The sequence below is a fragment of the Olavius algarvensis spirochete endosymbiont genome (genome assembly GCA_900608495.1).
Classification (GTDB): Bacteria; Spirochaetota; Spirochaetia; order DSM-2461; family DSM-2461; genus UBA2779.
The window spans coordinates 1-52,746 of record UWYT01000081.1 but is presented as its reverse complement, the minus strand read 5'-3'; the positions used below and the strand labels follow the sequence as shown (position 1 = coordinate 52,746).

General features: G+C 47.9%; 62 protein-coding genes. 20 read left to right on the top strand and 42 right to left on the bottom strand.

Annotated features, from left to right (window positions below):
* Positions 1-56: 56 nt before the first annotated feature.
* Positions 57-1,097 carry a ParB/RepB/Spo0J family partition protein gene (locus S1OALGB6SA_RS01830; RefSeq protein WP_124032365.1) on the bottom strand — a complete coding sequence of 347 codons (1,041 nt, stop codon included), beginning with the start codon at positions 1,095-1,097 and terminating at the stop codon, positions 57-59.
* 17 nt (positions 1,098-1,114) lie between these two features.
* Positions 1,115-1,375 (bottom strand): helix-turn-helix domain-containing protein, encoded by a 261-nt coding sequence (locus S1OALGB6SA_RS01825; RefSeq protein WP_124032364.1) that lies wholly within the window; start codon positions 1,373-1,375, stop codon positions 1,115-1,117.
* A gap of 83 nt (positions 1,376-1,458) precedes the next feature.
* Between S1OALGB6SA_RS01825 and S1OALGB6SA_RS01820 the strand changes: the two genes are divergently transcribed.
* From S1OALGB6SA_RS01820 to S1OALGB6SA_RS01730, 20 genes are all read left to right on the top strand, one after another.
* Positions 1,459-2,379 (top strand): helix-turn-helix domain-containing protein, encoded by a 921-nt coding sequence (locus S1OALGB6SA_RS01820; RefSeq protein WP_195910239.1) that lies wholly within the window; start codon positions 1,459-1,461, stop codon positions 2,377-2,379.
* A gap of 302 nt (positions 2,380-2,681) precedes the next feature.
* The gene (locus S1OALGB6SA_RS01815; protein WP_230204359.1) at positions 2,682-3,176 is read left to right on the top strand and encodes a PH domain-containing protein; all 495 of its coding nucleotides are present in this window, start codon (positions 2,682-2,684) and stop codon (positions 3,174-3,176) included.
* 244 nt (positions 3,177-3,420) lie between these two features.
* Positions 3,421-3,963 carry a peptidoglycan recognition protein family protein gene (locus tag S1OALGB6SA_RS01810; RefSeq protein WP_195910238.1) on the top strand — a complete coding sequence of 181 codons (543 nt, stop codon included), beginning with the start codon at positions 3,421-3,423 and terminating at the stop codon, positions 3,961-3,963.
* Positions 3,960-4,106 carry a hypothetical protein gene (locus S1OALGB6SA_RS10020; RefSeq protein WP_195910237.1) on the top strand — a complete coding sequence of 49 codons (147 nt, stop codon included), beginning with the start codon at positions 3,960-3,962 and terminating at the stop codon, positions 4,104-4,106. The genes S1OALGB6SA_RS01810 and S1OALGB6SA_RS10020 overlap by 4 nt, the downstream gene beginning before the upstream one ends.
* On the top strand, positions 4,093-4,530 hold the full coding sequence (locus tag S1OALGB6SA_RS01805; protein WP_124032361.1) for a phage virion morphogenesis protein: 438 nt from the start codon (positions 4,093-4,095) through the stop codon (positions 4,528-4,530). Before S1OALGB6SA_RS10020 ends, S1OALGB6SA_RS01805 begins: the two co-directional genes overlap by 14 nt.
* 8 nt (positions 4,531-4,538) lie before the next feature.
* A complete protein-coding gene (locus tag S1OALGB6SA_RS01800) occupies positions 4,539-5,030 on the top strand; it encodes a hypothetical protein (RefSeq protein WP_124032360.1) in 492 nt (163 codons plus the stop codon).
* Positions 5,027-5,245, top strand: a complete 219-nt coding sequence (locus S1OALGB6SA_RS01795) for a hypothetical protein (RefSeq protein ID WP_124032359.1) — start codon at positions 5,027-5,029, stop codon at positions 5,243-5,245. Before S1OALGB6SA_RS01800 ends, S1OALGB6SA_RS01795 begins: the two co-directional genes overlap by 4 nt.
* 11 nt (positions 5,246-5,256) lie before the next feature.
* Positions 5,257-6,669, top strand: a complete 1,413-nt coding sequence (locus S1OALGB6SA_RS01790) for a DUF2586 family protein (RefSeq protein WP_124032358.1) — start codon at positions 5,257-5,259, stop codon at positions 6,667-6,669.
* Positions 6,670-7,119: a hypothetical protein gene (locus S1OALGB6SA_RS01785; RefSeq protein WP_124032357.1), complete on the top strand. Its 450-nt coding sequence runs from the start codon at positions 6,670-6,672 to the stop codon at positions 7,117-7,119. It abuts the gene before it with no gap.
* 30 nt (positions 7,120-7,149) lie between these two features.
* Positions 7,150-7,506 (top strand): hypothetical protein, encoded by a 357-nt coding sequence (locus S1OALGB6SA_RS01780; protein WP_124032356.1) that lies wholly within the window; start codon positions 7,150-7,152, stop codon positions 7,504-7,506.
* Positions 7,507-7,665: 159 nt separating this feature from the next.
* Positions 7,666-9,813 carry a phage tail tape measure protein gene (locus tag S1OALGB6SA_RS01775; RefSeq protein WP_124032355.1) on the top strand — a complete coding sequence of 716 codons (2,148 nt, stop codon included), beginning with the start codon at positions 7,666-7,668 and terminating at the stop codon, positions 9,811-9,813.
* A complete protein-coding gene (locus S1OALGB6SA_RS01770; protein ID WP_124032354.1) occupies positions 9,810-10,334 on the top strand; it encodes a hypothetical protein in 525 nt (174 codons plus the stop codon). The genes S1OALGB6SA_RS01775 and S1OALGB6SA_RS01770 overlap by 4 nt, the downstream gene beginning before the upstream one ends.
* On the top strand, positions 10,331-11,017 hold the full coding sequence (locus S1OALGB6SA_RS01765; RefSeq protein WP_124032353.1) for a hypothetical protein: 687 nt from the start codon (positions 10,331-10,333) through the stop codon (positions 11,015-11,017). Before S1OALGB6SA_RS01770 ends, S1OALGB6SA_RS01765 begins: the two co-directional genes overlap by 4 nt.
* A 71-nt stretch (positions 11,018-11,088) precedes the next feature.
* The gene (locus S1OALGB6SA_RS01760) at positions 11,089-11,643 is read left to right on the top strand and encodes a hypothetical protein (protein ID WP_124032352.1); all 555 of its coding nucleotides are present in this window, start codon (positions 11,089-11,091) and stop codon (positions 11,641-11,643) included.
* A complete protein-coding gene (locus S1OALGB6SA_RS01755; protein WP_124032351.1) occupies positions 11,636-12,022 on the top strand; it encodes a hypothetical protein in 387 nt (128 codons plus the stop codon). Before S1OALGB6SA_RS01760 ends, S1OALGB6SA_RS01755 begins: the two co-directional genes overlap by 8 nt.
* Positions 12,012-13,049, top strand: a complete 1,038-nt coding sequence (locus S1OALGB6SA_RS01750) for a baseplate J/gp47 family protein (RefSeq protein WP_124032350.1) — start codon at positions 12,012-12,014, stop codon at positions 13,047-13,049. Before S1OALGB6SA_RS01755 ends, S1OALGB6SA_RS01750 begins: the two co-directional genes overlap by 11 nt.
* Complete coding sequence (locus tag S1OALGB6SA_RS01745; protein WP_124032349.1) at positions 13,046-13,843, top strand: hypothetical protein; 798 nt, start codon at positions 13,046-13,048, stop codon at positions 13,841-13,843. Before S1OALGB6SA_RS01750 ends, S1OALGB6SA_RS01745 begins: the two co-directional genes overlap by 4 nt.
* Positions 13,840-14,913 carry a hypothetical protein gene (locus tag S1OALGB6SA_RS01740; protein WP_124032348.1) on the top strand — a complete coding sequence of 358 codons (1,074 nt, stop codon included), beginning with the start codon at positions 13,840-13,842 and terminating at the stop codon, positions 14,911-14,913. The genes S1OALGB6SA_RS01745 and S1OALGB6SA_RS01740 overlap by 4 nt, the downstream gene beginning before the upstream one ends.
* A gap of 33 nt (positions 14,914-14,946) precedes the next feature.
* Positions 14,947-15,522: a tail fiber assembly protein gene (locus S1OALGB6SA_RS01735; protein WP_124032347.1), complete on the top strand. Its 576-nt coding sequence runs from the start codon at positions 14,947-14,949 to the stop codon at positions 15,520-15,522.
* 248 nt (positions 15,523-15,770) lie between these two features.
* Positions 15,771-16,784 carry an NYN domain-containing protein gene (locus S1OALGB6SA_RS01730; RefSeq protein WP_124032346.1) on the top strand — a complete coding sequence of 338 codons (1,014 nt, stop codon included), beginning with the start codon at positions 15,771-15,773 and terminating at the stop codon, positions 16,782-16,784.
* A 29-nt stretch (positions 16,785-16,813) separates the two neighbouring features.
* On the opposite strand, the gene S1OALGB6SA_RS01725 is transcribed toward S1OALGB6SA_RS01730, so the two are convergent.
* The 40 genes from S1OALGB6SA_RS01725 to S1OALGB6SA_RS01530 all read right to left on the bottom strand — a co-directional run.
* A complete protein-coding gene (locus S1OALGB6SA_RS01725; RefSeq protein ID WP_124032345.1) occupies positions 16,814-17,287 on the bottom strand; it encodes a hypothetical protein in 474 nt (157 codons plus the stop codon).
* A 98-nt stretch (positions 17,288-17,385) separates the two neighbouring features.
* Positions 17,386-17,703, bottom strand: a complete 318-nt coding sequence (locus S1OALGB6SA_RS01720; RefSeq protein WP_124032344.1) for a hypothetical protein — start codon at positions 17,701-17,703, stop codon at positions 17,386-17,388.
* A 6-nt stretch (positions 17,704-17,709) separates the two neighbouring features.
* Positions 17,710-19,677, bottom strand: coding sequence for a FapA family protein (locus S1OALGB6SA_RS01715; protein WP_124032343.1), 1,968 nt, complete (start codon positions 19,675-19,677; stop codon positions 17,710-17,712).
* A gap of 2 nt (positions 19,678-19,679) precedes the next feature.
* The gene (whiG, locus tag S1OALGB6SA_RS01710; protein WP_124032342.1) at positions 19,680-20,474 is read right to left on the bottom strand and encodes an RNA polymerase sigma factor WhiG; all 795 of its coding nucleotides are present in this window, start codon (positions 20,472-20,474) and stop codon (positions 19,680-19,682) included.
* 5 nt (positions 20,475-20,479) lie between these two features.
* A complete protein-coding gene (locus tag S1OALGB6SA_RS01705) occupies positions 20,480-20,998 on the bottom strand; it encodes a hypothetical protein (protein ID WP_124032341.1) in 519 nt (172 codons plus the stop codon).
* Between the two features lie 39 nt (positions 20,999-21,037).
* On the bottom strand, positions 21,038-21,910 hold the full coding sequence (locus S1OALGB6SA_RS01700; RefSeq protein WP_124032340.1) for a MinD/ParA family protein: 873 nt from the start codon (positions 21,908-21,910) through the stop codon (positions 21,038-21,040).
* A gap of 2 nt (positions 21,911-21,912) precedes the next feature.
* On the bottom strand, positions 21,913-23,145 hold the full coding sequence (gene flhF / locus S1OALGB6SA_RS01695; RefSeq protein WP_124032339.1) for a flagellar biosynthesis GTPase FlhF: 1,233 nt from the start codon (positions 23,143-23,145) through the stop codon (positions 21,913-21,915).
* Entirely contained in the window at positions 23,145-25,232 is a 2,088-nt protein-coding gene (flhA, locus tag S1OALGB6SA_RS01690) for a flagellar biosynthesis protein FlhA (protein WP_124032338.1), read from the bottom strand. The genes flhF and flhA overlap by 1 nt, the downstream gene beginning before the upstream one ends.
* On the bottom strand, positions 25,225-26,394 hold the full coding sequence (gene flhB, locus S1OALGB6SA_RS01685) for a flagellar biosynthesis protein FlhB (RefSeq protein WP_230204358.1): 1,170 nt from the start codon (positions 26,392-26,394) through the stop codon (positions 25,225-25,227). Before flhB ends, flhA begins: the two co-directional genes overlap by 8 nt.
* Positions 26,391-27,188 (bottom strand): flagellar biosynthetic protein FliR, encoded by a 798-nt coding sequence (gene fliR, locus S1OALGB6SA_RS01680; RefSeq protein WP_124032337.1) that lies wholly within the window; start codon positions 27,186-27,188, stop codon positions 26,391-26,393. Before fliR ends, flhB begins: the two co-directional genes overlap by 4 nt.
* Positions 27,185-27,454 (bottom strand): flagellar biosynthesis protein FliQ, encoded by a 270-nt coding sequence (gene fliQ / locus S1OALGB6SA_RS01675; protein ID WP_037563580.1) that lies wholly within the window; start codon positions 27,452-27,454, stop codon positions 27,185-27,187. The genes fliR and fliQ overlap by 4 nt, the downstream gene beginning before the upstream one ends.
* 9 nt (positions 27,455-27,463) lie before the next feature.
* On the bottom strand, positions 27,464-28,261 hold the full coding sequence (gene fliP, locus S1OALGB6SA_RS01670) for a flagellar type III secretion system pore protein FliP (RefSeq protein WP_037563581.1): 798 nt from the start codon (positions 28,259-28,261) through the stop codon (positions 27,464-27,466).
* Positions 28,258-28,803 (bottom strand): FliO/MopB family protein, encoded by a 546-nt coding sequence (locus S1OALGB6SA_RS01665; RefSeq protein ID WP_037563584.1) that lies wholly within the window; start codon positions 28,801-28,803, stop codon positions 28,258-28,260. The genes fliP and S1OALGB6SA_RS01665 overlap by 4 nt, the downstream gene beginning before the upstream one ends.
* Positions 28,804-28,937: 134 nt before the next feature.
* Positions 28,938-30,053, bottom strand: a complete 1,116-nt coding sequence (gene fliY / locus S1OALGB6SA_RS01660) for a flagellar motor switch phosphatase FliY (protein ID WP_037563602.1) — start codon at positions 30,051-30,053, stop codon at positions 28,938-28,940.
* A gap of 2 nt (positions 30,054-30,055) precedes the next feature.
* Positions 30,056-31,081: a flagellar motor switch protein FliM gene (fliM, locus tag S1OALGB6SA_RS01655; RefSeq protein ID WP_037563587.1), complete on the bottom strand. Its 1,026-nt coding sequence runs from the start codon at positions 31,079-31,081 to the stop codon at positions 30,056-30,058.
* A gap of 18 nt (positions 31,082-31,099) precedes the next feature.
* Entirely contained in the window at positions 31,100-31,666 is a 567-nt protein-coding gene (locus S1OALGB6SA_RS01650) for a flagellar basal body-associated FliL family protein (protein WP_037563589.1), read from the bottom strand.
* A 102-nt stretch (positions 31,667-31,768) separates the two neighbouring features.
* The gene (locus S1OALGB6SA_RS01645; protein ID WP_037563591.1) at positions 31,769-32,515 is read right to left on the bottom strand and encodes an OmpA family protein; all 747 of its coding nucleotides are present in this window, start codon (positions 32,513-32,515) and stop codon (positions 31,769-31,771) included.
* Positions 32,516-32,518: 3 nt separating this feature from the next.
* The gene (locus tag S1OALGB6SA_RS01640) at positions 32,519-33,274 is read right to left on the bottom strand and encodes a motility protein A (RefSeq protein ID WP_371686026.1); all 756 of its coding nucleotides are present in this window, start codon (positions 33,272-33,274) and stop codon (positions 32,519-32,521) included.
* 27 nt (positions 33,275-33,301) lie between these two features.
* The gene (locus S1OALGB6SA_RS01635) at positions 33,302-33,511 is read right to left on the bottom strand and encodes a flagellar FlbD family protein (RefSeq protein ID WP_037563594.1); all 210 of its coding nucleotides are present in this window, start codon (positions 33,509-33,511) and stop codon (positions 33,302-33,304) included.
* A gap of 47 nt (positions 33,512-33,558) precedes the next feature.
* The gene (gene flgE / locus S1OALGB6SA_RS01630) at positions 33,559-34,971 is read right to left on the bottom strand and encodes a flagellar hook protein FlgE (protein WP_037563597.1); all 1,413 of its coding nucleotides are present in this window, start codon (positions 34,969-34,971) and stop codon (positions 33,559-33,561) included.
* Between the two features lie 15 nt (positions 34,972-34,986).
* The gene (flgD, locus tag S1OALGB6SA_RS01625) at positions 34,987-35,421 is read right to left on the bottom strand and encodes a flagellar hook assembly protein FlgD (protein ID WP_037563599.1); all 435 of its coding nucleotides are present in this window, start codon (positions 35,419-35,421) and stop codon (positions 34,987-34,989) included.
* Between the two features lie 10 nt (positions 35,422-35,431).
* Positions 35,432-36,619 (bottom strand): flagellar hook-length control protein FliK, encoded by a 1,188-nt coding sequence (locus S1OALGB6SA_RS01620; protein WP_037563600.1) that lies wholly within the window; start codon positions 36,617-36,619, stop codon positions 35,432-35,434.
* Positions 36,620-36,637: 18 nt separating this feature from the next.
* Entirely contained in the window at positions 36,638-37,276 is a 639-nt protein-coding gene (locus tag S1OALGB6SA_RS01615) for a periplasmic-type flagellar collar protein FlbB (protein ID WP_124032336.1), read from the bottom strand.
* Complete coding sequence (locus tag S1OALGB6SA_RS01610; RefSeq protein ID WP_124032335.1) at positions 37,273-37,716, bottom strand: flagellar FliJ family protein; 444 nt, start codon at positions 37,714-37,716, stop codon at positions 37,273-37,275. Before S1OALGB6SA_RS01610 ends, S1OALGB6SA_RS01615 begins: the two co-directional genes overlap by 4 nt.
* Entirely contained in the window at positions 37,713-39,044 is a 1,332-nt protein-coding gene (locus tag S1OALGB6SA_RS01605) for a FliI/YscN family ATPase (protein ID WP_124032367.1), read from the bottom strand. The genes S1OALGB6SA_RS01610 and S1OALGB6SA_RS01605 overlap by 4 nt, the downstream gene beginning before the upstream one ends.
* A gap of 2 nt (positions 39,045-39,046) precedes the next feature.
* Positions 39,047-39,949 carry a flagellar assembly protein FliH gene (gene fliH, locus S1OALGB6SA_RS01600; RefSeq protein WP_124032334.1) on the bottom strand — a complete coding sequence of 301 codons (903 nt, stop codon included), beginning with the start codon at positions 39,947-39,949 and terminating at the stop codon, positions 39,047-39,049.
* 9 nt (positions 39,950-39,958) lie between these two features.
* Positions 39,959-41,038 carry a flagellar motor switch protein FliG gene (gene fliG / locus S1OALGB6SA_RS01595; RefSeq protein WP_371686024.1) on the bottom strand — a complete coding sequence of 360 codons (1,080 nt, stop codon included), beginning with the start codon at positions 41,036-41,038 and terminating at the stop codon, positions 39,959-39,961.
* Position 41,039: 1 nt separating this feature from the next.
* Positions 41,040-42,752 carry a flagellar basal-body MS-ring/collar protein FliF gene (gene fliF, locus S1OALGB6SA_RS01590; protein WP_124032333.1) on the bottom strand — a complete coding sequence of 571 codons (1,713 nt, stop codon included), beginning with the start codon at positions 42,750-42,752 and terminating at the stop codon, positions 41,040-41,042.
* 52 nt (positions 42,753-42,804) lie between these two features.
* Positions 42,805-43,140: a flagellar hook-basal body complex protein FliE gene (fliE, locus tag S1OALGB6SA_RS01585; protein ID WP_124032332.1), complete on the bottom strand. Its 336-nt coding sequence runs from the start codon at positions 43,138-43,140 to the stop codon at positions 42,805-42,807.
* A 2-nt stretch (positions 43,141-43,142) separates the two neighbouring features.
* Positions 43,143-43,601, bottom strand: a complete 459-nt coding sequence (flgC, locus tag S1OALGB6SA_RS01580) for a flagellar basal body rod protein FlgC (protein ID WP_124032331.1) — start codon at positions 43,599-43,601, stop codon at positions 43,143-43,145.
* A 6-nt stretch (positions 43,602-43,607) separates the two neighbouring features.
* Positions 43,608-44,018: a flagellar basal body rod protein FlgB gene (flgB, locus tag S1OALGB6SA_RS01575; RefSeq protein WP_124032330.1), complete on the bottom strand. Its 411-nt coding sequence runs from the start codon at positions 44,016-44,018 to the stop codon at positions 43,608-43,610.
* 77 nt (positions 44,019-44,095) lie between these two features.
* The gene (gene hslU, locus S1OALGB6SA_RS01570; protein ID WP_037562834.1) at positions 44,096-45,460 is read right to left on the bottom strand and encodes an ATP-dependent protease ATPase subunit HslU; all 1,365 of its coding nucleotides are present in this window, start codon (positions 45,458-45,460) and stop codon (positions 44,096-44,098) included.
* Entirely contained in the window at positions 45,447-45,998 is a 552-nt protein-coding gene (hslV, locus tag S1OALGB6SA_RS01565; protein WP_037562833.1) for an ATP-dependent protease subunit HslV, read from the bottom strand. Before hslV ends, hslU begins: the two co-directional genes overlap by 14 nt.
* Positions 45,991-46,890 (bottom strand): tyrosine-type recombinase/integrase, encoded by a 900-nt coding sequence (locus S1OALGB6SA_RS01560; RefSeq protein ID WP_037562832.1) that lies wholly within the window; start codon positions 46,888-46,890, stop codon positions 45,991-45,993. Before S1OALGB6SA_RS01560 ends, hslV begins: the two co-directional genes overlap by 8 nt.
* Positions 46,862-47,872 carry a DNA-processing protein DprA gene (dprA, locus tag S1OALGB6SA_RS01555; RefSeq protein WP_052080116.1) on the bottom strand — a complete coding sequence of 337 codons (1,011 nt, stop codon included), beginning with the start codon at positions 47,870-47,872 and terminating at the stop codon, positions 46,862-46,864. The genes S1OALGB6SA_RS01560 and dprA overlap by 29 nt, the downstream gene beginning before the upstream one ends.
* Positions 47,862-48,482: a tetratricopeptide repeat protein gene (locus S1OALGB6SA_RS01550; RefSeq protein WP_037562831.1), complete on the bottom strand. Its 621-nt coding sequence runs from the start codon at positions 48,480-48,482 to the stop codon at positions 47,862-47,864. The genes dprA and S1OALGB6SA_RS01550 overlap by 11 nt, the downstream gene beginning before the upstream one ends.
* A gap of 212 nt (positions 48,483-48,694) precedes the next feature.
* Entirely contained in the window at positions 48,695-49,603 is a 909-nt protein-coding gene (locus S1OALGB6SA_RS01545) for a tyrosine recombinase (RefSeq protein ID WP_230204356.1), read from the bottom strand.
* Positions 49,587-50,795, bottom strand: coding sequence for a cell division protein FtsZ (gene ftsZ / locus S1OALGB6SA_RS01540; RefSeq protein WP_124032329.1), 1,209 nt, complete (start codon positions 50,793-50,795; stop codon positions 49,587-49,589). The genes S1OALGB6SA_RS01545 and ftsZ overlap by 17 nt, the downstream gene beginning before the upstream one ends.
* 33 nt (positions 50,796-50,828) lie before the next feature.
* Complete coding sequence (ftsA, locus tag S1OALGB6SA_RS01535; RefSeq protein WP_037562830.1) at positions 50,829-52,070, bottom strand: cell division protein FtsA; 1,242 nt, start codon at positions 52,068-52,070, stop codon at positions 50,829-50,831.
* Positions 52,060-52,746, bottom strand: a 687-nt coding sequence (locus tag S1OALGB6SA_RS01530) for a cell division protein FtsQ/DivIB (RefSeq protein ID WP_124032327.1), incomplete at its 5' end; no start/stop codon positions are given. The genes ftsA and S1OALGB6SA_RS01530, both read right to left, overlap by 11 nt.

The following is a 52,746-nucleotide window of genomic DNA, read 5'->3' as shown; positions in this document are numbered from 1 at the left end:
GCGAGCTATATCCTGCAGAATGTTTTGCCTCTGGTAGGCGCGCCCCTCGGCTCGCGTCATATGAGTTCCTCCTCCAGGGCGTTGATGCTGTCGTTTGTCTGGCTGCGATATTTGCCCCAGCTTTCCAGGAGGAAGGCCCGCTGCTCCTTCAGGATTTGAGCTAGGGCCATGACGCCCGGCTCCAGCCGTCGGGCGGTACGCTCCCGCACCGGACCGTGAGCAAACACCTGAGCCACCAGGGTGGATACTTCGATGCAGGCTCGGTTGATGGCGCGGTCAATCTCATCGAACATCCTGGCCTCGTAGCGCTCCTGGGGGTCGGGCTGGGCATCCAGATAATCTCGCATCTGTTCCATCTCCCTCTTGGTCTGCTTGATTTTCTTCTCATGCCGGAGTTCGGCTTTCAGCCGCCTCTTCTCGGCATTAAGGGCGTTCACCTTCTCTTTGAGCTGACGCTTGTTGGGGTTCTCCTTCTCCACGAACTTAAAGAGCTCCTGCTGCACGGGCTGGGGAAGCTCCCTGATGCGGCGGAAGAGAGTGACGTCGTGGTGAGTGACTCCGGGAACCATGGCGGCGGCACGGTCGCGGGGGCTTTTCTGATTCTGTCCATTTTGGACAGAATCGGTGGAAGCGCTAAAAAATCGACCATTCTTGTCCTTTTCCTGGCCATTTTCCTTTCGCCCATCTTCCTCTTTGTCCAGAAGGTGCATTGTTAGGCGATAGCGCTCTAATAGAGTAAGCTGGCGGCCTAGATTCGTACTGAAGAGAATGTCCTTGTGGTTTTCATTGCCCTTCCAAATGATGCAGGGGACGGTGTGCCACTGGAGAGCCCTGGCGACTCGCAGCCGCTGGTGGCCGGAAAGAACCGTGTAGCCTTCATCTCCGTTTCCCGCTGCCAGGAGAGGCTGGAGGATACCGTGTTTGGCTATATCGGCCTTGAAGCAGTCCCACTCTTCACCTTCGATGTCGTGAAAAAACCTGACGTTGTCGGGATGTTTTCTAAGCTTGATGATTGGGATATTTATGATGCTGCCGTCTGCTCGCGAGTTTCCCCCGGGTGATTCCTGATTGGGAGTTTTTTCTGATTCCTTTAGCATTTATCCCTCCCTGCCGCTCAGAGCATCACTGAGGTTTTTTTGAGTTCTTCCCAGCTTCCATATCCCAGTTCGCAGGCGATGCAGGCACGGAGGCGTTTTCCCTTGCGCACTCCCCAGATGGTGCGGTTGATGGCTTCCATTTGTACGCCGTACTTGGCCGCCAGCGATGTCTGGCTTAAGCCTCTGCGGCCCATAAGGGCTATGATTTTGATGGCGGTTTTAATATCGCGCCTGACAAGCGTCCTCTGGTCAGAGATTGTTTTCTGCGCTAGACTCATCTACGTATCTCCCGTGGGGCTACAGTTGAGAAAAGCCCCTGCTTTTTTGTTTTGAGCAGGAAGCAAGTTTCCTAATGCTTATCATGGTAAACTCTATAAGAGATATTGTCAACCCTAATAGAGTTTTTATGGAGATTTTTTTGGTTGCGAGTCGATTTAAAAAAGTTAGGATGGCTTTGAAGAAAACTCAAAAAGAGTTTGCCGGATTATTGGGCACTGTACAAGGGGTGGTAAGTGATATCGAAAATGGTAGAAAACAACTCTCACGAACGTTGATTGTTGGCGTTGTTCAACAATTTCGAATCGATGCCACGTGGCTCTTAACCGGTGAGGGTTCAATGTTTCGGAGTGATGCGCAGCAGAATGAAAGGCATCAGACAGGTGATGATTTTCGCAAGTCCTTACCGGATGTGTACAATTTATATAAGGATTACCAGCGCATCAAAGAGGAGAAGAAGGACAATCGAGGCTGTTCTTTGTGCGACACTATTAACCAATTGGATTTTCGACGCACAACCAAGGTAGAAGGATTTGCTCTATCCCAGCTAGATGAACAGAGAGAAGAGGGACAAAAGCTTCCTTCTCGCTCGGATGAAGTATCGGAGCCCGAGGAGGAGTACGGCCCTCGCATTGCCCTGCCGCTCTATGAGAGTGTGGCTGCGGGAAAGCCTTTGGAAAGCTTCGATGCAGGTGAGAGTTTTTCTGTTTTCCTATCCCGGCTGCAAGGGCATCCGGACGAGTATTTTGCAGTACGCGTGAGGGGCAGCAGTATGACGGAGGCTGGCATCCCGGATGATGCGATTGTGGTGATGCGAAAGGAACAAGACTTGATAAATGGGAAGATTTATTTGTTTCGGCATGAGGGTGAGTATACATTGAAGCGATATTATCTGGGGAAAGATGGAAAGCCGAGGCTGGCTTATGATGATGGCAGCGGGCGTGAGATGGAAATGCGCGAGGGGGAAGGATGGGAGGTTGTGGGGTTATTCTGTTTTGTGGGATAGGAATAAGGATGGGATTTTTGCGGCTTCTATAGATTCGGAATAGCTTAAAGACACCAGGGAGATCATCCTTGTGAGATATGGACAATGAGCAGTGTATCTAAAGGCATTATTATGTTGGGGCCGACACAGTGTTCTTGGCCTATGGAGTTAGATTGAATTTGTCTATTGAAATCATATTCGGCATATATGTGAAAAAGGAATTATCCATGCTTCATGGAAGATGGAGATATTACAAAAGTTTGTGAGGGAGGGGGAGCTTGTGCCTACAATAGAAGAAGTCTATGAAATGATACAAAATTGGGGTGAGGATCTTGATAAATTTGGGACTGGATAAGGAGATAAAGCATCTCCCTGAAGTTCTCCAAGATAACGAGATTATTTGCTATCTCACATCTGGTCTTATTGAAGGTAATACATGGTTGATTGTATGTACAAACAAAAGGGTTATATTCCTTGATAAGGGCTTGTTATATGGTCTTGAACAATTAGAAATCTCGCTGGATAAAATCAATTCCATCTCACAGAAGCGTGGTTTGATGCTTGGAGAAATAGCCATTTGGGACGGAGCAAGAAGAATTCGCACAAAGAATGTACGCAAAGACACTCTGAAACCATTTGTTGACGCTACAAACAAAGCCATAGAAGCAATGAAAAATGCTACTATAAACAATGTCTCCACAGGAAGGGGTACTGAAGATGTGGCAGCGCAGATTGAGAAATTGGCAGATCTCCATAACAAGAACATACTAACAGATGAAGAATTCCAAGCGAAGAAAAAACAATTACTCGGCCTGTAAAGAAACCAGGTTTCTTCTCAACATAAGGCCTCCTAATGGGATTCATTTTCGCCAGATGTACTAAAACACTTTTTTTCGCAGAAGATAGAATTTAAACAGCATTTAAACGCGCATAGCACCCACAATATATACCACCCATTCCCCCTCCGCCAGGATGGCCAGGAAACTGGTGCCGGGAGGTCCCAAATTATTAAAATATTTTAACAGACTATTTGAAAGTGGTGCAGATACCCTGAAGATCAGGATGAAGATTGAGCAGCACCATTTAAGCATCAATCCCTATAGCCGCTCCGGCAAATTACTGCACGAGGTGAAAACCATAGTAATGCACTGGGTGGGGAATGCCGGCAGCAGCGCCGAGACGAACCGGAATTTTTTCGAGAGTCGCAAGGACGGCAAGCAGGGCTATGGCAGCGCCCACTATATTGTGGGCATAGACGGAGAGGTGATTGAGTGCATCCCCACGAGTGAGGCTGCCTGGCATGTGGGTTCCAAGAGCTACACGGTATATACCCGCAGTTATCTTACAGACGGCAATCCGAATTACTGCACGATTGGGATTGAGATGTGCCATCCAAGGTCCGAAGGGGCCTTTACCTATGCGACGCTGTTTGCCGCCTGCGAGCTGGCAGGCAGTATCTGCGAAGAACATCATCTAAATCCATATCGAGATATCACCACCCATAAGGCCATTGTTGGATGGAAGGACTGTCCGAAACACTGGTGCGAGAATCCTGGGGAGCTGCAGCGTTTTCAGAGGAAGGTAGCCGGGAGTATGGGCCTGTGATTATCAAGATATTCAAAGTTGGAAAATACCGTATTTCCTTACCCGATGATGGGGAAGGAGAGACGACAACTCCCCGGGCCGGATTTCGAGTGAGTAGCATGAGGAAGATGAACTTAAGGGATTATTGGGATGGCAGGCTATAGCTTCTCCGTAGAAACCAGGGATTTCGAATCGGCCATCGGACTTTTCTCGAAGCTCACTCCGAGGCAGATAGCGGAGCTCGGCGCTATGGCCGGTGTGGAACTAATCAAGCTTTCCCGGGAGGCATTCGGGTCGCAAAGAGATCCGGCTGATGGATCTGCCTGGCGAGCTTCGGCTTCGGAGGGCCATAGGGGCCGCTCTACGTTGCGGCATACAGGGAGGCTGATGCGCAGCGTGAAGTGCAAGGTGGAAGGAAGCAGCGTGCTGGCGGGTTCCCATCTGGTTTATGCCCGCATCCACCAGGAGGGAGGCAGTGCCGGAAGAGGCAGGAGCGTGAAGATTCCCCGCAGACGCTATCTGGGACATCGAAAAGAGTGGTCAAAGAGGTTTATGAGAACCCTGGAAGTCCGGAGGCTCTTCACATGATTGGGGCGGTGAAAAAAGTTCTAAGGGACACCCTGGTGAAAGTGGGGATTCCGGAAAAGAAGATTGCCCAGGATGCCCGGGAGGAGCAGGTACTCATTATCAGGCGGGTGAATCTGCCTATTGCGTCTCTAATCACCAACCCCGGGCGATTTGAAGTGAGCGACCACAAAGAAATCCGCCTGGAGACAGAGAAAGGCGCCATATATCGGCAGATGCGCACCAGGAGGGTGATGCCGGTGTTGATGAAGATTATCGGTAGAGATGAGAAACAGGCTGGTGAACTTGTGAGCCGTTTTATAGGAATGCTCCCGTTTTTTTGGGAGTATGAAGGGATACAGGGAGACATCGAACCGGTGAGGGATGAGTACTCGGATTATGAGAGCCGGATGAATCCCCGTTATGAGGCGGCGGTGCTGGTGGAATTTGCCGTGGATGTGGATCCGGCTGGGATGCCTGCCGAATCGGTGGACGGCATAGAGGTGATGAGGAGGCAAATATGAAAAAGACCAATGAGAAGATGGACGTCAAAGACGGGACTGTCGGTACAGGAAAGGAGCTCTTGCAAGATATTCATGCGCTTTCAAGGCGAATGAATATCGATTTTGCAGTATTGGCCGGAGTGATGGAAGCTCAAGGCTGGAAGGATGGGAAAGAGGTTGCCTTGGGGGAGTTCGAGAAAGCTCTGACGGATTTTTTAGGCGCTAGAGCGGGTTAAAGGAGGTTTTAATGGGCATTTTAGGCGATGTAGATATCAGGGTAAAAGATGGCGGGCTGGGCCGTGTGGCCTCTGGCGCCGATGTGCTGGGCGTTGTGGGGGTGGGCTCCGTGGCACGAAGCACCGTGGCTTTGCTTTCCTCGTTTGATGATGTGAAAGCGAAGGTGGGCGATGGTCCTTTAAGGGATTTTCTGGAGGGAGTGTACAGCCAGATAGTCGTACCGTGCTATGCCAGGGTGCTTCCCGGCAGCACAGTAGGAACCATTGGTTCGGTGAATGTCGGCGCTTCCAACGTCGGAGTAGGCGGCCTTGCGGCCGCGGGAAGTCCGGCGAACCGCTACAGAATCAAGGTATCCATCATCTCTAGCGGCGGTCTGAATGCCGCTACTTTTCAGGTGAGTAAAAACGGGATTTGGGGGGAGGTGACTACCGTACCCACAAGCGGCGCTTATCTGATTGAGGGCACCGGCATTACTCTAACCTTCACGTCCGGGACGCCTGACGCGAATCAGCTGTCCTTTGCTAAAGGAGATCGTTTTACTTTTGACACCACTGCTCCGGCGGCTACAAATGGGGAACTTCTGGCGGGAGTGGACGATCTGACTAAGCAAAGCGTCATCTATAGGCATATTGCGGTGGCCGGAGTCACGGCGGCGGCCTTCTGGGCCGCTTTTGCCCTGAGACTGAAAACCCTCACCCAAAAACACCAATGGACCTGGGGTTCGGCGGGGCTTCGAAACCGGGGAGCTGAGGAGAGTACCGATGCCTATATCACCGCACTTACCGGCACTGAGCGGGGCTCGGTAGTGAGCAAACGGCTGATGGTATGCGCCTCCTGGATAGATGTAGTGGATATCGAGGGCTATCAGGCTGAGCGGAACGCTCATGGGAAGCTTATCGGCCGGATATTCCAGAATGGTGTTGCTACCTCCCCGGGATGGACCCGTCTGGGTAATCTGCCGGGTGTGGAAGGCTTGCTTTACGAAGTTAGTCCAGCTCATATCAAGAAGCTCTCGGATGCCGGATATGCCGTCTGCCGGTATTACGACGGCAAGAAGGGCGTGTATGTTGCCGGCAGTGATTTGATGACTGAAGCGACTAGCGATTTTGATACTTCAGTGCGGATTGAGGTGATGAACAAGGCCTGCCGGATGGTGCGGGATGCGCAGTTCCCCTATTTGAAGCAGGGCTTCGATGTGCTTTCCGATGGACGGGTGCCGGAGCTCTCTCAGGTGATAGCCGCCGGGGAACAGGCGCTTGATGTGATGATCCGGGACAAGGAGATTTCCTCCGGCAGGATCATGCTCCCTGAGAGTCAGAATATTCTGGCAACTAAGAGAATTAGCGAAGAAATCATCATCGTGCCCCGGGGGCAGATGGATGAGATTCGGGCCACCATCCAATTTGAGAATCCAAGGAGGTAAATGATGGAAGGAACAGTCAACGGTCAACGATATGCCTATGTGCACATAAAGGTAACCTTTCCCTTCGGGCTGGCTACGCTGCTGGAATCCATTGAGTACGACGATGAGGACGGCGGCGAAGTGGTAACCGATATGTCGGGCATGCCCGCGGGCTATGTTCCCGGAGAGTATTCGGGGACATGTAAAACCGAGATGGCTTTCTCGGACGCCCATCGCTTCGAAGAGACGGCCGCGGCATCCGGCGGTTTCTACAACATGTCGCCCACCCCGGTAACGGTTACCTACGGCCATCCCGCTTCGGGACAGTCCTTGATTACTGATGTCCTGGAGGTGAAATGGACCAAGCGAAGCAAGGGCAACAGCAAGGGCGACAAGATGCTTAAGCGGTCGTTCGAGGGCGTATTGACCAAGCCGATCCTCTCTAACGGGATACCGGCATTAACTCGATGACTCTGGCGACCATGAGAAGGAGGTTTGAACATGGTGAAGAATAACGTGCGTGATGCGATTATCAAGGCAGGCAAGGAGCGGCGCCAGGGAGAGCTGTTCTTAGCCGAATACTCCTTTGCCGATCGCGCGGGTGAGGCCGTGGATCTATGCTTCACCTACCGGGAGCCGACAGGAGCGGAGCTCCAGGCTTACTCGGAGATGCAGGTTCGTGATGCAATCGAAGCCAACCGCTGGCTGATGAAGGCGCTGGTGGTATCCACGGAGGGAGGCAAGCCCATTCTGGACATTGTAGGGGCGCACAACATTGCCGTTTCCACCTTTATGACCGAGTACATCAACCCTTTGTACGGGAAGGTTCTGGAGATGAGACCGTTTCAGAGCCTGTAAGTCCCATTGTCCGGCAGCTGCTTTTTATCAGGCGCTTTCTGGGGATTGATGCCGCACATGAGCCCATCTCCCGGATAGGAAGTCTATTGGATGAGGCCGTTTACGTGAGGGATTTGGAAGTGGACGTGATGGTTCGAGCTATAGGAGAGGTTTTCAAAGATGGCTGAGTTCAACAGTGAAATCAAAGTCTCGTTCATTGAAGATTTCTCCCGAGACGTCCAGGCCGCCCGGAAACAACTGGAGGGTCTCTCCACTGTTAGCGCCGGCTTCAATGAGGCCGGACTCGCCATGCTGCGTATGGGAGCCGGACTGACTGCCGGTGTAACCGCTCCGCTGGCAGACGTGGGCGTGGCGGCCTACAGGGCAGGAGAAGAGCTAAATAGAGGTATGGCCAATGTGCAGAGCCTGGGGCTTACTCAGGCAAGGGTGGCCGAACTGAAGCGGGGGGTGCAGGATGCGGCGATTGCCACCCGGACCAGCACCAGCGACATGAGCGAAGGACTCTATCAGGTTATATCCGCCATGGGTGATTCTTCAAATACCTTAAGCCTCTTGGAAATCAACTCCAAGGCGGCCACAGCTGGATTGGCCTCAATCACTGATGCCATCAATCTTTCATCCGCCGTTATGAAGGGCTACGGCGAGGTATCTGTGACCGCCAACCAGAAGGTAGCGGACTTGGCACTGCAAACAGTGAACCTGGGACAGACGACATTCCCTGAACTGGCGGCGTCTATTGGCCGAGTTACACCGCTGGCCGCCGAGATGCAGGTTCCAGTGGAAGAGCTTTTTGCCACTCTTGCCACCCTTACGGGGGTTACAGGCGGCGCGGCCGAGGTTACCACGCAGATGCGCGGGGCCATGCAGGCGTTTATGGCTCCATCCAGGGAAATGAGCGGTCTTCTTGCCAGCCTCGGCTTTGAATCCGGAAAGGCCTTGATCGAACAGTTGGGATTTCATGGAGCAATTCTGGAGGTGGTGGACGCCTCTAAGCAAAGCGGCAAGTCATTGCAGAGCCTCATGGGAAGCATAGAAGGGCAGACCATGGCTTTGGCGCTGGCTGGAGGTCAGGCTGATGTGTATCCGGAAAAACTGGCTGCAATGGCAAGCGCCGCGGGTGCCACCGAAACGGCATTTCTGGCCCAAACCGAAGGAATCAACGCAAACGGTTCCGCCATGGATTTGATGCGCGTGAAGCTGGAGGTGATGATGCAGAGGCTCGCTGATGGACTGGCGCCGGCTATTACGGCCGCCATGAATGTAGTGGGCCCTTTCATCGATAAAATCGGCGCTCTTTCTGCCAAATTCGCCGAGCTGGAGCCGGCTCAGCAGAAGAACATCGTTAAGATTCTAGACATCGCAGCTGTGGCCGGTCCCGCGCTGATGGCACTTGGAGAACTCTCTCGCGGAATCGGCGGCGTTCTAAGCGCGACAAGAACCGTGGCTCTGATATTCGGCGGATTAGTGCGCGGGATTAGCGGGGTAGTTAGTATAACCCTAAGGGCTATCCCATCAATACTGAGTTTTGCGGCAGCGAATTGGGCTGCATTGGCGCCGGTATTGGCGGTAATAGCAGGCATCGGAGCGCTGATAGCGGTGGGAGTGCTGGTTGTAAAGCACTGGGATAAGATAAAAACCTTCTTCGTGAATCTCTGGGAGGGTGTGAAAAACATCTTCCGCGCAGCCATCGACTGGGTGGTGGGCATTTTAGACAACAAACTGGTGCAGGGCGCGCTTGTTGTTATCGCTCCATTTATTGGAATACCTCTTGCAATAATCAAGAACTGGGATGCTATAAAGAATTTCTTTGCGGGCCTCTGGGAAGGCATTAAAAATGTCTTCAGTGCGGGTATCGACTGGATTAAGGGCAAACTTGCCAATATCCCTCTGATTGGCGGGCTCTTTGACGGCAAGGAAGACGGCTTGTTCGGCGGCCGCCGAAATCCCGGTGCCGCCGTGGTAGACACCCTGGCAGCAGGAATGACCGATGCCCTTCCCGCCGCCGAGCAGGCGGGCTTGATGGTGGCCAGTAGGGTGGATGATTACATACCCCACTCTGATGCGAAAAAGGGACCGCTATCGAGATTGACTGAATCTGGGGGTTCGTTAATCGAAACTTTGCGGCAAGGTGTCCTGAAAAAGCGCCTGGATCTATCCGGCCCCTTGGGTTTAGCGGTTAACGGCAAGGAATCCTCGGGGAGCGGATCGACTGTTGTCAATATCGACAATCTCACAGTGCAATCGGATGAAGCTGAGGATATTTTCAGCTTTGTGCGCATGCTCAAAGCGGCTGGGGGTGCGGCGTGATTCTCATCGCCGATGCCTCATCTCTTTTCTTAAACGGCCAGGCCGTGCCGGGGGTCTTCGAAAACCTCTCTGTGGGCTCCAAGCTGCTGGTAGACGCGAAAGCCGTGGAGGGAGGCTCGGGCAAGCAGTATCAGGTTAACGGTTTTGATGATGCCTCGATCTCCTTCGCTCTGCGGCTGATAGACGGAGAGCTGAGCAAGGAGAACGCTCTAGCCAAAATCACCGGGCTCTTCAAGAAGTTCGATGAATCTGGCGAGCCGGTTATCTACACCCTGGATTTCCCCCAAGCGCGGGCGTGGAACCTGCAGGGCTGTTTGTTCCTATCCCTGGACTCCTCGCAGGGCGGAGGCAGGCAGGAAATCAAGGTGAAACTGAAGTTCACTGAATATCGCCCCGAAGTAGCGCGCATCCAGGAGCAGATGCAGGAGGGAGATGTGAAAACAGAAACCCTCGATCCCCCCGCTTCTCCGGTGTTGAGCACACAGGAAGAAATCGATATCCTGCTGGAGCGCACGCGATGAAGATCAGGAAACTGAATCTGGACGTGAAGATCGGCGGGAACTCCATGCGTCCCTCTTCAACGCGAATCGAGCAATATGCCGCATCTCTGCCCTTTTGCGAAATAGTGCTCTCGGGAGAGGAGAGGCAGCCGGTGAACTTGGGTGAGAATGTTTTTGTAAACCTGGATAACAAGCGAATCTTCTCAGGTTCCCTCCTCTCTCTTGGCCTGGCTCATGGCGGGCTATCTTATAAATGCGGACATGCCCTAAAAACCTCAACAGTCAATTTCCGCAGGGAGAAGGCATCATATGTTTTGAACCACCTGGCCGATCAAAGCGGTATAGGAAAACGGCAGATGGAAATCCCGGATGTGGAGCTGCCGCATTATCATTGCCTGGGCGATGGATGGCAGAATCTTCTGGCTTTTGCCAGTTCCCTGAGCGATTGGACTGATGATGAGTTTGATATTTTCTTCGATGCTTTCGGAGTGCTTAACCTGAAGCCTGTTCGGGATTCCGGGGAGGCAGTATTTGAGTTTCAAAGGGGTAAAAACACCCTTTTAATCAGGGATAAAACACTAAAGGCTTTCCCGCTTCCGCTTGGCTACGGGGATACCATCGAAGTAAGCAGCAAGATGCGGCGAGCACTTGGCCTGCATTACTTCATCTCCCCCCAAAACTCCCTGATGGAGGTGCTCTTCTGACTATCAGGAAGGTTGTAACCCGATGGCTGGATGCGGCGCTCCCTCATCGCCAGGGCCCTCAGATTGGAAGGGTGCTGAAGTTCAATTCCGGAAAAGGCGAAAACACCTACTCGGCCAGGGTACGGATACTCAAAACAGGCAGTCTGGAAGAAACCGAATGCATCCTGGAAGACGTGCCGCTAAGTCCTATATGGGCCAATTCCCAAGGGGCCGGAGTCTATGCGCCCCTGCCGGAGGGCACCCTGGTTATCGTGGCTTATGTGGAACACAACCCCTCCTATCCTTACATACAGGCTCTCTGGGGCGAGTTCTACAATGCGGCGGATTTCAAACCGGATGAACTCCTAATTACCAACGGCACTATCTCCATCACCGTCAAATCAGGGGAGCTGCATCTAAATGGCTCTGATTTCGGAGGGCTTATCAAAATAGGCGAGCTAGCCGCCAACCTGAACAAGAACGTGGAGGTGCTCTCATCCCTGATTGACGCATTGCGAAAGGGTCCAATAACTGAATCCGGGAACGGCGCGCCCTCCGCCTTGCAGGGGGCTCTGGCAGCGGCTCTGACCGGAAAAAATGTGGGCGATTTCTCACAGCTTGAAAACACGGCGGTAAAACATGGGTGAAACCTGGAAAAAATTCGGCTCGGACATCCGCCTGGACCGCTTCGGTGATGTGATTTTCACCGACGATGGGGACTTGGAAGTGATTAACGGCGGTGCTCTGGTGGCTCAAGATCTGCGCACCGAAGTGATGCTCATCCCAGGCAGCTGCTTCTGGGCGCCCTCTTTCGGACGAGGGCTGGAGGATGCACTTCAGGGACCAGATTCCTTCGATGTGGAAGCCCTGCTCAGAACAGCGGCCCTGGGTGATGAACGAGTCTTTTTCGACTCAATCCGAACAAAACGCTTGGATGATGGAAGCTATCTGCTCTCGTTCCGACTCTTTGAAGATGTGGAACCCATAGAGCTGTATTTTGACTTAAAGGACCGCTATGTGGATTGATAAATCAAAGGATGAAATCCGGGACGCCATATTGACTATTGCCAGAGAGGAGACCGGGCTTGGCTCCTTCAAAGAGGGAGGCGTTCTTCGGGGTCTGGTGGAGACTTACACTCGGACTCTCTATCCGCTCTATCAGGATGTAATCAATTTCTATGGAGGGCAGTTCACCTACATGAAGGCCTCTGGTTCGATGCTGGAACTGCGGGGCCGCGAGTTGGGAGTCATCCGCAAAAGCCCCCGGAAAACCCTGGGAGTCTTGCGTATTGAGGCTATCCGTTCAGGAACAATCAGAGAGGGTACTTGGTTCGTAAGCTCGGGAGAACTGCGGTTTAAAAACCTTGAGGACACAGCCTTCCATGCAGGAAACAATGATCTCGCTGTGGAAGCCGAGTTTCCCGGGGCTCTCTATAACATACTGCCTAACACGGATATCCGCACCACCTCCGTGATAGACGGCATCATCAGCATCCTTGTGCCTGCAGGTTGGATAAGCACTCCGGGGCGCGATATAGAGTCTGATGCCGATTATCAGAGCCGAATAATGGCAAAATGGGATGCCCTGGGTGAGGACAATCGGCCCGGTAAGTATGAATTGCTGGCTCTCTCTATCCGAGGGGTTAACGATGTAAAGGTGATCCGTACGCCTCGAGGTTCAGGTTCTATTGATATCATCCTTGGCGGCGATGCCGGAATCCCTTCATCTTCCACCTGTGATGCCGTCTATCAGGCAATTTCCGATTCTTATCTGTTAACTCGGGATATCCTTGTTAAACCTGCCACAGCGGTCAATCGGGAATTCGAACTCTCATTCTCCGGAGATGCGGGCGAATCCCAGGTGGAGCAAACTCTCAGGCTTTGGTTGCAATCTCGAAAAATCGGTGAATCGGTAGTCATGCAGAAGCTCTACCAGGAGGCGCTTCACCCCCTTGAGCTTAACAACCTGGAGTATCAGAAACCCACACAAAACATCACGATCGGGCCGACTTCCAAAGTAATTCCCAGTTCCATCACCGTGAGGTCATCATGAGCACCTGGGAGTGGATAGAGAAGGAGTTATCACCCCCCGGGATTCGCAAGGCGGGGCGACGAGGCCTTTATCGAATCATCGGCCGTATCGCCCAGCAGGCAGCCGATGATATGGCTCAATCAAAACGGGGGTTCTTTGCTTATCTGGCCAGAAATCTCGATGCTCACGGAAGCAGCAAAGGTATCCCTCGTTTCCCTTTCGATACAGATGAGAGCTACCGTCGAAGACTGACAAGTGCCGCTGAAGCTTTGTCCTCCACAGGTAAGCTAGGGGGCCTGAAATCCTTCCTGGATTCCTACATCCCCGGCCGTTGGAGATTGATGGATTCACCCAAGAATTTCTTTAGAGTCGGGTTCGGCCAAGTCGGGATAACTCCTATTGGAATTCCTCCTATGGTGATTGTATATGTTGCTGATTTAACCACAGATGAGCAGAGCGACATTGAGGCGTTCCTGGATTGGTTTCTGGGCGCGGATATCGAATACCGTGTTCTTCTGGGGGGCGCCAGCCTCCCTTCTGCGCCGCTTAGTTATGAGGATTTAGGGAATAATGGCGGAGCGGCCTGGCTCAACTGGCATCTGATACAGGTTGCACCGGTGATTGTCAGCCTGCTCCCCTATGGCGCCTTCGCTATCGAATCTGGTAAGGGTGTGGGCAGGGGACGGATATACCGGGGCTCGGGCGTCTATGTGGTGGTATGCTGCTCGGCCGGCAGCCGAAAGGCCATTGAAGACAGGCTCAAGCTCTTAATCGAGAGCTCAATTGAAGTGATCTTTGAGGAGAAAGAACTGTGAATAAACGAAACTTCGTATTCAATTATGTGCCGTTGAAAAGGGACTTCGACGAGCTGCAAAACGACATGGAAGGTGGAATCAAGGACGTGGCCAAAACCGTGGCGGGGATGGGCATCCTCTCGGGACTATCGGTGAGCATATCTTCATCTGTGGCAACAATCAGCCCCGGGGTGGCTTATGATGGGCAGGGCAACAGGATCGCACTGGATAATGCCCTCACGGTTGATATGGGTAGCATCAACCGGCCATCTGCCGGCAAGTACAAATGGGTAACCCTGGCTTTGCGGTACCAGGTTGCGAACGAGGGACAGGTTATCGATGGAAACAATGTCAGCTGGCCCGCGCGGCTTCTGGATTCGTGTTCAGCCTTGCTTCTGGAGGGCAGCGATGGAACGGCAGTCACAGCGCTTAAACCACCCTTCCTAAACTGGCAGGTGCCCCTACTGGATATACGGGTAGACCCCTCTTCAGCCTGGGAAAACCTGGTCACCGAAACAAACCGGCGGCCCATATTGATTCCCATAGCTACTGCCTCGGCCCAGTTGGAAGCCCACAAAAACGAAAGAATCACCAGCAGCCATGCCGTGCACGGCATCAGGCAGGGAGCCGGACATGGCTTCGACGCGGATACCGTAGACGGCAGACATCTCTCGGAAATCTTGAATATGGTTTACCCGGTGGGCAGTTCGTACATCCAGTTTCCAGACTGTCAAACTCCGGCGGCAATCGGTTTGCCGGGGACTTGGGAAGCACAATTCGAAACTGAGGGGATATTTTTCAGAACACCGGGTGGCCGGGCTTCCGCATTTGAATCGGGTATTCAGGAAGATGCTATGCAGCGAATAACGGGAATTATGGCTCGCAATGTCCAGCATCAATCGAGTGGAGATGGCAGCTCGGGGGTTTTTCGATACAGATATGTATGCGGTGGTAATTCAAGCGGTGGGAATTCAAGCGGTAGATATACTTTTGATTCCGCCTGGTCTAGGAGTCCTGCCACAGCCAAAACCGACGATGTAGAAACTAGGCCTCGCAATAGAACCTTCCGCATTTGGAAAAGAACAGCTTGATGGAAACAAGAATGAATATGAAAGGAACTAGCTATGTATGCAGTAACAAGTAACAACATTGTCACAAGAATCCTCTCCTGTGCAGAACAGGATAAGCCTGATAATTCGATTGAATACCCGGATGAAGCACAGATCCATGCAGGATGTGATGTGCGGTTTTTTTCGTCCTCAGGCACAAGACTGACTGTAGCGGAGGCGGCGGCGGCTAATCTCATAAGCGCAGGTGACAATCAGAGGGCGCTATGGGAGAACGGTAAATACGTAGTAAAGGACGACTATACCAACACGCCGACATGGGAAAAGTCCACGGGAAATCTTAGGAAACTGGCTCTCGGGGAAAGCTTGGATTCAACTCTCACACTTAAGATGCCGCCAGACTCTGAGGCCGTGTGGCAGTCGAATAGATGGGTTATCCCGAGCGCGGTGAAGGAAAGACGAGCAAGAGAGAAGAGGGATGAACTGCTTCTGAAGAGTGACTGCGTAATGTTGCCGGACTATCCGTCGACAAACAAAACTGCATGGAAAACCTATCGCCAAGCGCTGCGAGATGTGCCGCAGCAGGCAACTTTCCCAAGCAATATCACCTGGCCGACTCCGCCGGCTAAATAGCAAAGTTCTCTGGTGAGAAAAGAATGACGGCCTCTAAAAACCGGTCTCTAACAGGCGCCGATTTTAGTGGGTGGTGCTCCCGTTTTTCTCATTTTACTTGCAAAAAATTCTCATTTTGCGTGCAAAGTTACAATTGACGCTTAAGCATAGAGCCCTTGCTCCGCAATTCGGGCGAAAAGCTAAAAATTAACCCTGAGATTGGCAATTGCCCTCGCAGTAAAAGTAGATTGACAGTAAGCTTATAATTAATGAGCTATAATGTCGCTATTTTCTGGGATGTGGAAAACGTAAAGCCATCAAGTTCCGCAAATCTCTTCATCCAGGGTTTATGGGATTACTCCGAAGGGCTCGGGCGTGTAGTCAGCTCATATGCCTACGCCGATTGGAGCATGCTGGCCTATAAACAGCTAGGCCCCTCGCTTGCATCCCTTCATTTCAACATGATCCACGTACCATTTAGAGGCCGCCGCAGGGACAAGAATAGTGCCGATATGCACCTAACCAACGACTGCCTCGATCTTCTACGCTTCCAAAGCCACATTGATGTCTTTCTATTACTCACCGGTGACAGCGATTTCAGGCCGCTTGTTATGAATCTAAAAAAAGCTGGTAAAATAACCCACATCGTATGCGATATAAAAAATGCCAGCAACGATCTTTTGCGATTGGCTGACAGCTTCACTGACTATAGAGATATGTTCCCCTCTGAGGAAGAAGACTCCTTCGAAGATACGACTGACGAGAATACAGGGAAACGGGCCATTACAACAGCTTACTCAAAAGAATACTGGTTTGAGCGTCTAGCGGAAACCGCGTCCATCCTTCACAAGGAAAAAAAAGGCACTGATCCCGGGAATGTAAAAATATCAATGAAAAAGCTAAATCAGGGATTTGATGAAAAATCCTTGGGTTACAAACGCTGGGGTGATTTCATAGCCAGTGCATCCAGGGCGGGCTATATAAACATGGAGTATGATGACAAGCAATCGGCAATCATTCCGGGGAGGCAATTCAGCCAGGAGACAGGATCGCTTCAGATCGCCCTGAAAACACTGGTGGAAACGCTAACTGAAATGGACGGGCGAGCAAGGCAACCGGAATTTCATCGATACGCAGTTGTTAGTTCCAAACTCAGAGATAAGGGTATCAATACAAAAACACTGGGATTTAGCCAATTCAAGAAATTCATTTCATCCGCAGAAGCCCGCGGACTGGTGGAGACTCAGGTAGAGAAGCTGGCAAGCTTCGTGAAGAGGCTGTGATTAGAAGATTCAAGCTTATTGTTAGATCATCAATCCCGTTTATCATGAATAGAAATGGTTAGTTCAGTTTCCCCGCGGCTAATACCCAAAATAGAGGCGATTTGTTCTACACTTTCGCCTTTACGAAAAAGAATCAAAACCTTTTCCTGAGTTGATAGTGATTGGAAACCCGCACTTCCGTAGTTGGGAGCTCTGAGCGTCTTCAACTTTGGATTGCCTGATTGTTCTGTATTGTCTTCATGCTCATCCAGCTCATTGTTCTTATTCTCCAACACAAGATTAAGCGGTCTGGATCTACCAAGCTTGGTATAAACATTGCTGGATATTTCTTGCTTCTCCTTTCTCAGAACGTTTTCCAACTTATTGGCTCGATCGATCAGGCTACTCATGGTACGAATTTTGTTTTCAATAAGCACGATGTTTCGCTCAGTGGCACCATTGATATCGGTAAGCATATTGTTAATCTCGTCCCTTAGTTTTTTGAAAGTTCCCTTGGTTTTCATATCGCGTTCGAGTTTCCTGCGCCAAAGATAAGCGAAAGCGGCACTGGTTATCAAAGCCGCAATAATTGAAGCAGATAAATATAACAAAAACATGGTAACTAGCTAGACAGGTTGATATGCCTGCCTACTTCCGGATCGGTTACCACTTCTTTTTCCGAACTCTTATTCTGTCTTGATTCTCTTTTATTCTTCCTATATTTCCGTTTATTGCCTGGTTCGTTATCCCTAATAGCCTGGGCCTCGTCTCCGGAAGGCGTTTGAGTAACCATGCGCTCCTCTTCCAGCTTCCGCATAACTTGAGATCGCGCGGCTTGGGACTGCTGGAGCATTGATTGCTCCTTGATTAGGGCCTGCTCCTTGCTAACTTCATCCATTTTTGCAAAGAGTGTTTGCAAGTCAATTGGTTTTATACTCATTAGTCTTTATCTCCGAGTAAGATCTTCCTCGATATCATGGAAACTAACCACGCGAATATAGTCACCTTCCAAAATGAAGGTTACAGATTTTTCATACGATTCTTTTACAACGTACTCCACATCGTGAATTCTGATAACAACCCCTGCCAGCACCTTATCTGCCGCCGAAATTCTGCCATTGGTCTGCAATGTCTCCAGATATTCTCTCTTCTTATGTATTTCTTCATCGACATTTTGCAACTCTGCATGAAGTTTATCATACTGTAGATTCAGTCGCTCTAAGTGCCTAGTCTTATCCCTCGGCAGATTTTTGCCATGTATCTCAGCTTGACGTCTAAGTCCTCTTAAATTCAGTTCCACTGAATCGTATTGACTTTCAATTTCACTTCTCTTCTCCAGAAGCTCCTGCAGTTCCCCTCTTACTTTGGGATCGAATCCAACTTCAATTCTGGTCTCGGCCCCACCGGCTGAGCCTAGAATAACCGCATTTACCTCGTTCAATGCCTTTATGTGTCCACCGACTATTTTTGCGCGACGCCCCCTGCACAATACTTTTTTCTGAGAAACAACGTTCGAATTGACGATGCCGGAACTTACAATTACGAACTCGCCAGCCTCAACTCGAGAATTTTGGATAAAGGAAGACCATATGGATTTCCCGGCGACAATATGCCCAAAGTCTTCACTTTCTCCACCGTTGACACCCCTTGAGACAATAATATCTCCACCTGCATTCAGATTTGCCCTCCCAACATACCCCGCAACCTCTATTCTTCCCTCCGCAGTTACAGAGTATCCATCCTCAACATTGCCTCCGATTTCCACCGAGCCTAACACGTTTACATTTCCTGTTGATGTGTCAACGTTGCCAGGGATTAATAATACGGTGTCGACTGTGATTTTTCCATTCTTCAGCATAACGTGACCGCTCTTTGTGGCAATGGCTTTCGTACCATTCTCAGAAAGAACAACATTTGTACCTACCTCAATTTCTATGTCCCGGCCATCTTTGGCTGGAAGGTTTTGGCCATATACTGTCCATCCGCCTACACCTAGTTGAGGTTTCGTTTTGCTGGCCAATGGCTGACCTTTAATCACATTTCGAATTTTGTTTAATTCTTTGAAATCAATGCTGCCATCTTTGCGTTCTTGCATGTGAATCTTATCTGGTTCAGTTTCAAAATCATAATATATCTTAGCATCGACACCGTGGATGGGAGCCGTTCCCTCTGCAACAAGGTATGGGGTGCCAAATATAGGGAAATCCTCGAATTCCTGAAGCGCATCCTCAAGCAAGCCGCTGTCAATCCCGTTGTTCAACAGAAATCCTTTGATATCATCGGCGGTTAAATCCGCACCACCGGGGCCTGGCTCCGCAGTATTTATGTAAGCTTTCATTTGGTCACCAGATACCACAAGTGACATCAGAGCATCATTAGCCGGATTGTAATTAATCTCTCCGGCCCTAACCCACATCATGTCCGCTTGCTGAGCCGCAATAGTTATACTATCTATGTCGGGCTCATTGGCGCCCCTTCGCTTAAGTATCTCCAGGATTTCATTTGCCGCTACAGATGTTCCCCTGCCAGTCGGTGGAAACACCTTCACCCAGGCGCCATCCGAGCCCAGCCGAACTGAGAAACGACCGTCCACATCGGCAGGAATTTCCACGCCCTTCTTATCGTACGAGGCTAAATCGAGTTCTTCTGCGAGGCTTTTAGCTTTTTTTGCAACGCTCTTGTTAATGGATTCGTACGCGACAATCCTGAAGGGTCTTCCTTTAAGTCCCAAAAAACCAAACGAACCCCTGTCGAGTATCTCATACTCTATCACTCTGATCGGCAATCCCAATTCCAGCGATGCTTGCATCAACGCATCATCTAAATTTTTACCGGAAACTTGAACACTCTTCATTTCTTTAGTCTTTGCGATTTCCAACTTCATCCTTTCGCGAAAATCATCAAGACTAATCATGATTAGAAAATGCCCTTCTTAACGTTCATCAACTTTGCTCTAAGTCTGCTAATTGCCTTAGTGTGCAATTGAGAAATACGAGATTCTGTTACATCCAGCACCTTCCCTATTTCTTTGAGAGTCAAATCTTCATAGTAATAGAGAACCAGAACCTTTTTTTCCTTATCCGGCAGTTCGTTTATAGCATCAACAATCACTCGCCGCATCTCATCTTTTTCCGCAATGGCGTCGGGTCTCAAAGAACTTGGTGATTCTATGCTTTCCACGGCAGAAACATTGACATTGACTTCACTATTATACCAGATATCGTTAAGTGAGAGCATTGAAGTGCCGCTGGTTTTAAGCATCAATTGATTGTATTGCTCTATGTTCATTCCCAGTTCAGTCGCCACTTCTTCATCAGTAGCAGCCCGACCGAGCTTGGCTTCCAGGTGCTGAATAGTTTCCTCAATTTCACGGATTTTTTGTCTAACCGATCTGGGAACCCAATCTATGGATCTCAGTTCATCAAATATCGCACCTCGTATCCTGGTTACTGCGTATGTTTTAAATCTAACATGCTTATCTGGATCAAACTTCTCGATTGCATCAAAAAGTCCGAAAATTCCAAAACCGACAAGGTCGTCAAAATCGACACTTTGAGGCATACCAACAGACACCTTGCCAGCCACATATTTCACCAACGGAGCATACTGCTTAACTATCGCATCTCTGATAGATTGATCTTTAGCACTGCGATACTGTTGCCAGAGTTCTTTTTCGGGATATCCAGCAATAACAATGTTGTCGTCGGCCATAGATCCTAATCCTTTTCATCTCTCGTAATAACTGTATGTATGGCTTGAGCCAACTCCTCAGGATCTCGTTCACGGCCCAATCCTGATGATTCATCATCTGGAGAACCAGAACGGATTTCATCCGCATCGGGAAAGGACTCAGAAAACTGGTCAGGTTCGTTTATGGAAGCAACATCTTCACTCACCTGAGCGGCAACCTGTCCAATATCACCGTCGGCAAGATCATCGACAAATTCCGAGCTCTCCGGCTTCTCGGGCGGAAGAGTGACATCCACCAAGGAACCGGGTGATCCGTCATCGTCATTATATTTTTCGGGGCTTGCCTTATCAAAAAATTCCGGGAATAGATTCACAATCAGCAAGTTTATCCCTATGGCAAGCACTGTGAACACCGCAGCTCCTATTGATGCCCTAATCATCAGAGTTCCTAACTGTATCCTTCTCAACCCACCGCTCAGGAGCGAAACTGCCATGGCAACAATAGCTGACGCGGCAACAAACCTCCAACGTATGATAACTGTCACAAACCGGCAACCCCTGCCAGAAGAACATTCGAATAAACTTTAAATACGTCCGAACAGTCGTCTGATAAAACGGGGAAGCTCACCTCCTCTCTTGAAATCCACATTTTCAAGTCTTTCAACAATGTGCTGAATACATTGGGATGCTCGACCATATTGGTCAACCACAAAAAAAGGCTGTTGTTTGCGCACCGCCGCCTGTACAGTCGGGTCTTCATAGACAAAGCCAAGATAATCAAGCTTCACATTTAGAAATTGCCCGGCTATATCAACCACCCTTTGTGCCACTCTCTTAGCCTCAGTTACGCTTGAAACTCGGTTTACCACTAGCTTGATTCCCATATCCAGATTATCTATCTCCACTGACATTGTTTTGATAATGCCGTAAGCATCGGTGATGGCTGTGGGTTCGGGTGTAGTTACTATCACTGCATCGTCAGCTGCTCCTACAAAAGCAAGTACATTGGACCCGACACCCGCGCTAGTGTCAATTATTATAATATCCGCGTCCGAAAGAGTCGTAAAATCATCTACGAAGTGCTGACGCTCGTCTTCAGAAAGATTTGCAATTCGGCTGAAGCCCGAGGCTCCGGCAACAATTTGTACCCCATAGGGCGTGTCCACTATTATGTCTTTCATCTCCTTTTGCTTGCGGATAACATGATAGAGGTTGTGTTTAGGTATCACCCCCATCATCACATTTACATTTGCAAGCCCCAAATCAGCATCGAGAACCAACACCTTTTTCCCCAATCGAGAATAAGCTATTGCAATATTTATGGACAAATTTGTTTTGCCCACACCACCTTTCCCACTTGTGACAGCTATTATACGTGTTCCACTAGCTTCTGGCGCTTTAACTTGGCTACTTTGAACCTCCATAATTTTTCTAAGTTTCTCTGCCTGATCGCCCATCGCTATCTCCAGATAGCTGTCAAATCGGGAGCGGGGTGTTGTTCAGCAAAAACTGTCTTATCAAATTCGAGTCCTTTGAGTTTCGATAGCAAGCGTATAGGTGAAGCGATAGCTATATCCACAGGTACATTCTGTCCGTCCGTGAGATAACTAATTGGAACAGTCGTGGAAATCAGTGCGCAGAGGATGTTTCCAATATGATTGGTTTCATCCAGTTTAGTGATAATAATCGACCAGTAGTTGAATAAACGAAACTGTTCCATGATTATCCTTAAATCAGAGGCCTTGGTTGTGGCGCTTAGTACTAGATGAATTTCCGTATTTTCCCCGCAAACGGACAGCAGTTTTCTCATTTCTCTAAATTTCTCTTTATCTCTGGGATTTTTGCCAATCGTGTCTATTAATATCAAATTGGAATCAGATGCGAGAACAATCTGCTTGCGTAATTCATCGGAATTATCGACAATCTGTACCGGTATGCCCATTATCTTCCCATAGGTTTCAATTTGGGCTCGAGCTCCAATCCGGAAATTGTCAACTGTGATAATCCGCACATCTGAACCATCCCCCAATCCATGAACGGCCGCGAGTTTCGCAATTGTGGTTGTCTTTCCAACACCGGTTGGACCAACCAATGCAACAACACGTGGTTTGACATCGACATCGTTCCGAAAAAAATGGACGTTCTTAGCGATATACGATGCGGTGAGCTGATGAATATAACCTCGATTGTCAAGATCTGCGATATTGCAGGTATTTTTTATGCTTTCCAGCAATTTCGAGATGTAATCTTCCTCGAAATCATTTTTGTCGAGTATGTCCGATAACTCGGAGAGAATAGGAAAAGTTTGCGGTGGGGGTGTCGATGCGCTGAGCATCAGGCAATCTTTCAGATGTTTTAATTCTTGAAGAACCTCGCCAATCTTTTCATCTTCAAGCGATGTTGTCTCTTTGTTTTTTGAAACAAACTCATCGCTTCTAATGGAATCCTTCCCGGTTACCGCTAAGATTGCGGCTCGGGCCTCATTATCCTTGCTCTTCTGTATCTCACGAGTTTCCTCACCGGTTCTCAAATAACCCCTGTACTCATATTGAACCTTCCCAAACAGACCCATTATTCCAGTTGCAGGGACCGTCCTTTGAATCTGAATCTTGGCTCTATCACCATATTTCTTATGTATCTTCTCAATAACTTCTATATGGCTATTCCCTCGCTCACTGAAATAACGCGGCATCAGTTTTCTCCCAGTCGAATTTCACCGAAGGAACGAATCTTAATTCCCTCAGCAATCTCTGGAACTGAGAGCACCATTAAATCTGGCATTTCTCGCACTGTGGAAGAACGAACTAGCGGTCGTGCCGATTCACTGCACAGTATTACCGGCCAGCAGCCCTTGTCTCTGGTTGCTTTCACGGTGTTGGCAACGCCGTTAATCCATCTCTTATGAAAGTCAGGGCTGAGTGCAGCAATATCCCCTCCCATAGTTTCTGCTCTTGAATCAATTATCTCTTTCTCTATCGCCGGATTGATAGTAAGAACGCTGATCAATTTCTCATTATCAGCATACTGAAGACAAATTTGTCTGCCTAGGGTCTGTCTAGATTTTTCGATCAAAAAGCTGGTGTCCTTTGAGACAGAAGAAAAATCTCCAAGTGTTTCCAGTATTGCAACTAGATTTCGTATACTCACTTGCTCTCTAAGCAAACCTTGAAGAACTTTCTGAATCTCACCCAGCGAAAACGATTTCGTAACTTCATCAACCACTGCGGAGTAATCATTTCTGAGCGTATCTAACATAGACCGAATCTCTTGACGGCCGAGTATACTACCTGCATGACGCTTCAAAATCTCAGTTAGATGGGTAGCGATAATTGATGGGCCATCTACAACTGTATAACCAGCGCGCTCGGCTTTATCGCGTTCGCTTTCGCTTATCCAAATTGCAGGAAGTCCGAAGGCTGGATCGACAGTGGCCTCCCCCTTTAGTGAATCTCTATCGCCACCAGGATTTATGGCCATATAATGGCCCATCCGGATGATTCCTCCACCCACCTCCGTACCCCGCAATTTGAAGGCGTATTCAGAAGGTTCCAGGCGCATATTGTCCATAATTCGAATGCGCGGTACAACGAGTCCCAAATCGAGCGCGGCCTCTTTTCTAATCCGCGTAACACGTTCAAGGAGTTCCGCACCCTGATCTTTATCCACCAGGGGGATAAGTCCAAAACCAAGTTCAAGGGAAACCGGGTCAAGGGGGATGATTGGGGAAATTTCATGAGCTTCTGCACCAGCACTTCTTTCCTCGGATTTAGCTGCTCCCAATTCCTCCCTGCCCTGACGACTCAGCCTATATGCCAAAAAGCCTGTAACCCCGGCCAAAGGAAACATAAGATACCAGGGGAAGCCCGGAAGAAGTCCCATAAGCGCCATAAAGGTGCTCCCAACATAGTAGATCCTCGACTGTCTGGAAAACTGATAACGCACATCCGATCCAAAACTGCCATCGCTGATAGACCTGGTAACGATTAATCCGGTGGCCACGGAAACCAGAAGTATCGGTACCTGTGATACCAGTCCGTCTCCGATAGTAAGAGAAACGTAAGTAATCAGGGCTTGCTGCAAGGGTTCTCCATGGATTGAAGTACCTACAATCAATCCGCCAACGATATTTACCAAAGTAATAACAATACTTACCTTCACGGTTCCGCTAATGAATTTTGTCGCACCGTCCATGGATCCATAGAAATTGACAGAATCATCAAGATGTTTTTTCTTACCACGTGCCTCGTCTTCAGTAATTGCTCCCGAACTGTACTCCGAATCGATAGCTATCTGTTTGGCCGGTAAACCATCAAGCGCAAATCTGGCCGCCACCTCTGATACCCTGGTAGCACCTTTGGTAATTACCATGAATTGCACCACCACCAAAATGATGAAAATAATTAGTCCAATTACTAAACCCTGGGTTCCCTCCGATCCGACGACAAAGGTTGCAAAAGCCCTGACAATCCTGCCATCGAAGGCGGCCCCTTTCCCAAGAATCAGGCGAGTGGAAGAAACATTCAAAGCCAATCCAAATACCGTTGAAATCAATAGAATTGTGGGAAAAAGTGAGAACTCAAGGGGGTCTTTGTTATACAAAACCAATAGGATTATGAATAGCGATATCATCAAATTCATCGCCATCAATAAATCGAGTGCTATCGTAGGGAGAGGGATGATGAGCATCATCACAACGAGCACAACACCCAATGCCAGCACAATGTCCCCCGCCTGGCGTCCAAATACTCCCCGAAACGTACCTAAAGTCGTATCAGCCACTGGCACTGGCTCCTATGGCAGTTTTTCCACCAAGACGATAGACTTCGGCCAACACAATGGAAACAACCTCCCAATATTCTTCAGAAATTTCACTTCCAAGTTCAACATTGTCATATAAGGCCTTAGCCAGCGGTTTATTCTCTACCAGGGGAATATCATTGTCTTCAGCAATTTCTCTTATTCGCATTGCAAGATTATCCTGACCCTTGGCAACGACAGTCGGCGCATGCATAGTTTGACTATCCCACTTGAGAGCTACCGCAAAATGTGTGGGGTTTGTGATAACTACATCAGCCTCAGGCACCTGACGTGCCATGGATAATGAAAGCATCTCCTGCATTCGCTGCCGTAATCGACTCTTTAACAACGGATCGCCCTCTGTCTCCTTGAACTCCTCTTTTATTTCATGCTTGGACATTTTCAACGAATCTCTGTGTTGCTTACGCTGAAAAAAATAATCAGGAATGGCAAACACAAGCATCAGTATCGCTGCCCCCAACATCATACGAATGGCTATACCGCTAACCAGCAACATAGCCTCCAAAGTCGGAATCTTAGTTGCATTAACAAGGCGGGGTATTTCATTCTTAATACTTATGTAAGCGAGTAAGACAATAATCGCAATCTTTGTAACTGATTTAAAAAAGTTGAAAAGCGCTTCTGTCGAGAGGAAGGCTTTCTGAATCCATCTCGATAAATTCAAAGCAATCTTCGAAAAATCCGGAGTAATCGGTTTAATCGAAAAAACAAAACCAACCTGGACAACATTGCCAAGAAACGCCGCCAAAAAGCAAACCATCATCACCGGTGAAATCAAGCGAAACAGATAATTGCCTGCTGTACCAAATCCAACAAACACATTGTTTGTTTCGGAAATGGCGATTGTAATGAAATACCGCATCATATCGGCAATGATCCGAATGATGCTGCCAGAAAAAACAAAAAGAGCCAGTAAACCACAAAGAATTACTAAAGACGAAGTTATATCCCCAGATTTAACAACTTTTCCTTCTTCGCGGGCTTTGCGAATTTTGCGTTCGGTTGGGTCTTCGGTTCGTCCCTCATCTTCAGCGGCAAACCATTGTAGATGTAAGTCAAATCGATTTTCGAGAATCCATACAGTTTTTTTCAGGTTGTCTGGCGATCCCATCGATTTTTTCATCCTAGCGCTTCTCTGATGGAAAGCAGATAGGATTCAATCAATTCAAAACCCATATCAACCAGGATTGACATCTTCTCTGCAATGAAGGGTGCGGCGATTAGCATTATGATAAATCCTACGCCAATCTGTAATGGGAAGCCCACTAAGAGCAGATTCATCTGTGGTGCAGCCTTAGCCAGCAAGCCCATAGTTACAGAAACTAAAATCAAAGTGCCAAGTATTGGAAACGCCAGTATCAATGATTGTTCGAAAAGCCCCCCTATAGATCCAATAAAGGTACTTCGTAAAAATGAACTTGCAGCCAAAAAATCAGTTCCCTTCATGACATTGAACGATCCGGCTAGCCCTGTTACGAAAATGCGCAGCATACCATTGATGCTTAGGAATACCCCTATGCCAACCAAATTCAGAAACTGCCCGATTAAGGGTATCTCTATCTGGGCTAGAGGATCGTAAACTTGTGAAGCTCCAAAACCCATCTGAAACGAAAACATCTGTCCAGCTGTTTGGAATATCGCGAATATAAATTGAAGGAAAAGTCCCATAATTATTCCAAGCGCAACTTCCGCAATCAGGGCGAGAGCGTAGTTTAAACCAACTTGTGGGACAGGGCCATATAAACTACCTGCCGATGTGTAGAATACTAAAGCCACGAAGAATGCGAGCCCCCCCCTTGATAGAGGTGGAATAGCCGCGGAAGAAGTAAGCGGCGCTGTTCGCAACAGAGCTGCAACCCGAGCAAAGACAAGAAGGTAAAGTCGCGCCTGATCTATCAGGCTTTCCCAAACTATCATCCAGCTAAGTCCGGAATTCTTTCGAATAGGAATGTCGTGTATGCGGTTAGCCGGGTAATCATCCACCCAAACAACAACGCTAAAACACCAAGTATAGCCAGAATTTTGGGAACGAAGGTAAGCGTTTGATCCTGTATGCTTGTAGTAGCTTGAATGATGGAAATAATCAGGCCAACTCCCATGGCTACCAGGAGTACCGGCGAGGCTATGGTTAGAATTGTGACAATCGCCGATCTGATTAATTCAATCATATTACTTAGTTCCACAAGCCTCCCCTAATTGAAGCTCAATATCATTTGGCGAACCAGCAAGGTCCACCCGTCAACCAGCACAAATAGAATCAACTTAAACGGCATCGATATCATCACCGGCGGAAGCATAATCATTCCCATGGACATCAAAACCGAAGCCACAACCATGTCGATGATGATAAACGGTACATATATGTAAATCCCTATACGAAAAGCCACAGTAAGCTCATGAAGCACAAAAGCCGGAATTAGGACATAAGTTGGAACATCGGCGAAGCTCACTGGTTTACTTAGACCAGCCATGTTCATGAAAAGTGTTATATTTGCAGTTTCACCGGACATCTGCTTGTACATGAAATAGCGTATCGGGGCGGAAGCCATTGTATATAGCTCCTCACCATCGATACTTCCATTAGAGAAAGGGACAAATGCCTCTTGGTAAACCTCCGTGAAGGTGGGAAACATGATGAACAATGTTAAGAAAAGTGAAATCCCCATTAGAATAGTTGTCGGAGGCACCTGCTGAAGCGAAAGCGCCCTTTTTACAAAATCCAGCACTATAGATATTCGAAGAAAACTTGTCATGAGCACAGCGATTGACGGCGCAAGACTTATAATTGTGAGAAGCAATAGCAATTGTATGGAAAGTGCCGTCTCCTGATTCGAATCAGGTTCTCTCACAGTCAAATCAACGAAAGGAATGGCTAAATTCCCGGCACCACCGGCCTCCGGTGAAACCGGGGTGGCTTCTTGAGCAAAGAGCGAAAGGGAAGATGAGGCCAGGATGTGAAGCAGCAGTACTCTTACAAAGAAATTCCTCATAGATGTTTTAGTCTCTCTCTTTGCTTCTGGAGATTGAGTATCGAACCATCGGTTGGATAGTTGTTTGCATCTTTAGTCTTCGCTAGCGATTGTTTGCCTGAAAGGCGGTCTCTAAGAAGCTTTGCAAAACCTCTGGGTGCAGGCATTCTGGAGGATTTCAGCCTAATCTCATCAATTGTTTCCTTGTCGTTGATTTCGGAAATCAAATTGATAGAATTGCTTGTACTGCCGATTAGAAACATTTGTTTTCCGGCCTCTATCAGATGCAACGCCGAATTGCCTTTAATTGGTCGCGTGGAATATATACGAATCTCATCCCCACTATCGGTTTTGATTCCGGTCAGTTTCCTTAGCATCCACACAAGAGCATATATCAATGCGATGACAACACCCAAAACCACGATGACGCGCAAAAAATCTCCAAAGCCTACGCCAGGGAAATTCACCGGCTCGAAGTCTGTTGTTGGAGATTCAGCTGTTGCCTGATCGTCTAAGAGTAAATCACTTTCCACCGGACGGGTTGGAACCGCCTCAGATTCCATCTGGTTCTTATCCTGTGAGCTGATAGCTGTCCCGCTAAGCAAAAACACAGATGCTAATAAGATAGTCTTCAGTTTTACCCTCCCAACACTGCCGATATCATTATCCCCAAAACGACATCGGTTTTCCTATTGACTCATCGGTCGGTGGGTCTGTCCAGTGTCGAGACAATCTCAGTAACTCTTACACCAAAATTCTCATCAATCACTACAACTTCGCCCCTGGCGATTAGATTGTTATTCACCAAGATGTCTACGGGCTCTCCGGCAAGTTTATCCAATTCTATAATTGTGCCCTCACCCATTCCGAGGATTTCTTTTATTCTCCATTTTGTACGGCCGAGTTCTACAGTGAGCTCCATGGAAACATCCATCAGCAGCCCGATATTTCTTTGCTCGCCTGTACTGGCCGTTGGGGAAAGCTCTGGAAACTGAACACCCTGGACATTCGGTGCCAATTGACCCGCGTTAGCTCCCAAAATTGAAGGATCCATATTCAACGACGTCTGCTGAAAACCCGCGCTTGCACTTTGATCGTCGTTCCTGGGAGCCTTGGTTCCCAGCAAGGAATCCATATCTGACGATTCTACGGCACCATTGGATGAAGCACCAAGTTTTTCTGTAAGTTCTTGAATAGTTGAGATATCAAAAATCTCATTTAAGGTAAAACTGCCCTGATCCGCAATCTCCACGTTGTATGAAATTGCCACAAAGCTATCGCCAGGTAGTGTTAGCATTGCTTTGGGAATATTTTGTCCCTCTGGGGTATTCATAAGGACGGTATCATTGATTCTATCACCAATTTCCCCTGCAGATATGCTGGTGAGCTGACCCATTGCCTCACTTACCGCGCCGATAGTTGTACCACCGAGTTCTAAATTATCTTGGCCAATCATCGGTGAAGCAAGCTTGAGCGCATCCTCGCCATCTAGCACAAAAAGATGTGTCCCCTTAAGTCCACTCTTGAGGTCAAGTCTTATTTCAACTATCTCATCAGGCAGTTTGGAAAGAAATTGCTCGCGATCCACAACATCTACTTGTTTCACGCTAATTACCACACCCATCATCATGGTTCCAGATAGCGTTGCACCTTGTGTCCCCGTTATCTGAGTAAACAGGTTGAAAATGGCATTCTTCCCCGCCTCGCTTAGATCACGCCTACCTGGAAGGGAACTGCCACCTGGCACTTCAGGTGGTTCATCTCCCATCAATAATGCGTCTATTTCATCCTGGGAGAGCGATCCATCACTCATCATCATTCATCTCCTTCGGTGGCGAGTTCTTCAAATTCGTCTGCCTCGACATCCTCTATTTTGCGAGTTACTTGCACAGCTATTTTTTTACCTACAATACCCGGACGACAATCGAATTTTGGCCGATTTCCTATCTTCAGAGTCATCGGATCTCCAACACGCGTCCGGGATAGGCGAATCACAGACCCTGGTTGCAGATTCATAACATCTTTCATCGCAAGTGTGAGGCTGCCTACCTCCGCAACCAGCGAAATATCGATGCTCGCCAATTTTTCTCGAAGGACATTGAGATTCTCAGTAGTTGAACCTCGGCGAACTGAAGAATACCAATACTGAGCTGAAAGCTTGGAAATTATCGGCTCAATAGTGAGGTACGGTATGCAGAAATTCATCATTCCTTCAATTTCTTCCACCTTGGTTTCAAGTGTCACCAATACAACCATTTCTGTTTGGGGAACAATTTGTACAAATTGTGGATTTGTTTCTATCTGTCCGAGTCTCGGTCGCAAATCGATTACCTGATTCCAAGCTTCGCGCATATTTCCAAGTATGCGAACGATGATAGACTCCATTACTGCGCGTTCAATTTCAGACAGCTCCCTGTTTAACTTCACACCCTCGCCAGGGCCGCCGAACAGGCGGTCTATTATTGTAAATGTTATGGTCGGATCTATTTCGAGAATGGCTGAACCTGTAAGCGGATCCATGTTTATCACCGCCAGCGTGGTAGGAGAGGGTATGGATCTCAAGAACTCCTCGTATGTCAGTTGATCCACCGAGGCAACATGAACGTGAACTATCGATCGCAACTGCCCAGCGAGGCTTGTGGTGCTCAGTCTTGCGAAAGTTTCATGCATGAACGATACGGTTCGTATCTGTTCTTTGGAGAATTTATCAGGACGACGAAAATCCCAAATTCGGATATTCCTTCGCTCGGCTACCTGCCTGGTATCATCAATTTCGGCATCTCCAGAACTGATTGCGGTAAGTAGCTGGTCTATTTCATCCTGGGAGAGGACTTCCGTCACATTCTACTCCACTTAGGGTTAAAACCCGATTACTTGATATTGAAGGAACAGAACCTGCTCCACTTCACCCCGCGACAAGAGGCTGTTTATTCTGCTCATCAACTCCTGTTTTACAGTTACCTCGTCGGATAATTGCTCCCGTGTCCGCTGACTGAAATAGAAACGTATGGTGTCCATCAAAGCATCATTTTTGGCCGTGAGTTCTCCGTTTAACTCCCTATATCTATTGCTGTCAAATCCAAGTTTTATCCTTACCGATACGGTAAATCGTTCGATATCAGCTGTCTGCGCACGAAGATCGTATCCATCGTCGCTTAGAAAGCTCCAAATTGCATAGTTTGGAATCTCGGTTTCATAGGTGTCCGATAAAACCGGGAATTGACGGGTGCGACTACCTCTATCCATAAATCGGTAGGTGAGAACGCTTACGGTAATGCTCACAAGAAGAGCGATAATTCCAATGGCTATGAACATCAGAATCCTGGCTACTCCTTCCGAGAAGAATCGATTTTTCTTCGGTTCTTCTCCCATCTCATTTTCGACGGTGTCAATCCTGTCTCCGAGTCCGAGCTTTTCACCAGCCATAAGAGAACTCCCAACACACAATTTTACTCAGAACAACCTGGAAAACCAAGTCCGGAAACAGCATTCCACCAAAAAGAATGCTTGGTTTGCTCTCTTGTTTTGTCATTCATGTGCCTCTTTCAGTATCACTATATCGACGCGACGATTTTCGGCCCTATCCTCCTCTACCAATTCAGGATCCTTCAGTTTGACTGTGTCTGCAAATCCAGCTACCTGGAACCTTGCCTCATTCGTACCGTAGTCAACCAAATAATGCAACACCGCCGCAGATCGTTCAGAGGAAAGCTCCCAGTTTGTCGGCCAGGGACCGTCGACATCAGTTGGCGTAGAATCCGTATGGCCTTCAATACGGATTTTTCTATTTGCAATTTCCTCTGAATCTAAGAATCGAGCTAACTTCTGAAGTGTATTCCTGGATTGCTCAAGATTTATTTCCGCACTGGCGCGTTGAAAAAAGATGTCTCCAGCCAGGCTGATGACAAGTCCTCGTTCATCTTCCTTTATTTTCACAAATCGATTCTGAATCTCCGGTTTGAATTCACTCACGGCTTTCCTTCGAGCCTCATTCAGTCGTCTGCCTTGTGTAGTTGATGGCATCGCTGATACATCGTTTCCCAACTCTGCCAAGATGCCTTCTGAAAGTGTATTGCCACCTCTCAGCGTTCCAAGTCCCTGAAAGGTCTGCACAATGAGTTCAATTCTCTGACTGTCTATCGGGTTATCGGGGTTCATTAGAAGGATGAAAAAAATCATCAGGAGGGTTATCATATCCGCGTATGTCAGAAGCCAGTCGTCTTTCCCTATGTCTTTCCTCCTCCTTCCTCTTCTAATACGCTGATCGACTAGCATCCACTACACTCCCATCACACTTTGTACTGGCCGATCTGATGGCGGCAGGAAAGTAAGAAGCTTATCCTCCAGTATACGCGGATTATCGCCGCTTTGGATCGAGAGAATGCCTTGAATCATAATTTCCTTGATTAGCATTTCTTCCTTATGGCGATCCTCCAGTTTGAATTGAATCGGCGATAAAACGAGGTTTGCCAAAATGGATCCGTACAAAGTTGTGATGAGTGCAAGTGCCATATTCGGACCTATAGAAGCAGTATCCTCAAGATTAGTAAGCATGCCTATTAGTCCGAGCAGAGTGCCAATCATTCCAAAAGCAGGAGCAAGTTTTGCCCAGCGTTGGAAAAAATCGATTCCATCATCATGCCGATTCTCTATTTGATCAAGATTGGTGTAGAGGATACGTTTAATGACATCCGGGTCTGTCCCGTCTACCACGAGCCTGAGTCCGCTTCTGAGAAAATCATCCTCGATTTCATTCAAAGAGTCATCTAGAGAAAGTAATCCTTCCTTGCGGGCGCTATCTGAAAATTGAACCAGCTGGTTGATCAGTTCCATCTTATTCTGAAAAATCGGAACGCGTAATACAAGATTTAAATACTTGAAGAAGCCAAAAGCCCTGCTTAGCGGATTTGATGCCACAACACCGCCAAAGGAGCCAAAAATAACTACCATGAAAGACGAAAAGCTTATTAGACCCACAACGCTGTTGCCATTGAGCACGAAGGCCGTAACTATGAGTGTGATACCACCGAGCATTCCTCCTATTGTTGCAAAATCCACAATCTACTCCTCTTGTGCCGGGAAACCGATTTCACGTCGATAGGAGATTATGAGGTTACGCACCTCATCGGGTGATTCAGTTACAACGAAGCGCTTGCCGGTTGTAAGCAGCAATGCTGTTCGGCCTTCCCCAGCTTTTTCGGCATATTCGATTAAATGGGGATTGAGAAAGACATGTCTTTCTGATTTTCCTGGTAAGCTAACTTTTATCATCAAGCTTCCTGTTACTTAATCCACAGCCGCAAACTTCCCGCTATTCATCAGCGTTTTAGAGTTAACAGCTCCTGCAACATCTGGTCGGAGGTTTGAATCGTCTTGCTATTGGACTGGAAACCTCTTTGCGTAACTATCATATCAGTAAACTGTTCGGCTAAATCCACATTGCTCATTTCCAGAGTTCCGGAAATAATTTTGCCTCTCCCCGCTACACCAGAAGGACCAATTAATGCATCTCCAGAATTGAGCGTTCTTGCAAACTCTGTTTCGCCCGCCTTTTCAAGTCCACCAGGGTTCGTAAAAGTGGCTAAAGCTATCTGTCCAAGATCTCTTTCTGTTCCATTGGAATAGACGCCAGTAATAATGCCTTTCTGGTCAATTCTGTAATTCTCAAGATAACCCATTGTATATCCATCCTGCCTGAAAGCCTTAGTGGTGGAAGTTTCCGCAAACTGGGTTGTTGAATTTGTATAGCTCCCAACTTCTCCAATGTCGATTAAAAAAACTTGTGTAATTGTAGTACCTGTCGCATCATTCTCAACATCAAAAGTCACTGGTATCTGGATCCTGCCTTCTGTCACTAAGTTGCCTTGGGCATCCAACACATCCGCAATTGCACCAAGATTATCGAAAGTTATCGTAAATTCCCCTTCGCCATCGACGTTACCCGCGGCAGTTGCAGGATCGAAACCTAAGGTTACATTTGGTGCAACATCGGCATCCGCAGGACGATCGGGATCTATCTGTACTGTTACATCCCAGGAATTATTTATTCCCGGGGTTCGGACAAAGTTCATTCGCAGGATATGGGCATTGCCAAAGGAATCATAAATGCTTTTATCCAGACTCCAGGAACCCTCACTTATAACCGCAGGACTAGCACCGGGGGGAATTATTGGAGTACGCTTATCAAGATTTGAGGCAAGTTCAACTAGAGTTGTCTGCCGCGCAGGGTCCTTGGAACCAATGGGTATAACAAGATCGGTAACATCTGCCGCTGTTTTTATGGCACCAAGTACGCCGTCTCCCAAATCTTCCGGGAGCCAGCCTTGAAGCCGGAATCCGTTGGCAGGATTAACCAGATAGCCATCCGCATCCAGGCTGAATCCTCCCGCCCTGGTATACAGTTCCTTTTCACCCGTTCGAAGTACGTAAAAACCGTTTCCCTGGATGGCTGCATCCGAAATCACACCAGTATTCTGAAGGGAACCCTGCGTGTGAATCGTATCAATGGTTGCCACCATCATACCAAGTCCAACTTGTTTTGGATTAATCCCTCCATTTTCTTCAGTAGGACGAGCTGCTCCACCTATATTTTGGGAGATAATGTCCTGAAAATTCACCCGGCCCTTTTTGAATCCGATTGTGTTGACGTTAGAAATATTGTTGCCAATCACATCCATTCGAACTTGGTGATTCTGCAAACCAGAGACACCTGAATAAAGTGAACGCATCATAGTCTTTACTCCTCATTATTCGTTTACTTTGGATATCTTCTCATAATCGTAGTAATTCCCATTAACCAGCACCTGAGGGGAAAAGCCGGCGGTAATCGCTTCTACAGAGCCGCGGATGTATTCCTCACCCTGGTGGATCTCAACTTCTTTACCCAGCAGATTCATCACCAGCGAACTCTTTAGAGCAGCACTGAGTTCCGCAAACTGTCTGTTCATGTTCGTCATCTGCTCCAGTGAAGAAAACTGGGCCATCTGAGCTATGAATTCCCGATCCTCCATGGGTTTTGTTGGGTCTTGGTGCTGTAATTGAGTTATAAGTATTTGAAGGAAGTCGTCTTTACCGAGTTCCTGTTTGGTTGTTCGAGAGCCGTTCAGGCTTGCATTGAATGCTTCAATCTGTGCATGTAAACGAGTCGCATCGGGCACGCTAAGTGTTGATTCAATATCCATCAAAAATCTCCTATACAACCAAATTGACAAGGTTCTCGCTTAATTCATCGGGAACACTGATCGGTACAGAATTCTCAAACTCAAGTATCGCATTTTTCCTCGAAGTTTTTCGACCACGTGGATTGCCGTTGTTAAACCCGAAATCCGATGAGGAATTGTCCCAAGCCATTTTCAGTTCTGCTGAACTAAAACCACTTTCAAGCAATTTTGCTTGCAGTCCATCCAGAGCCCCTTTCAGAATTTCCCTAGCAGCCGTGGATTCAGCAAAAAATCTGCCTCTAAGACGATTATCTTCCAAATGAATATGTACCCTCACCTGTCCCAGATTCTCGGGTTTAAGGTTAATTCTCAACTCACCAGCCGAGGCGCGATTAAGCACAATCTTGATTTGTTTTACGATTTCGTTTCCAGCCTGGGCATCGAGTTTTCGTGCGAACTCCATAGCTGCTGAACGCAGTGAATTTTTTCCTTCGTGCCTTGGAGAAATCTCAATTTCCATATCGGCCGTCATCGGTCGGTTCTCCAAACTAAGCTCCCTATCGACTTCTTCACCGACATGATCGACACGACTTCTCCTCATCCACGAAATCGGATATGCTTTTGAGGCATCTGCTCTCCTGTCCTGAATTTCAACTCTGGGAGCAATGCTCGTCTGATTGCTTTTGCGCTTTCCGACAATCGCCCTTCCGACACTATTATCAGACAAATCGCTTTTTTGATTTCTGGAGTTTGACTCGCCGGCTAGTTGCAAAACCTCATTTGAAACAACTCTATCAGGGGTACTATTTGACTCATTTAGCATTCTTTGTTTAACCTGAGCCTTGCTCTTGTCCCTGCTCAAATGCTTCTCTTCTATCTCAAAATCCAGTTTTTTCTCATCAAATCTGAATTCAAACTTGCTATTGTCTAAACCGCTCCCGCGTTTTTTCCCAACCCTCACCCCGCGAGGAGCTTCCTCTTCCATTTTTTTATCCTCAGCTCCGGAATCAACTTGTTCAGCACCCTTCCATTGTTCCAATTTCTTAGTCTGCTTTGATTTCTTAACTAGCTTCAATTTTTTGGCCTGCTCCAAGACTCTCGAAAAAGCTCGGTTATCCGAGTTCCGTTCTTTCTTGATACTCGGCGCCGCCCTTTCTTCAACAACTAAGTTGGAATGGCTGCTGCTATTCTCTGGTATCGCAATAGAGGTTGTTTCCAATGCCATATTCCTTATAAATCAACCATCTAGATTCAGCCCTGGTTTTTCAACCAACAGCCTCTGGATTTCTGCCGCACGAGCCTTATCGGGCATAATAGACAACCAATAAGCAACCAGCGACTCTTCCCCTGTTTCCCGCGAAAGTCTTTCGCTCACTCGAAGCAGATCAACCAAGTCCCTCAAATCATACTCATTCATAATAGACACAGCCTCATTCGGCGGCATTCCCATCATGTACAAGGCTGTTTGCTCTAAGTTCGCTAATTTATTGTCGTATTGACTGAGCGCCTCTATTAGAGATTTTTGCTTCTCTTCCAAAGAAAGCTCTTTTTCTTTGAGTTCACTTTCTTTCTGATCCATTTGAGCCTCTCTCAATCTAAGCTCCTCCGCTGCCGATTCCAGGGCTCTGCGTTCCACTGTTATGGATAAACGTTCTTTAGATAGACGATCGACATCGAGTAGCATGGGCGAGAATGGCTCCTTAACTGTGTTTCGGGATTTAATGCCAAATAAGGATGTAATTGGAGCCAGCTGCTCTTTCGCGTTTATGATCCCCAGGAAATCCAGCCAAATCAGGCCGCCGATGACAAGCGCCAATATCAAAATCAGAAGGAAGACTATCTTCGCAATACCCACACCGCCATAACGTAGATTCATTTGCCCCCCCCTGTCACATCTAAACGCAGTGCAGCTCCCCTGGCAGTCTCGTCCAAATTTCTCAATTCCTCTTTTTTGACTGTTGAAATCCAGTGGTTCTTACGCTTTTCTCTCAGTTTTTCCAAAGCAGCACTCTTCGAGCGAGCCTCTAAAAAAGCATGTCTAACCTCTTCAACTTTTTTTTCCGTCTCTATTAACTGTGTCTTCAAAACCTTGCGTTCATTCAAAGTCTTTCGCAATAAGTGTTCTCGCACTCGAAGTTCATCAAGATTCGCTCTAGAAGCAAAAAGAGCCTTGGCTTCGGCTCTCCTGGTATTCTCTATTTGGTTCTTCATCATTGCCAGCTTACCAAGCTCAGATGCCAGCAAGGACTCACATTCCCGTGTTCGTTCCTTTCTCAAAGAAAGCAATGCTGCAAGTGAAAATCGAAACTTTCTCATTGTCTCCCGTCTTGTACATCCGAAACCGCACCCGCAATCTTTGTTCCCCTAGATAAGATACTCTGAGCCTCTTCGTGCTCCGTGATGCCTTGTATGAGGAAGTTATCAAGTTCCTCTCGCTTATCTATTGCCTCATCCACATCTGGATTAGTGCCTTTGGCATACGCTCCTACATCGATTAGATCTTCTTTGTCACGATATGCCGCAACCAGTTTGCGAATCTTCGCCGCCGTCTTTGCCGCTTCTATTCCCATGATTCTCGGTGCCACCCTGCTAACCGAAGCCAGGATGTCGATCGCCGGATAATGATTCTGCTCGGCCAGACGTCGATCGAGTACTATATGTCCATCAAGATAACCCCTAACAGCATCCGACACTGGTTCGTCCAAATCGTCGCCCTCTACCAAAACGGTATATAGTCCTGTTATCGTTCCCTTACTGGCAATCCCGGCGCGTTCAAGCAATCTCGGAAGCAGGGAAAAAACGGACGGAGTGTAGCTTCTAGTTGTGGGTGGCTCTCCAATTGCGAGACCAATCTCGCGCTGACTCATTGCAAAACGAGTCACGGAATCAAATAAGAGCATTACATCGTTTCCCTGATCTCTAAAAAACTCCGCTATGGTTGTAGCGGTAAATGCACCCCTAACCCGCGCCAAGGCCGGTGTATCTGAAGTCGAAACAACCAGCACTGAATGCTTAAGCCCTTCCTCGCCAAGTTCGGATTCGATAAACTCTCGAACCTCGCGTCCACGCTCTCCAATCAGAGCGATTACATTCACATCTGCCGATGTGTTTCTCGCCACCATACCCAGCAACGTAGATTTCCCTATCCCCGATCCGGCAAAGATACCCATTCGCTGCCCTCTGCCAATGGGAGTTATCGCATCAATCGCTCGTATCCCGGTGTCAATACTCTTTGAAATTGGAGCCCTATCCATAGGCGGGGGAGGAGATGCAAACATTGGATAACGCGTTTGCAGTGAAATTGGTCCCTTGCCGTCAATCGGCATTCCTAGTGCATTCAACACTCGTCCGAGCATTCCAATACCAACAGAAACATCCGGAGGGCTTCCTGATGCGATTACCAAATCTCCCGTTTCCAGCCCATGCAGGGGTTCATAGCTCATTAGTTGAACCATCTCATCCCTAACAGACACAACTTCCGCCAGTAGAGATTTACCCTCTCGGGGCATTATATGGCAAATTTCGCCGACAGCTGCCTTGGGGCCTATACTTTCAAGTAAAATACCCTGGACCCTCTTCAACCTGCCTGAGTATTTAATGGGATCGGTTTGACCTACCGCATCCATGTATTTTTTCAACAGCATAATCACAGGGCCCTTGTATCTCGAATTGGAACCAATTCAAGGATTTTCTCTTCAATCTCCCTTAATTGACTGAATATTCGGGCATCAATCTGACCAAAGTCCGTTTCAATAATTGCGCCTCCTTTGTCAACCGATGAGTCTTCCAAAACAGTAACCGATTTAACGTTCTCAGCCATCTTCATGAAATCTCTCACATGTTCGGTGGCAAGATCCAAATCAGCCAAATTTACCCTGATAGCAATATCTCCTCTGCTCTTGAGCTTGGTGAGAGCCTGAATGACATTGTTAATCACCACATTGCTTTGATTTTCACTGATAGCTTTGACAACCTTGCGGGTAATCAACAAAACCAAATCAATAAGCTGGGTTTCTGTTTGCTCTATTATTTCCTGTCTCTTCCCGATAGCCGCGTCCAAAATTTTGTGCAGGCGTTCGATCAGGCGACTGACTTCTGCGCGTCCATCTTTCCATCCATCCTCATGACCTTCCTTGAAACCCAAATTGCGTGCCTCATCGAAAACTTTGTTTTCCTCTTCTGTAGCCTGATTACGAATTCTCTCTGCCTCCGCCAGGGCATTATTCTTGATTTGCTTCGCCTCATCCTCTGCAATCTGCTTGTCCTCAATGGCCGAGTCAATTTTAGATTTCACCTCCTCGGAAGCTTTTTTCCTTGCTTCTTCTCTTATAGCTTCAGCCTCATCATGCGCCTCCTGGATCAATTTCGATTTCTCCACCTCCCAGGAGATTCGAAAGTCTTGAGCTTCTTTGCGCAAATCTTCGGTGCTTGGGCCCTCATACACATCCAATTCCTCAACCTCATCCGCAACAAACACCGGAGCGGCCACTTTTACTTTCTGAGCAGTCAAATCTACTATCTCAACTGGTTGAAAAACGTTTTTTGCCATAAGCGTTTCCTAGATCAGAATGTCCTCTTCACCCGCGCGAGCAATCACTATGTCCCCCTGCTCTTCAAGTTTGCGGATAATCGACACAATTTTTTGTTGTGATTCCTCGACGTCCTTGCGCCTGGTAGGTCCCATATAGTCCATATCCTCTTTCAACAAGGCTGCCGCTCGCTTTGAAACATTGCGGAAAATCTTATCTTGCACCTCGGAATCGACAGACTTAAGCGCCTTTGCCAGCTCGTTTGCATCAACCTCTCTTACCACGCGTTGAATCGCTCTATCATCGAGCATGACAATATCTTCAAACACGAACATCCTCTTTTTTATTTCCTCCGCAAGTTCCGGATCTTCTTCCTCCAAAGTTTCGATAATGGCTTTTTCAGTCGATCTGTCCACAAGGTTCAGAATATCGACGATGCTTCCCACACCTCCTGCTGTCGTATAATCCTCTTGGGACACCGAAGAAAGCTTCTTATCAAGTACTCTCTCCACCTCCCTAAGTATTTCCGGACTGGTTCGGTCCATAGTCGCAATCCTCTTGGCGACATCCGACTGCTTCTCCTGCGGAAGTTGAGCCAGAATCACAGAGGCTCTCGCTGGTTCCAGATACGCCAGGATTAGGGCAATGGTTTGGGGATGCTCCTGCTGGATTAAATTGAGTAGGTTCGTTGGATCGGTTCGTCTTATGAAATCAAAAGGCCGGGTTTTCAATGCATTCGTCAGGCGGTTGATGATATCCATCGCTTTCTTATGCCCCAATGATTTCTCCAGGAGTTCCTGCGCATAATCGATTCCGCCCGTTGTAATAAAATCCTGGGCCATCATCAATTCTTGAAATTCCTGTAGCACCATATCTCGCTCGGAGGCCTCAATTTTTTCCAGACGGGCGATTTCCCAGGTGATGGTTTCTATTTCATCTTCCCCCAGATGTTTGAATATCTCAGCGGATATATCGGAACCCAGGGTAACCAGGAAAATCGCAGCCTTCTGTTTGCCGCTTAGCTCCTCTTTGTACCGCACATCCTTGGAATCCTTGGAACTGTGACTCCCGGCCGTGTCACCTCTGGGAGTCGGACTCATTTTTGCCATACTATTCCTCCGTCAACCAGGTTCGAATCAACTGCGCTACGTCCTCCGGATGCTCTCTCGCCACAATCTTGGCGTTCTCCTGCATCTCAATTCTCGATCTCTCCTGAATAGACATTTCGACATCAATCCCATCCTCTTCAGCATCCCTCAGAGCCGCTTCACGCATCTCCTGATGCTCTCGTGCAAGCTCCTCTTCCCGTTCTCTGCGTCGTCTCGTTACGTAATAACCAACAATTCTTGCGATGATGAAGATTGCAACAAACGCACCCAAAACAATGGCGCCCCATATTACATATTGTTGAATTGCTTGTTTCCTCAGCCATGCCTCATCATCTAACCTAAACTGTTCACTTCGATCGAACGGGATGTTTTCAACCGTAACAACATCCCCTCGCAACCTGGAGTACCCCACCGCCCCCTCAACCACCTGCTGGGCCTGGGACAATACCTCCGCTGAAACTGGCTTATAAACACGCTCTCGCAGACCTCCCGGATTCACGATAGGTTCACCCATAGCATCAAATTTAATCTCCCACGTTCCATCGATAACCATGCCCAGGCTGATACGCTTAACCTCATAGGGGGATCGTTCTTCGGTGATATTCCGTACATTTATCTCATAATTCTCAATCGATCGATCAGAATCATAGCGCCCCACAAGATTGGTTAAATCCTGATACGCCGGTGGCGTTTGTCCCTCTTGTCCAGGCGGACCCTCGGGATTGAATCCGGTGCCTTCAAAGCTTTCTTTATTATTCTCCCGACTGCGCACAATCGATGGTACGACCTCCCTCTCGCTGTAGGGAGTGCTGGGGTTGTCTTCGGTTATTACAACCGGGAAGTGTTCCTGAGTTGAAATCTCTTTTTTCACAAAATCCAAATCGATATCAAAATTCACAATATCCACCCTGGACGGAGTAAAAACATTGTAGAGAGATTCTAGAATTGCCGCTGTGTACTGAGCCTCAAGTATCTTCTTCTGCCGGAGCATTCGGCTCGTGAGAGTCAGCCTGTCAACATCCTCCAAACCTTCAAAATCATTTAAAACATCTCCATTGATATTCATAATAGTGATGTTCTCCGCAGATAAGCCCTCAACAGCAAACTGAATCAGCTTGACAATGCCTTCAATTTTGCTTCGATTCTCACTGATATCACTCCCCGGCTTCTGCTGAATCACAACCGACGCGGTAACAGATTTTTGATCCTCAACAAAGAGCTGTTCTTTGGGAATCACCAGAGAAATCTTAGCTGAATCCACATCATCTAGGGAGCTAATGTGCTGCTCCAGATTGATTTTTAAGGCACGCTGCAGATTGATATCCCTGTCAAAATCGGTAAGCGTCCAGCGTTCCATATTTGTGAAAAAATTCCACGGATCCAACTGACCAGGCAACAAATCCTCTCTAACCAGAAGAGATCTCGCCTGCTTCGCCGTTTCTTCATCTGCCGTATAAAACCTGCCATCAGCTCCACGGCTATGCGCGATATTTTCGATGTCTAAGGCTGCTGAAATTCTATCCGCCAGCGACTCGTCAGTAATCGCCGCATTGAAGATAATCACCTGAGTCGGTTTTGCGGAGAATGCAACCAAAATCACAAAAGAAGCAATTACCGTTGCAATAATGCCTGTCAGTATTAGCTTCTTCACTGTTGACCACTGGTTCCAGAAGGTTCTCACACTTCTGCCAATGCTCTTGAGCCATTCCCACATTCGTTTACCCCCCCAATTCGTTTAGAACAACCAAGTGGTCGTCAAGAATCTGCTATCTCATCGTCGTGATATCGTTGTATGCCTTCACAGCGCGGTCCACAATGGTCTTAGTTAAATTCAAACTCATGTTGGCCTGAGCCATCGCGATAGTTACATCGTGAGGTTCAACCTCATCAGGATTTGTTATCATCCTTCTGAAAAGCTCTTCCGCTTCATGCTGTCTGTCGGAAACCCGTCCTATATTGGCTGCCAACAAGTTTACGAAACGTTCACGATCCGTTTCCATCGCAAGTACCTTTTTTTGCCCCTCCGAATCCAGATGATTTGCGTGGGTTCGGGTAAGATTAATCACATTGCCCATCGCATTGTTCGAGTCAATCAAATCCATAACTACCTCCCAATTTCCAAGGCTCTTCGGAACATACTCTTCGAACCATCCATAATCGCAACATTTGCCTCATAAGCCCTGGAAGCGGAAATCATATCCACCATCTCACTAACCACGTTGACATTGGGGAGTTCCACATAGCCGGTTTTTGGTCCAGTTTTAATCGCATCCGGATGTGTGGGATCCCATTTAAGCAATAAATCACTATCCATATCCTTCTCAATCGACGCGATCCGCACGCCAAGTCCAATCTTGTCTTTCAGCCTTTCCGGCAAGAAGGGGCTCCTCCAATATGGTTGCCTTGTTCTCGGTCGAAACACCACTCGACTACGCCGATAAGGACCGCCTTCAGCAGTGCGAGTCGTATTCACATTGGCAATGTTGTCCGCAATTACATCAAGCCTGAGTCGCTCCGCTGTCAGCCCGGATGCGGCTGTATTGATTGTTGTGAATAAGCCCATATCTTCCTACCTAAGGACAATATCGATTTGATCGAATTGAAAGCCAACCGCGTTGCTCATTAACTCGTAGAGCATCTGATTCTCGGTGGCCTGCATCAGTTCCCGTTCGATATCTACGTTGTTACCATTGTTCTTCGCCGCCGTAAGATAATCCAACACTAGTTTTGGACGAACATCTCGATAATCAATGGTTTCACTAAAAGGAATGTGTCGCTCATGTGTAAGTACTCCGATCGGAGTATCAAGCTTTTCCGAGGCCAGTGCTCGACTCAATTCCGCTTCGAAATTCACATAAGAACGCTTGAAATCGGGAGTTTCGGCGTTTGCGATGTTGTTTGCTATAACCTGTCTGCGCAAGCTGGCAGTAGCCATATTTCGTTGGAGAATATCAATTGTCTTAGCGAAGCTGGTATTCATTCACCCTACTTTTACCGATCTATATGTCGCTACAAACATTCTCGGCATATTTTTCACCTCCTCTTAATCCCGCGAAGCTACAATATGTAGCGTGAAAGGTCCCTGTCGTCGACAATGTCATTTAGCCGCTCATTCACATAGTTAGTTGTTACGCGTATTGTCTGACCGCCCAATTTAGGTGCATTAAAAGACACATCTTCAAGTAGGAGTTCGAGCACCGTATGAAGGCGTCTGGCGCCAATGTTCTCGGTACGCCCATTAACTTCCGCAGCGATATCAGAGAGTCGTTCAATCGCGTCGTCTTCAAAAATCAACTCCACTTCTTCGGTGGCAAGTAACTCGATGTACTGTTTTGTAAGAGCATTTTTGGGTGAGGTGAGTATGGTTCTGAAATCCTCGGCGCTTAGAGATTCAAGTTCAACCCTGAGCGGGAATCTGCCTTGAAGTTCAGGGATTAAATCCGAAGGCTTCGAGAGATTGAAAGCTCCGGCCGCAATAAACAGTACGTGGGAAGTATCAATAATGCCGTACTTGGTATTAACGGTAGATCCTTCCACAATGGGCAAAATATCACGTTGAACGCCTTCGCGTGAAACGTCCGGACCACTGGAAGAATGGCCGCCCCCAGTGGCAATCTTATCAATTTCGTCAATGAATATTATTCCATTATTCTGAACTTTCCCTCTTGCTAAATCGATTGCGCTTTCAGTATCGATGAGCTTCTCCTGCTGTTCCGCTTCCAGCAACTCTCGCGCACGAGCCACTTTCACCTTCCGGGATTTTCTCGGCCCCTGGAAAATTGAACCAAGACTGCTGAAGTCAAAACCCACCTGCTCAATGCCAGCGCCCGATATCACCTCGATGTGGGGTGGGCGTGAACCATGTGTAGTGATTTCAATCATGCGTTCATCCAATTCACCAGCTTTCAGCTTCCTCCTCAGAGTTTCACGGGCATGCCCGCCACGATTCGGTTCTATCAAAGTTTTCTTATTCGCCCCTTCAGCTGGTGGCATCGAAGAACCAGGAACGAGGGCATCGAGAAGTGCCTCTTCAGCGGCTGCCTTCGCAGCTTGCTCGACATCAAACCTCATTTTGTCCTTTACCATAGCTACACCCTTTGCCATTAAATCCCGAATCATGGATTCAACATCCCTTCCAACATATCCCACCTCAGTGAATTTAGTAGCTTCAACTTTTATGAAAGGTGCATCAGCAAGCCTAGCCAGACGTCTGGCTATCTCCGTTTTGCCCACGCCAGTGGGTCCGATCATCAAAATATTCTTTGGCGCAACCTCATCACGTATGTCTTCTGCAAGTCGTGCACGGCGCTGACGATTGCGCAGGGCAATAGCCACAGCTTTCTTCGCCGCTTTCTGTCCAATAATGTAAGCATCGAGTGCGTCAACTATTTCCTGTGGGGTTAATCCATCAAGATTGCTCATCACCTAAAATCTCCAATGACAAATTGTTATTAGTAAAAACACAAATATCGGCAGCAATTTGAATCGATCTTTCGGCAATCGTCTTTGCATCCAAATTGGACCCGTCAAGATATGCCTTCGCAGCCGCAAAGGCATAGTTTCCTCCGCTACCTATCGCTACTGCACCCTCATCGGGTTCAATCACATCGCCATTCCCGCTAATCAGAAGGGTTCTGCTGTTATCTGCCACTAAGAGCATTGCCTCAAGTCGTCGAAGTACTCTATCTGACCGCCATTCCTTGGCTAATTCAACGGCAGATCGAGTTACATCACCCGCAAATTTTTTCAGTTTCCCCTCAAAACGTTCTTCGAGCGTAAAGGCATCAGCGGCGGAGCCTGCAAATCCAACTAGCACCTTGCCGTTATACAGGCAGCGAACCTTCTTCGCATAGCTTTTCACAATCACCGACTCTCCCAGCGTCACCTGCCCATCTCCTGCCATGGCAACCTGTCCGTTTCTTCGAATGGCAACTATTGTTGTTCCCCTTATATCAGGCATCTGTTCCTCCGGTTTTATCCCTTGCGTGTGGATGAGATAGACGATAAACCTGTTTAATCCGCTCTATTCCTGTATGCGTATATATTTGAGTGGTAGACAAACTGGCATGTCCTAACAATTCCTGAACCGTACGAATATCAGCTCCTTCATCCACTATATGAGTCGCAAAACTATGTCGGAACGTATGAGGGGTAACTTTTTTGGTTATATTCGCAAGCTCGGCATAGCGTTGCACAAGATAGTATACGCCTCTGCTTGTAATCCTTTCCCCCCTCAGATTGAGTAGCAACGCATGTTGACTATCAGGGTCATCAGCGGCATGCGCTAATCTATGGGGGAGATATCCCGCCAAGGCAGTCGCGGCTTTTGCACCAACGAAAACCATTCTTTCTTTCCTTCCTTTTCCGCCCACTATAATCTGCCTGTTAGATACATCGCTAACATTGAGAGAACAGATTTCTCCAACCCTGCAACCAGTGGAATAGAGCAGCTCAAAAAGCGCCCTGTCTCTGAGCCCAACAAATCCATCACCAGTCAAATCGAGAAAATTTTCAATTTCCTGATAGGTAAGATAGCCGGGGAGTTTACGCCCTTTTCCAATAGTTTTGGAATCCGTAAATGGATTTACCGTCCATCGGTATTTTCGCCGGCACCACCCATAATAACTTTTGAGAGCTGATATCCTTCTGTTAACAGTTGCAACTGCCATACGACTCATGCGGGACATGAATATCCGGGCCTCTGTCGAACTCACATCTTCTTCAGAAAGATTGAATTCGGAAAGGAAGTCTTGCCAAGCTGCCAAATCTGTCCTGTACGAACGAATGGTAGCTTCCGAAAGGTGGAGAACATTTTGCAAGTGTTCAAGCCAATCGTGTGTCCGAGTATTCAAACCAACCTCCCATGTGCCGAAAAATGCGTCCGTCTAGCTCCAACCGCATCATGCGTGATAATTCAACTGGCCCCCGAGGACCTTCAATCATTTCTATTACTTCCCCGTTTGAAGTTCGCCCCCAATCATTTAATACATCAGACGAATGATTGACTATTGGCGCACCTTGCAGCTCAAGGTTTTTCGTACCCTCGGAAATACTTCCCTCAAGTCCGGCCGAGCTGACATAAAGATCCCTACTCTGGTCTAGAGCAAAATTGGCTGTTATCAGGGCGCCTGATTTTTTCGGAGCTTGTACAACAATGCAGCCCCTGGCCAAACCGCTCAGTATTCGATTGCGCCGATGAAACGCATATTTGGCAGGATAGTTACCCGGTGTGATCTCACCCAAAAGGGCTCCACCTCTATCCAGAATCGCTTTGGCGAGTTTCCGATTTGACATCGGGCTCGGCCTGTCCAGTCCACAGGCCAATACTGCCCATGTGATTCCCCGACCCGCCAGTGTTCCCTCATGCACAGATTTATCGATGCCAATGGCCAGACCCGACACCACAGGATATGATGCAAGAGCAAATTCCAACCCAAACTGATACGCTTGCCGTTGTGCGGTAGGAGATGGCCGCCTTGTGCCAACTATTGCGACTGCGGGATTGTAATCGAAATTTGGAGTCCCTCGATGAAATAAGAGCAATGGCGGGTCGACTATTAATGCAAGGGCCACTGGATAATTTGCTTCGCCAAGTATTCGATAAGCGATTTGATAGCGTCTTAACCGCGCATACACTATTTCCGCACTTTTCAACAGAGTTTGGGCAGGTGGGATGGGGCTAATTGCTCTGGAAGATCGGAGATACTTGTATTCTTGCGTGGCCAAATTCAAATCGGCTTCATCTCTGCACACCTTCCATACACGACGCTTCAACCAGCCATTGGTGCCAGGCAACTGATTAATCGCCAGAAGCAGAAGGGGATTAAAGCTCATAGTCACCCCTCTCAACTAGGCGATAAAGCTCGTCTGCCTTGTTGATATCGTCCTCATTCTTGGCGATTTCCCTTATTTCCCCGTAAAGACTTAAGGCCTCTTTATCGTCGCCAAACTCGATATGAACCTGTGCAAGTAAAAAACGAGCATTGATATCACTGCGTTCTATCTCGAGGTAGTTCTCCAACAGATTCCGCGCTTCCAACATATTATCGAATTCGAATACCAGCAAGACGGCAAGAGCGTACATTGCAGGGGTAAATCTGGGATCAATCGATATTGCCCGTCTATAGCCTTGTTCCGCTCTTAAAAGGTAGGCCATTCTCTGTTCCTGAGTATCTGCTGACAGGGATAATTGACCTAAGCTCAACGCGCGATTATACAATGGAAAGGCATGCTCCGGATAAATTTTTACTACTTCATCGAAGGCCGCCGCGGCTTCGCCCCACATCCCATAATCCATGTATTTCAATCCCAGAAGTCGCCAGTAAGTACCTTTTTCGCGGACGGATTCGATTGTCTTTTCGACTTGACTTTCAGCCCTTCTTATATCCGATTTCAGTTCCGAAATTCGTTCCCTGTTTCCGGCCTGACCCTCTTCAGCACCCATCCGGTTTGCCAACTCATTCCTGGTCTGAATCAACTTGCACGATGCAAGCAACAGCGAGAATAAGCATAGAACAGGAGCAACTCTTTGCATTCCAGAACCAAACCGCCGCTGCATGCACAGAAAATTTCCCCCAACTATGGCGAAAATGCTTGAAATGAAACTGCCAGGGGGCCGTGATGGAATTGAAGGCTGGGTTGAATTGTTCATCGCTCTTAACCTCTTGGATGAAATTCTTTGTGCGCATGGCTAAGATCATCCCTGTTTAGATGAGTGTAAATCTGAGTAGTGCTGATATCGGCATGACCGAGCAGCTCTTGCACACTCCTCAAATCCGCACCTCCACGAAGCAAGTGAGTAGCAAAGGAATGCCGGAGGGTATGGATTTTCCCGCTCACCTGAGCGCGTTGCGCTATACTTTTGAAACGTTTCCACATTCCTTTACGACTAAGTCCTCTCCCTCTATTGTTCAAAAAAACTTTATTCAGTTTCGATGAGGCCTTTAAAAGAAGAGGTCTAGCCTCACTGAGATAACGCTGCAGCCAACGAAGCGCTTCATCACCAAGGGGTATTAAACGTTCCTTATCACCCTTCCCACGAGCGCGAATGAGTCCTTCTTTCAAATGCAGCTGGGATAACTCCAATTCGACTGCTTCACTTACCCTCAGGCCGCAGGAATAAATGAGTTCAAAAAGAGTTCTATCCCGAGTACCAAGAGGTGTGTCAATTTCGATATTGTCGAGAATCTTTTCAATCTCGCTTAGTTCAAAAACCCTCGGCAGTTTTCTTCCCACCTTCGGGCGTTCCGCATTTAAAGAGGGATCGTCTGAGCGCACTCCAACGTTTTTCAAGAAGCAAAAAAGGGAGCGAAGGGAGCTGAAAACACGTGATATCGTCCGCGCGGTAAGCGATTTTGAGGAACTCCTCCCGGCTACGTAGGATTCGATATCTGTCGCACCGAGGCGGCGCGGATCCAAAACAGTCAGCTCAAGCCAGCGTCCGAATCTCCTCGCTTCTGCAACATAGGTGGCATTTGTTGACTCTGCAACCCTAAGATTGTGCCTGAGATATGCCTCATACTCTGCCATCAGTTTGTCCCAGTCTAATTTAACGCCCGCCGCCAAAACGTTTCTCCCTCAGAACGGTTGGAATTAGAAGATCTGCCTCATCCAGTAGACCATCTAGGGTATTTGAATGGGCCGCGGGAGAAGTCTCCGTTCTGTACTGTTCCACGGAGGGCGGCGCCGAAGCGGCAAGTCCACGACCCTCAGTCAAGCCCTTCCAAACACTGTATGATAAGACATCGCTTTTCGCATCCAACGACAGTGGTGATTTCTTAGAGGTTTGATCGATGGAACCACCAAATCCTGTTGCAATCACCGTAACTCTGACATGATCGCCCAGCTTCTCATCCGAATCCTGCCCGGCAATCACAGTTGCGTTGGAATCGACACGGGACGAAATGATATCCATGATTTCATTGTATTCAAACAAGGAAAAATCGGGGCCGCCGGTAACATTGACCAGCAATCCGTTGGCCCCTTCGATGTTTACATCTTCCAGTAGCGGGTTCTCAATGGCCATAGTTGCCGCATCAACTGCCCGATTGTCGCCCCAGCCCTCTCCTATCCCCATTAGTGAATCTCCTTGTCCCTCCATCACAGTCCTAACATCTGCAAAATCGATATTTATTTCCCCTGGCTTGGTTATTAAATCTGAAATGCCCTGAACTCCCATGCGTAGAACGTCATCCGCCTTCAGAAAGGCATCACGTATTGGCGTTCGTTTGTCGACAAGCTTCAGTAGGTTTTCGTTCGGTATAGTGATGAGAGTATCAACGTGTTTACGCAATTTCTCAATTCCGGCCTCAGCTAGTTCCATCTTGCGTTGCTTCTCAAATCTGAAAGGTCGAGTAACTACCGCTACGGTCAGGCATCCAAGTTCCTTTGCAATCCTGGCGATAACCGGTGCGGATCCGGTGCCAGTCCCACCACCCATACCCGCAGTTATGAACACCATATCAGCACCTTTCAAGACGCTCTGTATCATCTCCTTATCTTCCTCCGCCGCCTGCTCACCAATCTCAGGCTTGCCGCCAGCGCCAAGCCCGCAGGTAATCTGGCGTCCAAACGGCACTTTGATCGCAGCCAACGAAGTTTCCAGAGCTTGTAGATCGGTGTTCGCGGCAACAAAGTCCACTCCCTGAACTCCTACCTGTATCATGCGAGCAACGGCATTGCTACCACCACCGCCGCAACCAATAACCTTGATTACGGTTTTTCCCGCAACCCGTTCATCCATGATTTCCAAATCCATTTTTACCTCCCAGAGCTTTGTTTAATAACCTTTCTAAAAAAATTCACCCAGCCACTTGAGCAATCCCCTCAGCGGATTAGCGATTTCTGTTTCTTGGGCTTCTCTTACTTTGTCCATATTCTTATCAGCAATTGCATCTCCAAGCAAAATCAATCCGGCCGCTTTGCTCCATTTAGTATTGCGACAGGGATTAGGCCACGAGATGGAAGACCTCGGATTTGCAACCCTCGCAGGTTGTCCGAATACACTTTCCGCCAGATCTGTAATTCCAGGCAGTAAGGCTCCACCGCCGGCAAGTACTATGCCTGTATTGATATCTATCATGTTGGTCGATTTCTCTATTCCACGTTTTATCATCATCAAAATCTCAGTTACTCGCGGTTTGAGGATGCGGCAAATTTCACTTGCCGAAACGCTAATCGCCTTCCGACCCCCAATGCCTGGAACAATCGCGTTTTCCTCTTCCCTGATCAAAGTTTCCCAGCAGCATCCTAATTCACACTTAATTCGTTCTGCCCATTCCATTGGTATCTTAAGAACAACTGAAAGATCGGAGGTGGCCTGCGTTCCACCAAATGGAACAGATCCTGTAACTCTGGGAGCTCCCCCACAAACAGAAATAAAATCCGTAGATGAAGTTCCAATATCCATTAGGAGCACACCCATTTCCTTTTCCTCATCACTTAGCGAAGCGCGGGCGGTGGCCAGGGTTCCTAGAACTATTTCTTGAGCTTTGTAGTCTGAACGTTCCATCGCTTTTTCGATGTTCTTCATCACTGAAACAGAAGCTGTGACAATGTGAACTTCAGCCTCAAGCCTTATTCCAATCATATCAATCGGATTTCGCACTCCCCGTTGATCGTCAATGATATATTCCTGCGGCAGAATATGTAGGATATCGCGGTCCATTGGTATTACCACCGCTCGCGCCGCCTCAAGTACACGCTCAACATCTGCTACACTTATCTCACGATTCTTACCAGAAACGGCGACAACGCCTCGGGAATTTAGACTGCTAATCGAAGATCCACCCAGGGCAACTAAAAGTTCGGTTACCGTTCTGCCTGCCTCCTGCTCTGCTGCTTCAATCGCTGTCGAAATTGCTTCCCTGGCAGCTTCTATGTTCACCACAACTCCCCTGTGAGTTCCTTGCGAGCGACTTTGACCCCACCCGGAGACTAAAAGCTTGCCGTCAGAACCGTATTCAGCAACTAGCACCCGGATGCTGTTAGTACCAATATCCAAACCGGCAATTACCACCTCACTATCCACCATGCTCTCCTGAGGGATGATATACGACATGCTTACCACGGGTATCTACAGCTTCAATAGGTTCGGAACTTGTCAGTTCAAGAACTTCAATCACGATAAGCGCCCGGCGTACCGACTGGGGGCTCAAATTTATGTCGAGGAGCGCGGGTATTGGTATGTGATTCATATACATTTTTAAATCATAGCCTTCTTCGCCATGCGGTATGAATTCAATTTCTGATATCAGAGCAAAAAGTTTAGGTTCATCAGATTTCAATTTCGAAAGGTTTGATAAAACTTGTCGCACCGACTCTGGAAGTTGAGAGCCGAGTGTGGGTTGAGCAGTTCCTGAGAGTACAGGAAGATCGATATCATTGATTTTTCTGTTCGCCTGGATTACATATCCTTCTTCATCAAATACAGCTATAAGTGAAACTGAACTGTCGCCGAAAAAAGCTACGGCGAGAGGTTGACGGCGGAAAATATAAACACGGAGTCCATCTGGAAACACCCGGGAAACTCGAGCCTCACGAACAATTGGATAGGATTCAAGCTGCCTTTGAACACGTTTTTCATCTAACGAGGCCCAGGTCTTACCGTCTAAATCCAGCATTTCAAGTAATTGTTCATCAGAGACTTCGATATCACTTTCCAGGAAAATTTTTTTAATCATCAGGCGTGGCGAAAAAACAAAAAGCCA

What these genes read in the sequence shown, in the direction of transcription:
- S1OALGB6SA_RS01830 (WP_124032365.1), bottom strand. Translation starts at nt 1,097, where the DNA reads ATGCTAAAGGAATCAGAAAAAACTCCCAATCAGGAATCACCCGGGGGA.
- S1OALGB6SA_RS01825 (WP_124032364.1), bottom strand. Translation starts at nt 1,375, where the DNA reads ATGAGTCTAGCGCAGAAAACAATCTCTGACCAGAGGACGCTTGTCAGG.
- S1OALGB6SA_RS01820 (WP_195910239.1), top strand. Translation starts at nt 1,459, where the DNA reads ATGGTAAACTCTATAAGAGATATTGTCAACCCTAATAGAGTTTTTATG.
- S1OALGB6SA_RS01810 (WP_195910238.1), top strand. Translation starts at nt 3,421, where the DNA reads ATGAAGATTGAGCAGCACCATTTAAGCATCAATCCCTATAGCCGCTCC.
- S1OALGB6SA_RS01805 (WP_124032361.1), top strand. Translation starts at nt 4,093, where the DNA reads ATGGCAGGCTATAGCTTCTCCGTAGAAACCAGGGATTTCGAATCGGCC.
- S1OALGB6SA_RS01795 (WP_124032359.1), top strand. Translation starts at nt 5,027, where the DNA reads ATGAAAAAGACCAATGAGAAGATGGACGTCAAAGACGGGACTGTCGGT.
- S1OALGB6SA_RS01790 (WP_124032358.1), top strand. Translation starts at nt 5,257, where the DNA reads ATGGGCATTTTAGGCGATGTAGATATCAGGGTAAAAGATGGCGGGCTG.
- S1OALGB6SA_RS01785 (WP_124032357.1), top strand. Translation starts at nt 6,670, where the DNA reads ATGATGGAAGGAACAGTCAACGGTCAACGATATGCCTATGTGCACATA.
- S1OALGB6SA_RS01780 (WP_124032356.1), top strand. Translation starts at nt 7,150, where the DNA reads ATGGTGAAGAATAACGTGCGTGATGCGATTATCAAGGCAGGCAAGGAG.
- S1OALGB6SA_RS01775 (WP_124032355.1), top strand. Translation starts at nt 7,666, where the DNA reads ATGGCTGAGTTCAACAGTGAAATCAAAGTCTCGTTCATTGAAGATTTC.
- S1OALGB6SA_RS01765 (WP_124032353.1), top strand. Translation starts at nt 10,331, where the DNA reads ATGAAGATCAGGAAACTGAATCTGGACGTGAAGATCGGCGGGAACTCC.
- S1OALGB6SA_RS01755 (WP_124032351.1), top strand. Translation starts at nt 11,636, where the DNA reads ATGGGTGAAACCTGGAAAAAATTCGGCTCGGACATCCGCCTGGACCGC.
- S1OALGB6SA_RS01750 (WP_124032350.1), top strand. Translation starts at nt 12,012, where the DNA reads ATGTGGATTGATAAATCAAAGGATGAAATCCGGGACGCCATATTGACT.
- S1OALGB6SA_RS01745 (WP_124032349.1), top strand. Translation starts at nt 13,046, where the DNA reads ATGAGCACCTGGGAGTGGATAGAGAAGGAGTTATCACCCCCCGGGATT.
- S1OALGB6SA_RS01735 (WP_124032347.1), top strand. Translation starts at nt 14,947, where the DNA reads ATGTATGCAGTAACAAGTAACAACATTGTCACAAGAATCCTCTCCTGT.
- S1OALGB6SA_RS01730 (WP_124032346.1), top strand. Translation starts at nt 15,771, where the DNA reads ATGAGCTATAATGTCGCTATTTTCTGGGATGTGGAAAACGTAAAGCCA.
- S1OALGB6SA_RS01725 (WP_124032345.1), bottom strand. Translation starts at nt 17,287, where the DNA reads ATGAAAACCAAGGGAACTTTCAAAAAACTAAGGGACGAGATTAACAAT.
- S1OALGB6SA_RS01720 (WP_124032344.1), bottom strand. Translation starts at nt 17,703, where the DNA reads ATGAGTATAAAACCAATTGACTTGCAAACACTCTTTGCAAAAATGGAT.
- S1OALGB6SA_RS01715 (WP_124032343.1), bottom strand. Translation starts at nt 19,677, where the DNA reads ATGATTAGTCTTGATGATTTTCGCGAAAGGATGAAGTTGGAAATCGCA.
- whiG (WP_124032342.1), bottom strand. Translation starts at nt 20,474, where the DNA reads ATGGCCGACGACAACATTGTTATTGCTGGATATCCCGAAAAAGAACTC.
- S1OALGB6SA_RS01700 (WP_124032340.1), bottom strand. Translation starts at nt 21,910, where the DNA reads ATGGGCGATCAGGCAGAGAAACTTAGAAAAATTATGGAGGTTCAAAGT.
- flhF (WP_124032339.1), bottom strand. Translation starts at nt 23,145, where the DNA reads ATGCCGCGTTATTTCAGTGAGCGAGGGAATAGCCATATAGAAGTTATT.
- flhB (WP_230204358.1), bottom strand. Translation starts at nt 26,394, where the DNA reads ATGAAAAAATCGATGGGATCGCCAGACAACCTGAAAAAAACTGTATGG.
- fliR (WP_124032337.1), bottom strand. Translation starts at nt 27,188, where the DNA reads ATGATAGTTTGGGAAAGCCTGATAGATCAGGCGCGACTTTACCTTCTT.
- fliP (WP_037563581.1), bottom strand. Translation starts at nt 28,261, where the DNA reads ATGAGGAATTTCTTTGTAAGAGTACTGCTGCTTCACATCCTGGCCTCA.
- S1OALGB6SA_RS01665 (WP_037563584.1), bottom strand. Translation starts at nt 28,803, where the DNA reads ATGGAATCTGAGGCGGTTCCAACCCGTCCGGTGGAAAGTGATTTACTC.
- fliY (WP_037563602.1), bottom strand. Translation starts at nt 30,053, where the DNA reads ATGAGTGATGGATCGCTCTCCCAGGATGAAATAGACGCATTATTGATG.
- S1OALGB6SA_RS01650 (WP_037563589.1), bottom strand. Translation starts at nt 31,666, where the DNA reads ATGGCTGGTGAAAAGCTCGGACTCGGAGACAGGATTGACACCGTCGAA.
- S1OALGB6SA_RS01645 (WP_037563591.1), bottom strand. Translation starts at nt 32,515, where the DNA reads ATGCTAGTCGATCAGCGTATTAGAAGAGGAAGGAGGAGGAAAGACATA.
- S1OALGB6SA_RS01640 (WP_371686026.1), bottom strand. Translation starts at nt 33,274, where the DNA reads ATGCTCGGTGGTATCACACTCATAGTTACGGCCTTCGTGCTCAATGGC.
- S1OALGB6SA_RS01635 (WP_037563594.1), bottom strand. Translation starts at nt 33,511, where the DNA reads ATGATAAAAGTTAGCTTACCAGGAAAATCAGAAAGACATGTCTTTCTC.
- flgE (WP_037563597.1), bottom strand. Translation starts at nt 34,971, where the DNA reads ATGATGCGTTCACTTTATTCAGGTGTCTCTGGTTTGCAGAATCACCAA.
- flgD (WP_037563599.1), bottom strand. Translation starts at nt 35,421, where the DNA reads ATGGATATTGAATCAACACTTAGCGTGCCCGATGCGACTCGTTTACAT.
- S1OALGB6SA_RS01615 (WP_124032336.1), bottom strand. Translation starts at nt 37,276, where the DNA reads ATGAATCTACGTTATGGCGGTGTGGGTATTGCGAAGATAGTCTTCCTT.
- S1OALGB6SA_RS01610 (WP_124032335.1), bottom strand. Translation starts at nt 37,716, where the DNA reads ATGAGAAAGTTTCGATTTTCACTTGCAGCATTGCTTTCTTTGAGAAAG.
- S1OALGB6SA_RS01605 (WP_124032367.1), bottom strand. Translation starts at nt 39,044, where the DNA reads ATGCTGTTGAAAAAATACATGGATGCGGTAGGTCAAACCGATCCCATT.
- fliH (WP_124032334.1), bottom strand. Translation starts at nt 39,949, where the DNA reads ATGGCAAAAAACGTTTTTCAACCAGTTGAGATAGTAGATTTGACTGCT.
- fliG (WP_371686024.1), bottom strand. Translation starts at nt 41,038, where the DNA reads ATGGCAAAAATGAGTCCGACTCCCAGAGGTGACACGGCCGGGAGTCAC.
- fliF (WP_124032333.1), bottom strand. Translation starts at nt 42,752, where the DNA reads ATGTGGGAATGGCTCAAGAGCATTGGCAGAAGTGTGAGAACCTTCTGG.
- fliE (WP_124032332.1), bottom strand. Translation starts at nt 43,140, where the DNA reads ATGGATTTGATTGACTCGAACAATGCGATGGGCAATGTGATTAATCTT.
- flgC (WP_124032331.1), bottom strand. Translation starts at nt 43,601, where the DNA reads ATGGGCTTATTCACAACAATCAATACAGCCGCATCCGGGCTGACAGCG.
- flgB (WP_124032330.1), bottom strand. Translation starts at nt 44,018, where the DNA reads ATGAATACCAGCTTCGCTAAGACAATTGATATTCTCCAACGAAATATG.
- hslU (WP_037562834.1), bottom strand. Translation starts at nt 45,460, where the DNA reads ATGAGCAATCTTGATGGATTAACCCCACAGGAAATAGTTGACGCACTC.
- hslV (WP_037562833.1), bottom strand. Translation starts at nt 45,998, where the DNA reads ATGCCTGATATAAGGGGAACAACAATAGTTGCCATTCGAAGAAACGGA.
- dprA (WP_052080116.1), bottom strand. Translation starts at nt 47,872, where the DNA reads ATGAGCTTTAATCCCCTTCTGCTTCTGGCGATTAATCAGTTGCCTGGC.
- S1OALGB6SA_RS01550 (WP_037562831.1), bottom strand. Translation starts at nt 48,482, where the DNA reads ATGGGTGCTGAAGAGGGTCAGGCCGGAAACAGGGAACGAATTTCGGAA.
- ftsZ (WP_124032329.1), bottom strand. Translation starts at nt 50,795, where the DNA reads ATGGATTTGGAAATCATGGATGAACGGGTTGCGGGAAAAACCGTAATC.
- ftsA (WP_037562830.1), bottom strand. Translation starts at nt 52,070, where the DNA reads ATGGTGGATAGTGAGGTGGTAATTGCCGGTTTGGATATTGGTACTAAC.